58 protein-coding genes and 1 tRNA gene (1 of these 59 cut by a window edge) are annotated in these 57,671 nt (G+C 42.5%); 20 read left to right on the top strand and 39 right to left on the bottom strand.

Annotated features, from left to right (window positions below; translation table 11 throughout):
• The 3 genes from EO132_RS14735 to EO132_RS14725 all read right to left on the bottom strand — a co-directional run.
• Window positions 1–1,223: the 5' end (the start) of a SusC/RagA family TonB-linked outer membrane protein gene (locus EO132_RS14735; RefSeq protein ID WP_127138581.1), read on the bottom strand. It extends 2,032 nt beyond the left edge of the window; the window shows 1,223 of its 3,255 coding nt (coding positions 1–1,223); it begins with the start codon at window positions 1,221–1,223; its stop codon lies beyond the left edge, outside the window.
• A gap of 149 nt (window positions 1,224–1,372) precedes the next feature.
• On the bottom strand, window positions 1,373–2,332 hold the full coding sequence (locus EO132_RS14730; protein WP_127138580.1) for a FecR family protein: 960 nt from the start codon (window positions 2,330–2,332) through the stop codon (window positions 1,373–1,375).
• Window positions 2,333–2,453: 121 nt separating this feature from the next.
• Complete coding sequence (locus EO132_RS14725; RefSeq protein ID WP_127138579.1) at window positions 2,454–3,014, bottom strand: RNA polymerase sigma-70 factor; 561 nt, start codon at window positions 3,012–3,014, stop codon at window positions 2,454–2,456.
• Window positions 3,015–3,179: 165 nt separating this feature from the next.
• On the opposite strand from EO132_RS14725, the gene EO132_RS14720 reads away from it, so the two are divergent.
• The 5 genes from EO132_RS14720 (at window position 3,180) to EO132_RS14700 (ending at window position 7,088) form a co-directional block, all read left to right on the top strand.
• Window positions 3,180–3,263 (top strand) — tRNA-Leu (locus EO132_RS14720).
• 171 nt (window positions 3,264–3,434) lie between these two features.
• A complete protein-coding gene (locus EO132_RS14715) occupies window positions 3,435–4,334 on the top strand; it encodes a MerR family transcriptional regulator (protein ID WP_127138578.1) in 900 nt (299 codons plus the stop codon).
• A gap of 6 nt (window positions 4,335–4,340) precedes the next feature.
• A complete protein-coding gene (locus EO132_RS14710; protein WP_127138577.1) occupies window positions 4,341–5,792 on the top strand; it encodes a phytoene desaturase family protein in 1,452 nt (483 codons plus the stop codon).
• Window positions 5,793–5,796: 4 nt separating this feature from the next.
• Complete coding sequence (locus EO132_RS14705; RefSeq protein WP_127138576.1) at window positions 5,797–6,639, top strand: phytoene/squalene synthase family protein; 843 nt, start codon at window positions 5,797–5,799, stop codon at window positions 6,637–6,639.
• Entirely contained in the window at window positions 6,636–7,088 is a 453-nt protein-coding gene (locus EO132_RS14700) for a sterol desaturase family protein (RefSeq protein ID WP_127138575.1), read from the top strand. The genes EO132_RS14705 and EO132_RS14700 overlap by 4 nt, the downstream gene beginning before the upstream one ends.
• Here the strand turns inward: EO132_RS14700 and EO132_RS14695 are convergent, their stop codons facing one another.
• From EO132_RS14695 to EO132_RS14670, 6 genes are all read right to left on the bottom strand, one after another.
• Window positions 7,089–7,658, bottom strand: a complete 570-nt coding sequence (locus EO132_RS14695) for a TlpA family protein disulfide reductase (protein ID WP_127138574.1) — start codon at window positions 7,656–7,658, stop codon at window positions 7,089–7,091.
• Window positions 7,655–8,215, bottom strand: a complete 561-nt coding sequence (locus EO132_RS14690) for a TlpA family protein disulfide reductase (RefSeq protein WP_127138573.1) — start codon at window positions 8,213–8,215, stop codon at window positions 7,655–7,657. Before EO132_RS14690 ends, EO132_RS14695 begins: the two co-directional genes overlap by 4 nt.
• A gap of 80 nt (window positions 8,216–8,295) precedes the next feature.
• Complete coding sequence (locus EO132_RS14685; RefSeq protein ID WP_127138572.1) at window positions 8,296–10,563, bottom strand: aconitate hydratase; 2,268 nt, start codon at window positions 10,561–10,563, stop codon at window positions 8,296–8,298.
• A 105-nt stretch (window positions 10,564–10,668) separates the two neighbouring features.
• Window positions 10,669–11,622, bottom strand: coding sequence for an AAA family ATPase (locus EO132_RS14680; protein ID WP_127138571.1), 954 nt, complete (start codon window positions 11,620–11,622; stop codon window positions 10,669–10,671).
• A 4-nt stretch (window positions 11,623–11,626) separates the two neighbouring features.
• Window positions 11,627–13,027, bottom strand: a complete 1,401-nt coding sequence (locus tag EO132_RS14675) for a peptidylprolyl isomerase (protein WP_235856476.1) — start codon at window positions 13,025–13,027, stop codon at window positions 11,627–11,629.
• A complete protein-coding gene (locus EO132_RS14670; protein ID WP_127138570.1) occupies window positions 13,011–13,892 on the bottom strand; it encodes a peptidyl-prolyl cis-trans isomerase in 882 nt (293 codons plus the stop codon). Before EO132_RS14670 ends, EO132_RS14675 begins: the two co-directional genes overlap by 17 nt.
• 116 nt (window positions 13,893–14,008) lie before the next feature.
• Between EO132_RS14670 and EO132_RS14665 the strand changes: the two genes are divergently transcribed.
• Together EO132_RS14665 and EO132_RS14660 are read left to right on the top strand one after the other, a co-directional pair.
• The gene (locus EO132_RS14665) at window positions 14,009–14,461 is read left to right on the top strand and encodes an SRPBCC family protein (protein WP_127138569.1); all 453 of its coding nucleotides are present in this window, start codon (window positions 14,009–14,011) and stop codon (window positions 14,459–14,461) included.
• Between the two features lie 5 nt (window positions 14,462–14,466).
• On the top strand, window positions 14,467–14,724 hold the full coding sequence (locus EO132_RS14660) for a hypothetical protein (protein WP_127138568.1): 258 nt from the start codon (window positions 14,467–14,469) through the stop codon (window positions 14,722–14,724).
• Window positions 14,725–14,825: 101 nt separating this feature from the next.
• Here EO132_RS14660 and EO132_RS14655 read toward each other — a convergent pair whose 3' ends face one another.
• Both EO132_RS14655 and EO132_RS14650 read right to left on the bottom strand, forming a co-directional pair.
• Entirely contained in the window at window positions 14,826–16,442 is a 1,617-nt protein-coding gene (locus EO132_RS14655) for a Gfo/Idh/MocA family protein (protein ID WP_127138567.1), read from the bottom strand.
• Window positions 16,439–16,918: a DoxX family membrane protein gene (locus tag EO132_RS14650; RefSeq protein WP_127138566.1), complete on the bottom strand. Its 480-nt coding sequence runs from the start codon at window positions 16,916–16,918 to the stop codon at window positions 16,439–16,441. The genes EO132_RS14655 and EO132_RS14650 overlap by 4 nt, the downstream gene beginning before the upstream one ends.
• 355 nt (window positions 16,919–17,273) lie before the next feature.
• Between EO132_RS14650 and EO132_RS14645 the strand changes: the two genes are divergently transcribed.
• Window positions 17,274–19,856 (top strand): cyclic nucleotide-binding domain-containing protein, encoded by a 2,583-nt coding sequence (locus EO132_RS14645; protein WP_235856475.1) that lies wholly within the window; start codon window positions 17,274–17,276, stop codon window positions 19,854–19,856.
• Here EO132_RS14645 and rimO read toward each other — a convergent pair.
• The gene (rimO, locus tag EO132_RS14640) at window positions 19,853–21,154 is read right to left on the bottom strand and encodes a 30S ribosomal protein S12 methylthiotransferase RimO (RefSeq protein ID WP_127138565.1); all 1,302 of its coding nucleotides are present in this window, start codon (window positions 21,152–21,154) and stop codon (window positions 19,853–19,855) included. The two genes, EO132_RS14645 and rimO, sit on opposite strands and share 4 nt — an antisense overlap.
• 127 nt (window positions 21,155–21,281) lie before the next feature.
• On the opposite strand from rimO, the gene EO132_RS14635 reads away from it, so the two are divergent.
• Complete coding sequence (locus EO132_RS14635; RefSeq protein WP_127138564.1) at window positions 21,282–22,376, top strand: serine hydrolase domain-containing protein; 1,095 nt, start codon at window positions 21,282–21,284, stop codon at window positions 22,374–22,376.
• Here the strand turns inward: EO132_RS14635 and EO132_RS14630 are convergent.
• Window positions 22,373–24,034, bottom strand: coding sequence for an amidase family protein (locus EO132_RS14630; RefSeq protein WP_127138563.1), 1,662 nt, complete (start codon window positions 24,032–24,034; stop codon window positions 22,373–22,375). The genes EO132_RS14635 and EO132_RS14630 overlap by 4 nt on opposite strands.
• A 6-nt stretch (window positions 24,035–24,040) precedes the next feature.
• Window positions 24,041–24,997 (bottom strand): signal recognition particle-docking protein FtsY, encoded by a 957-nt coding sequence (gene ftsY, locus EO132_RS14625; RefSeq protein WP_127138562.1) that lies wholly within the window; start codon window positions 24,995–24,997, stop codon window positions 24,041–24,043.
• A 226-nt stretch (window positions 24,998–25,223) separates the two neighbouring features.
• On the opposite strand from ftsY, the gene EO132_RS14620 reads away from it, so the two are divergent.
• A complete protein-coding gene (locus EO132_RS14620) occupies window positions 25,224–27,107 on the top strand; it encodes a hypothetical protein (RefSeq protein ID WP_127138561.1) in 1,884 nt (627 codons plus the stop codon).
• A 61-nt stretch (window positions 27,108–27,168) separates the two neighbouring features.
• Here the strand turns inward: EO132_RS14620 and EO132_RS14615 are convergent, their stop codons facing one another.
• From EO132_RS14615 to recR, 9 genes are all read right to left on the bottom strand, one after another.
• Window positions 27,169–27,321 carry a DUF4295 domain-containing protein gene (locus tag EO132_RS14615; protein ID WP_108245252.1) on the bottom strand — a complete coding sequence of 51 codons (153 nt, stop codon included), beginning with the start codon at window positions 27,319–27,321 and terminating at the stop codon, window positions 27,169–27,171.
• A gap of 38 nt (window positions 27,322–27,359) precedes the next feature.
• Window positions 27,360–27,542, bottom strand: a complete 183-nt coding sequence (rpmG, locus tag EO132_RS14610; protein WP_100817574.1) for a 50S ribosomal protein L33 — start codon at window positions 27,540–27,542, stop codon at window positions 27,360–27,362.
• A 28-nt stretch (window positions 27,543–27,570) separates the two neighbouring features.
• A complete protein-coding gene (rpmB, locus tag EO132_RS14605; RefSeq protein WP_127138560.1) occupies window positions 27,571–27,798 on the bottom strand; it encodes a 50S ribosomal protein L28 in 228 nt (75 codons plus the stop codon).
• Window positions 27,799–27,872: 74 nt separating this feature from the next.
• Entirely contained in the window at window positions 27,873–29,123 is a 1,251-nt protein-coding gene (locus EO132_RS14600) for a competence/damage-inducible protein A (RefSeq protein ID WP_127138559.1), read from the bottom strand.
• Complete coding sequence (locus EO132_RS14595) at window positions 29,124–29,462, bottom strand: Hpt domain-containing protein (protein ID WP_127138558.1); 339 nt, start codon at window positions 29,460–29,462, stop codon at window positions 29,124–29,126.
• Window positions 29,462–30,073 (bottom strand): fumarylacetoacetate hydrolase family protein, encoded by a 612-nt coding sequence (locus tag EO132_RS14590; protein WP_127138557.1) that lies wholly within the window; start codon window positions 30,071–30,073, stop codon window positions 29,462–29,464. The genes EO132_RS14595 and EO132_RS14590 overlap by 1 nt, the downstream gene beginning before the upstream one ends.
• Window positions 30,074–30,106: 33 nt before the next feature.
• Complete coding sequence (locus EO132_RS14585) at window positions 30,107–30,880, bottom strand: 3'-5' exonuclease (RefSeq protein ID WP_127138556.1); 774 nt, start codon at window positions 30,878–30,880, stop codon at window positions 30,107–30,109.
• A 73-nt stretch (window positions 30,881–30,953) separates the two neighbouring features.
• Window positions 30,954–32,315 carry a dihydrolipoamide acetyltransferase family protein gene (locus EO132_RS14580; protein WP_127138555.1) on the bottom strand — a complete coding sequence of 454 codons (1,362 nt, stop codon included), beginning with the start codon at window positions 32,313–32,315 and terminating at the stop codon, window positions 30,954–30,956.
• Between the two features lie 79 nt (window positions 32,316–32,394).
• Window positions 32,395–33,015 carry a recombination mediator RecR gene (gene recR / locus EO132_RS14575; RefSeq protein ID WP_127138554.1) on the bottom strand — a complete coding sequence of 207 codons (621 nt, stop codon included), beginning with the start codon at window positions 33,013–33,015 and terminating at the stop codon, window positions 32,395–32,397.
• A gap of 76 nt (window positions 33,016–33,091) precedes the next feature.
• Between recR and EO132_RS14570 the strand changes: the two genes are divergently transcribed.
• Complete coding sequence (locus EO132_RS14570; protein ID WP_127138553.1) at window positions 33,092–34,579, top strand: sodium:solute symporter; 1,488 nt, start codon at window positions 33,092–33,094, stop codon at window positions 34,577–34,579.
• Here the strand turns inward: EO132_RS14570 and EO132_RS14565 are convergent.
• The gene (locus EO132_RS14565) at window positions 34,563–34,922 is read right to left on the bottom strand and encodes a CoA-binding protein (protein ID WP_127138552.1); all 360 of its coding nucleotides are present in this window, start codon (window positions 34,920–34,922) and stop codon (window positions 34,563–34,565) included. The two genes, EO132_RS14570 and EO132_RS14565, sit on opposite strands and share 17 nt — an antisense overlap.
• Window positions 34,923–35,320: 398 nt before the next feature.
• Here EO132_RS14565 and EO132_RS14560 point away from each other — a divergent pair, with 398 nt between their 5' ends.
• The gene (locus tag EO132_RS14560; RefSeq protein WP_235856474.1) at window positions 35,321–37,723 is read left to right on the top strand and encodes a TonB-dependent receptor; all 2,403 of its coding nucleotides are present in this window, start codon (window positions 35,321–35,323) and stop codon (window positions 37,721–37,723) included.
• 112 nt (window positions 37,724–37,835) lie between these two features.
• On the opposite strand, the gene EO132_RS14555 is transcribed toward EO132_RS14560, so the two are convergent.
• From EO132_RS14555 to EO132_RS14545, 3 genes are all read right to left on the bottom strand, one after another.
• Entirely contained in the window at window positions 37,836–38,843 is a 1,008-nt protein-coding gene (locus tag EO132_RS14555) for a 3-oxoacyl-ACP synthase III family protein (RefSeq protein ID WP_127138550.1), read from the bottom strand.
• Between the two features lie 97 nt (window positions 38,844–38,940).
• Window positions 38,941–40,251, bottom strand: coding sequence for an ABC1 kinase family protein (locus EO132_RS14550; protein WP_127138549.1), 1,311 nt, complete (start codon window positions 40,249–40,251; stop codon window positions 38,941–38,943).
• A 5-nt stretch (window positions 40,252–40,256) separates the two neighbouring features.
• Complete coding sequence (locus tag EO132_RS14545) at window positions 40,257–40,913, bottom strand: TetR family transcriptional regulator C-terminal domain-containing protein (protein ID WP_127138548.1); 657 nt, start codon at window positions 40,911–40,913, stop codon at window positions 40,257–40,259.
• Window positions 40,914–41,236: 323 nt separating this feature from the next.
• Between EO132_RS14545 and htpG the strand changes: the two genes are divergently transcribed.
• The 3 genes from htpG (at window position 41,237) to EO132_RS14530 (ending at window position 44,919) form a co-directional block, all read left to right on the top strand.
• The gene (htpG, locus tag EO132_RS14540) at window positions 41,237–43,123 is read left to right on the top strand and encodes a molecular chaperone HtpG (protein WP_127138547.1); all 1,887 of its coding nucleotides are present in this window, start codon (window positions 41,237–41,239) and stop codon (window positions 43,121–43,123) included.
• Between the two features lie 92 nt (window positions 43,124–43,215).
• Window positions 43,216–44,556 (top strand): hypothetical protein, encoded by a 1,341-nt coding sequence (locus EO132_RS14535; RefSeq protein ID WP_127138546.1) that lies wholly within the window; start codon window positions 43,216–43,218, stop codon window positions 44,554–44,556.
• Window positions 44,557–44,562: 6 nt separating this feature from the next.
• The gene (locus tag EO132_RS14530) at window positions 44,563–44,919 is read left to right on the top strand and encodes a DoxX family protein (protein WP_127138545.1); all 357 of its coding nucleotides are present in this window, start codon (window positions 44,563–44,565) and stop codon (window positions 44,917–44,919) included.
• On the opposite strand, the gene EO132_RS14525 is transcribed toward EO132_RS14530, so the two are convergent.
• Window positions 44,916–45,326 carry a hypothetical protein gene (locus tag EO132_RS14525; RefSeq protein WP_127138544.1) on the bottom strand — a complete coding sequence of 137 codons (411 nt, stop codon included), beginning with the start codon at window positions 45,324–45,326 and terminating at the stop codon, window positions 44,916–44,918. The two genes, EO132_RS14530 and EO132_RS14525, sit on opposite strands and share 4 nt — an antisense overlap.
• A complete protein-coding gene (locus EO132_RS14520) occupies window positions 45,319–45,897 on the bottom strand; it encodes an RNA polymerase sigma factor (protein ID WP_127138543.1) in 579 nt (192 codons plus the stop codon). Before EO132_RS14520 ends, EO132_RS14525 begins: the two co-directional genes overlap by 8 nt.
• A gap of 134 nt (window positions 45,898–46,031) precedes the next feature.
• Between EO132_RS14520 and EO132_RS14515 the strand changes: the two genes are divergently transcribed.
• The gene (locus EO132_RS14515) at window positions 46,032–46,385 is read left to right on the top strand and encodes a DUF6249 domain-containing protein (protein WP_127138542.1); all 354 of its coding nucleotides are present in this window, start codon (window positions 46,032–46,034) and stop codon (window positions 46,383–46,385) included.
• Between the two features lie 65 nt (window positions 46,386–46,450).
• Window positions 46,451–47,083, top strand: a complete 633-nt coding sequence (locus EO132_RS14510) for an MOSC domain-containing protein (RefSeq protein ID WP_127138541.1) — start codon at window positions 46,451–46,453, stop codon at window positions 47,081–47,083.
• Window positions 47,084–47,133: 50 nt separating this feature from the next.
• Here EO132_RS14510 and EO132_RS14505 read toward each other — a convergent pair whose 3' ends face one another.
• Window positions 47,134–47,511 (bottom strand): hypothetical protein, encoded by a 378-nt coding sequence (locus EO132_RS14505; RefSeq protein WP_127138540.1) that lies wholly within the window; start codon window positions 47,509–47,511, stop codon window positions 47,134–47,136.
• Window positions 47,512–47,723: 212 nt separating this feature from the next.
• Here EO132_RS14505 and EO132_RS14500 point away from each other — a divergent pair, with 212 nt between their 5' ends.
• Window positions 47,724–48,596 carry an AraC family transcriptional regulator gene (locus EO132_RS14500; RefSeq protein ID WP_127138539.1) on the top strand — a complete coding sequence of 291 codons (873 nt, stop codon included), beginning with the start codon at window positions 47,724–47,726 and terminating at the stop codon, window positions 48,594–48,596.
• 5 nt (window positions 48,597–48,601) lie between these two features.
• Here the strand turns inward: EO132_RS14500 and EO132_RS14495 are convergent, their stop codons facing one another.
• Complete coding sequence (locus EO132_RS14495) at window positions 48,602–49,372, bottom strand: S1/P1 nuclease (RefSeq protein WP_127138538.1); 771 nt, start codon at window positions 49,370–49,372, stop codon at window positions 48,602–48,604.
• Window positions 49,373–49,552: 180 nt separating this feature from the next.
• Window positions 49,553–49,720 carry a lmo0937 family membrane protein gene (locus tag EO132_RS14490; RefSeq protein ID WP_127138537.1) on the bottom strand — a complete coding sequence of 56 codons (168 nt, stop codon included), beginning with the start codon at window positions 49,718–49,720 and terminating at the stop codon, window positions 49,553–49,555.
• A gap of 199 nt (window positions 49,721–49,919) precedes the next feature.
• Between EO132_RS14490 and EO132_RS14485 the strand changes: the two genes are divergently transcribed.
• Together EO132_RS14485 and EO132_RS14480 are read left to right on the top strand one after the other, a co-directional pair.
• Complete coding sequence (locus EO132_RS14485; protein WP_127138536.1) at window positions 49,920–51,182, top strand: DUF819 family protein; 1,263 nt, start codon at window positions 49,920–49,922, stop codon at window positions 51,180–51,182.
• Between the two features lie 45 nt (window positions 51,183–51,227).
• Entirely contained in the window at window positions 51,228–51,926 is a 699-nt protein-coding gene (locus tag EO132_RS14480) for a DUF4369 domain-containing protein (RefSeq protein WP_235856473.1), read from the top strand.
• 1 nt (window position 51,927) lies between these two features.
• On the opposite strand, the gene EO132_RS14475 is transcribed toward EO132_RS14480, so the two are convergent.
• The 7 genes from EO132_RS14475 to EO132_RS14445 form a co-directional block, all read right to left on the bottom strand.
• Entirely contained in the window at window positions 51,928–52,200 is a 273-nt protein-coding gene (locus tag EO132_RS14475) for a hypothetical protein (protein WP_127138534.1), read from the bottom strand.
• A gap of 28 nt (window positions 52,201–52,228) precedes the next feature.
• A complete protein-coding gene (locus EO132_RS14470) occupies window positions 52,229–53,197 on the bottom strand; it encodes a type I phosphomannose isomerase catalytic subunit (RefSeq protein ID WP_127138533.1) in 969 nt (322 codons plus the stop codon).
• Window positions 53,198–53,201: 4 nt separating this feature from the next.
• On the bottom strand, window positions 53,202–53,609 hold the full coding sequence (locus EO132_RS14465; protein WP_127138532.1) for a 6-pyruvoyl trahydropterin synthase family protein: 408 nt from the start codon (window positions 53,607–53,609) through the stop codon (window positions 53,202–53,204).
• Window positions 53,606–54,139 carry an isopentenyl-diphosphate Delta-isomerase gene (gene idi, locus EO132_RS14460; RefSeq protein ID WP_127138531.1) on the bottom strand — a complete coding sequence of 178 codons (534 nt, stop codon included), beginning with the start codon at window positions 54,137–54,139 and terminating at the stop codon, window positions 53,606–53,608. The genes EO132_RS14465 and idi overlap by 4 nt, the downstream gene beginning before the upstream one ends.
• Window positions 54,140–54,195: 56 nt before the next feature.
• A complete protein-coding gene (locus EO132_RS14455; RefSeq protein WP_235856472.1) occupies window positions 54,196–55,098 on the bottom strand; it encodes a PorP/SprF family type IX secretion system membrane protein in 903 nt (300 codons plus the stop codon).
• A 49-nt stretch (window positions 55,099–55,147) separates the two neighbouring features.
• The gene (locus tag EO132_RS14450; protein ID WP_127138618.1) at window positions 55,148–57,121 is read right to left on the bottom strand and encodes a T9SS type B sorting domain-containing protein; all 1,974 of its coding nucleotides are present in this window, start codon (window positions 57,119–57,121) and stop codon (window positions 55,148–55,150) included.
• Window positions 57,122–57,197: 76 nt separating this feature from the next.
• The coding region (locus EO132_RS14445) for a hypothetical protein (RefSeq protein ID WP_164732355.1) at window positions 57,198–57,671 on the bottom strand (474 nt) is incomplete at its 5' end.

Here is a 57,671-nt window from a genome sequence, read left to right as displayed (position 1 = left end):
AAGTTCACGTTCTTTGAAAACCCTGTCCTACTCAAGGCATCTTGCCAGTTGGTATTGGCTCCTCCATCTTCCAATGTACCTCCAGTGGCAACCACTTCTTGTCTAAAACGGTCTGCGGAAAAAACATCCACTTGATTGGCCAAGGTTGAAAAACCAGTGGAAACATTAAGGTCCATTTGGGTTCTACCTGCCTTACCTCTTTTGGTGGTAATCACAATTACCCCATTGGCGGCCCTAGCCCCATAAATGGCTGCTGCAGAGGCATCCTTCAACACATCGATACTTTTAATATCCTGTGGGTTAATGAAGTTCAATGGGTTAGTTGGAACCCCGGTGCTGGTATTGTCCAAGGCAAAACCATCGATAACATAAAGTGGCGTGGTCCCTGAACGTAGACTTCCCACACCCCTGATGATTACATCTTGCTCTGCACCAGGCTCACCACTTACATTGGAAATATTCACACCGGCCACTTTACCTTGTAAAAGTTGTCCTGGGTTCATTACAATACCCTTGTTGAATTCTTCACTGTCCACGGAAGCGATGGACCCTGTTACATCGGTTTTCCTTTGGGTTCCATATCCAACGACCACAACATCTTCCAACATAGTGGCGTCTTGCTCCAACTGTACATTGATGGTACTGCGTCCATCTACCGCGACTTCTTGGGGCTTATATCCCAAATAGGAAATCTGAAGGACAGCGTCGCTTTCCACATCGATGGAGAAGTTACCATCAAAATCAGTAATGGTTCCATTGCCTCTACCCTTTTCCATTACCGAGGCACCTGCCAATGGTATTCCGTTTTCATCGGTCACTTGTCCCGTAACGGTTAAATAAACCACTTCGACCACAAGTTTTGGGGCCTTGGGTTTTACATCTATGGAAATGGTATTGTTTATTCTTCTAAAAGTAAGGTCGGCATCTTTGGCCATCAATTCCAAAACAGATTTCAGGGAAACGTTTTGGTAAACGATATCATAGGTATTCCGTAACCTATCTACCTTTCTGTCGTACACAAATTTAAAGTCGGTCTGGCCTTCAATTTGCCTCAGCACATCTACTACGGTGGCGTCGTCCACGGACAAATCCACTCTAAAACTTTCCAGGCTCTGTCCTCTGGCATCGGCGGCAAGCACCGGATTCAGGAGCGACAAAACAATCAGAAAGCAAAATGTATGGAATGTCAATTTGATTAATTGTTTAATAGTTAGTGAATTCATAATTTCACATAATGTTTAAATGGTTATAAGTATTTGTAATTATTGAACAGTCGACAGCCTGTTTCCGCTCGCCAAAGTGTTACGGGCTGTCTCTTTTTTTAGGTGTTTGTTTTATGTCATACTGATGATATTTTGGTTTAAGTCGGTTTTTAGTCTGTGCATCTACCCATTAATTGGATTTTATGATTGTCTAAAAACTGGTACTGAATTCCCTTTTTTGCATAGACTATGCTTTCCAGAATGGCATCCAATCTTTCATTGTCGTACGTTGCGGTAATATGGCAATCGCCAATATTTTCATTGTCCACCAAAAAGCTTACCCCATACCAGCGTTCCAAGGTCTGCAGTACTTGGGACAGTTCCGCATCCTCAAAATGAATGATTCCATCTTTCCAATTCAGAAAACTGGCGATGTCTATTCTTTCCTTGGAAATGGATTTTGACTCTTTGTCAAAAACACCTTGTTCATTGGGCAATAGGAAAATCTCGCTAGCTAGGGATGCCACTTTTACCTTGCCAGTGGCCACGGTAACCGCCACGTGTTGGCTATCCGAATAGGTGTTCACATTAAACGAAGTTCCCAATACTGTGGTCTCCACCTCCCCCGATTTAATGATAAAGGGTTTGTTGGGGTTTTCGGCCACATTAAAAAAGGCTTCTCCCTCCAGTTCGACCTCTCTGCTATTTCCATCAAAACGCTGGGGGAATTTTATGGTGCTCCCCGAGTTCAAATACACCTCGGTCCCATCGGCCAAGACCAAATTCAACTTTTGACCCCATTCCGTGGTTTTGGTAAGTAAAACCGTAGGTTGGACAATATCCTGCTCATGGGAATAGTGATTGAATCCAAAATTCCCGAGACCAATTGCAATGATTATGGAAGCTGCAATACCCGTCCACTTGTACATGGGATTTTTTCTTCGGGAACCTTCAATGCCCTTTGCCAACTTTTGATAAAGTTGTTGCTTATGTTTTGGATTCTTGAATATATCTCGATGGTTCTCGGAAAGCAGTTTATGATCAAATGCTTCCAGAAGGGATTCCTCTTCTTTGGTAATGGTACCATTGAGGTATTTCTTCATCAAAACCTTAATCTCATTTTCAGTCATTGTGTGTCCATTTCAACTAGAAGTACCGGAAACGCACATGGACGCACACTCAAAAAATGGGGTTTAATGATTACTTAAAGTTAAGGGAGTCCTCTTAACCTTTAGCTAAGAAAAACACTTATCAAAGGAACATTGACTTAACAATGGAGAGATCCTTCCTAAGTCGTCTAAGGGCAAAGGATATTTGATTTTCGACCGAACGATGGGAGATGTTCAGTTGCTTTGCGATTTCTTTATTGCTGATATGGTGTATCCGGCTCAACCTGAACACTTCTTGGCACCTTTGAGGCAGATTGGCCAAACTCACATCAATCCGTTTGGTCAGTTCCAGAACATCCTCTTCCAGTTCCATTTCTGGAGCTACGTAGATGGAATTGGCCGCCTCTATTTGTGTTTCATTGAACTTTACATCCCTTAAAGCATTGTAGCATTTATAACGAATGGCCTTAAAGAGGTATGATTTGATGTTTCTTACTTCTACACTCTCCCTTCGCTGCCAATAATCTATCCAGATGTCCTGCACCAAATCTTTTGCAAGGGAATCGTTCATTACCAGAGAAGCAGCGTAAACATACATGGGCTCCCACAACTCGGAAAACAAGGCATTGAAAGCAGCTCTATCGGAATTTTGGACTCGGACAGCTAATAAATCGTGCGCTTGATGTGTATGGGGGTGCTTCATCAGCAACAAATTTCATAAAAATAAGAACGGGTGGATATTATGATTTTGTAAACTTTGTGCAAAGTCCTCCCAACCGTTACCGACAAAAAGTGACCTTTAGAAAAAGGCATTAAAATACAGACCTTTTGTCCAAAAAAATTATATTTGCACACCTAAAATTCCAAAGCCCACGTGGTGGAATTGGTAGACACGCTACCTTGAGGGGGTAGTGTTCGTAAGGACGTGCTGGTTCGACTCCAGTCGTGGGCACAGAAAAAACCGCAATCTCTTGCGGTTTTTTTGGTTTTGGCCCCTTCCCAGAAGATTTCATTTAGCCCGCAAAAGTCAGTGGCTCCCTTAAAAGAGAATCTAAATTTTATGATAAAAAACTAGGATGGCATCCATTTAATTGTAAATTTGTTTAACGTTTAATAAAAAAAAATGAACAACGTAAAAACTTCTTTTAGTATTCGGGATATGGAAAACCTTTCTGGCATCAAGGCCCATACCATCCGAATTTGGGAAAAGAGATATAATTTGTTCAGCCCAGAAAGGACAGATACGAACATCCGCACCTACAATCTCGAAAGTCTGCAAAAGTTATTGAACGTTACCCTGCTCTATAACAATGGGTATAAAATTTCAAAAATCGCCAAATTGGAAGAGGGAAAAATTCCTGCCCTCGTCAATGAAATAATTGCTGAAAAGAGTGAAAAGAGCCATGCACTGAACTCTTTTAAATTAGCAATGCTAAACTTTGACCAATCGCTTTTCTTGAAGACCTACAATGGGCTCATGGAAGAGAAATCGTTCACGCAGATCTTCAACGAGGTGTTCATTCCACTTCTTAACGAACTCGGACTCTTATGGCAGACCAACACCATCAGTCCTGCGCACGAACATTTTATTTCCAACCTCATCAAACAAAAGATTTATATTCATACGGAAAAGCTTCAGTTTGAAGCCCCAACAATCAAAGATGAAGTATACGTACTCTTTTTACCTGAGAACGAGATTCATGAGTTGGGACTTTTGTATATCAACTATCAATTGGCTCTGCAGGGTTACAAAACCATTTATTTAGGTCAGACCATGCCCATTGTGAGCTTGGAAGATCTTTTGAAATATTATAGCAATCCTAGATTTGTATCCTATTTCACTGTATCGCCAACCAAAGATGAAATCGAAGATTATTTTGAACAATTCCGTGAAGTTTTGAGTAAATCAAAAGGGTCCAAATTATACGTATTGGGCCACCAAATACAGGAAATCAGTGAAGAAAAACCGCTAGGTCCAATTACCATCTTCAAATCCATCAATCAATTTATAGAAAACCTGTAAACCACAATGGGAAAAGTAATTGTCATTGGTTCTGGTTTTTCATCCCTTTCCGCCTCATGTTATTTAGCCAATGCTGGATACGAGGTCGAAATGTTCGAAAAAAATGATACCGTTGGCGGCAGGGCGCGCCAATTGGTACAGGACGGGTTCACTTTTGACATTGGCCCCAGCTGGTATTGGATGCCTGATATTTTTGATAAGTTTTTCGCGGATTTCAATAAGAAAACCTCTGATTATTATCAACTGGACAAGTTAAACCCGGCCTATAAAATCTTCTTTGAGGACGATACCATTACCATAGGGGATTGCATGGAGAATATCTGTGCAGAGTTCGAACGCATTGAGGCTGGAAGCAGTGAACATCTGAAGCAATTTATAAGCGAAGCCCAAGAAAATTATGACATCGCCATCAATAAAGTGGTGCTTCGTCCCGGGCTATCACCTTTGGAACTGGTAACCAAGGAAACGGTTTTAAAAGTGGATCAATTTTTCAAGACCATCAGCCAACAGGTCCGCAAGCGGTTCAAAAACCCAAAACTGGTATCCACCTTGGAATTTCCGGTGCTGTTCTTGGGGGCAAAGCCGAACAAGACCCCATCCTTCTACAGTTTTATGAATTTTGCCGATTTCGGTCTGGGCACGTGGCATCCAAAGGGAGGTATGTACGAAATCATTAAAGCAATGAAAAGCCTGGCCGAAGAATTGGGGGTTACCATACACACCCAAAGCCCTGCAAGTCACATTTTGGTATCCGATGGCGAGGTTCTTGGAATTCGCAGTAAAGGGGCCAACCATTTAGCGGATTATGTGGTAAGTGGTGCGGATTATCATCATTCAGAAACCTTGCTCGATAAAAAATACCGACAATATTCCGAAGAGTACTGGGACAAAAAGACCTATGCTCCCTCCTCTTTGTTGTTTTACATTGGTTTTGACAAAAAATTGGAAAACATCGAGCATCACAACCTGTTCTTTGATACCGATTTTGAAAAACATGCACAAGAAATCTATGACAACCCACAATGGCCAAGTAACCCATTGTTCTATGCCAATTTCCCATCCGTGACCGATACATCGATGGCTCCTAGCGGAAAGGAAACGGGCTTTTTCCTGGTTCCGATTGCCCCAGGCTTGGAAGATACCCCTCAACTCAGGGACCAATATTACGATATTGTAATGGACCGATTTGAAAATTTAACAAAACAAACTGTAAAAAAATCAGTAATTTTTAAGGAGAGTTTCTGTGTAAACGATTTTGTGGAACAGTACAACTCTTATAAAGGCAACGCCTATGGTTTGGCCAATACGTTGCGCCAAACTGCTTTTTTACGACCTAACCTCAAAAGTAGCAAGGTAAAAAACTTGTTCTTTACCGGTCAGTTGACCGTTCCCGGACCAGGGGTCCCACCATCCCTGATATCCGGTAAACTGGTGGCTGATTTAATCATTAAAAAGTAAAAAGATGAAAACTATTTTTGACGATGTTTCGTACCACTGCAGCAAGGTCGTTACCCGGTCTTACAGCACCTCTTTCTCTTTGGCCACTAAAATGTTGGCACCATCCATACGTGCCGACATCTACAATATTTATGGATTTGTGCGCTTTGCGGATGAAATTGTGGACACTTTCCATGATTACGATAAGGCAAAATTATTCGATGCCTTTGAAAAGGATATGGAGCAGGCACTAGAGGACAAAATCAGTTTGAACCCCATATTGAATTCCTTTCAGCATACCTTTCATAAATATGATATTCCGTACCATTTGGTAGCGTCTTTTATGAAGAGTATGCGAATGGACCTCACAAAGAAAAATTACGAGACTTTTGATGAATACCGTGAGTATATCTATGGCTCCGCCGATGTGGTAGGGTTGATGTGCTTGTGTGTATTTGTAAAAGGGGACAAAGAGAAGTACGAAGAATTGAAAGAATCTGCCATGGCATTGGGTTCCGCTTTCCAAAAAGTGAACTTTCTACGTGACCTGAAAGCAGATTTTGAAGGTTTGAACCGAACGTATTTCCCGAACACCAACTTGTTGGAGTTGGACGAAGTGTCCAAAAAACGAATCGTAAATGAGATAAAAGCGGATTTTGCCCTTGGTTATTCAGGTATCGTAAAATTGCCAGAGCAAGCTAAATTCGGGGTATATACAGCCTACAGATACTACAAAAAGTTACTTCAAAAATTACAGGGCACCCCTCCTATGGAAATCAAGAATTCCAGGATTCGGGTACCCAACTACCAAAAATTTGGTCTTTTGGCACAATCTTATGTAAATTATAAACTACAATTGGTACAATGAAAGTAGCACTCTGGATATTGATTTTCTTGGCAACCTTCTGTTTCATGGAGTTTATGGCTTGGTTTACGCATAAATATGTGATGCACGGTTTTCTATGGAGCCTGCATAAAGACCACCATAAAAAGGACCATGATTCTTGGTTTGAACGCAATGATGCCTTTTTCATCTTTTATGCAGTTGTCAGCATGACGCTCTTTTACTTGGGCAGCTACACTTCTTTTTGGTACGGTTGGCCTTTGGGCTTTGGTATTTTAGCTTATGGCATTGCCTATTTTACCGTGCATGATATTTTTATACACCAGCGGTTCAAAATGTTCCGAAATGCCAATAATTGGTATGCCCGTGGGGTACGTAGGGCCCATAAAATCCATCACAAACATTTAGGTAAGGAAGATGGGGAATGCTTTGGTATGTTGGTAGTCCCTTTCAAATATTTCAAAAAGAAATAGTTATTCCGCCACCAAATCGTCCAGCAAGCTTCGGGTCTTATCGGAATTCCAATTGGCTGCACCCGTTTTATCCACCACTATGTTACCTTGTTTATCAATAATATAAGTTACGGGAATACTACCGCTTTCCAACTCAGTTGGCGTAGCAGATGCTTGAAAGTACACCGGCAATTCATATCCCTTTTTTTCTAGAAAGGCTACGACTTTATCCTTTTCATCATTGGCAACGAAGGCAAAAGTGACCTTGTCCTTATAATCCGAGTACAAATCAATAAAACCGGGAAGTTCGGCAACACATGGCGGACACCAAGTGGCCCATACATTGACCAAGACAACTTCTCCCTTTTTTGATTGCAAGTTCATAGGTTCCCCATCCAAACCAACAAGACTCCAATTATAGCTTCCCAAGGCTGCTTGTTCGTCCTTATCAACAGTGCTTGGACTGATTACCGTGGCTACCACTTTATTGACCAAAACCCTCACATGGAATCCCACAGGGGTAAAAAGAATGAGCAATATGGCCAATATCCATATCCCATTACTGATTTGTTCTTTGGTCAACTTCTTCATTCTGCAATCAATTCATCCAACAGTTTGTATATTTTTTTGGTACTCCAATCTGAGATTCCTTCTTCGTGTATCACAATATTACCTGATTTATCAATCAAATACGAAGATGGGACTTTGCTGGTATCCACGGCCATTTTATCCCCTATGATCAAATAGGTCACGGGAAAGGTAAATTCATGTTCTTCCATAAAGGCCTCTACCGGTTCTTGCTCCTCATTGGTAATAATATAGAAATCCATCTTGCCCTTGTATTTGTCGTACAATTCCTGAATACTTGCAAGTTCGGCCTCGGAAGGCAAACGCCATGACGCCCAAAGGTTAATTAGAATCACATTTCCCTTGGATTCTTCGAAATTGAAAAAGTTCCACTCCTCATCTTTCAGTCTCCAATCGTAATCAGTGATTTTTTGTTGCTCTGCTTCTTCAATTACCGAAGGAGAAAAGGCAAACAGTCTGTTCAACCAAATTTTTCCGTAATACCCAATGGGAGTGACAAAAAACGATAGGATAAAAAGAATCAATACAATATTGAGAACGGTCTTTTTACTGATTTTCATGAATTGCTATTTCTCAAAAATTAAAAACTCCTGATATCTTTTACAACATCAGGAGTTTTCACAGATTATATTAGATACAATTAAGCATTCTGTTTCTTGATCAAGTTCAAGGCCGAACCTTCGTTGAACCACTTGATCTGCGCATCATTGTAGGAGTGGTTTGCCTTAATGGTGTCCTTGCTTCCATCAGCGTGCACCACTTCGATGGTCAAAGGCTTGTCCGGTGCAAACTCAGCTGCATCAACAATGTTGAAGGTATCGTCTTCTTGAATCAAATCGTAATCGTTCTCATTGGCAAAGGTCAAGGCCAACATACCTTGTTTCTTCAAGTTGGTCTCGTGGATCCTTGCGAAGGATTTCACCAATACAACAGCAACGCCCAAATGTCTTGGCTGCATGGCCGCATGCTCACGTGAAGAACCTTCTCCATAGTTATGGTCACCCACAACAACGGTCATGATTCCTTTTTTCTTGTATTCACGCTGCGTATCCGGAACCCCTCCGTACTCGCCGGTCAGCTGGCTTTTTACCAAATTGGTCTTTTGGTTGAAGGCGTTCACGGCTCCAATCAAGGTGTTGTTGGCAATGTTGTCCAAGTGCCCTCTAAAACGCAACCAAGGTCCCGCCATGGAAATGTGGTCCGTGGTACATTTTCCGAATGCCTTGATCAAAAGCTTCATACCTTGAAGGTCACTTGCTTTGATAGGCTCAAATGGCGTCAACAATTGCAAACGCTCGGAACCTTCGGCAACAATCACCTCTACTCCACTACCGTCTTCACGAGGCTCTTCGTAGCCGTTTTCCTTTACTTCAAAACCTTTCGGTGGCAATTCCCATCCTGTCGGTTCGTCCAACATCACTTCCTCACCATCCTCATTGATCAACTTGTCCGTCAACGGGTTAAAGTCCAAACGACCGGCAATGGCTATGGCAGCCGTCATTTCCGGTGATGCCACAAATGCATGGGTATTTGGATTACCATCGGCACGCTTTGCAAAGTTTCGGTTAAAGGAATGCACGATACTGTTCTTTGGCGCATTCTTGGGGTCTTCATAACGGCCCCACTGGCCGATACATGGTCCACAGGCATTGGTAAAGATCTTGGCGTCCAATTTTTCGAATATGTCCAAGATACCGTCCCGCTCCGTAGTGTATCTTACCTGTTCCGAACCTGGGTTGATACCAAATTCAGCTTTAGTTTTCAATTTTTTGTCCAAGGCTTGTTGTGCAATGGATGATGCTCTCGACAAATCTTCATAGGAAGAGTTGGTACAGGAACCTATCAATCCCCACTCAACGGCCAAAGGCCAATCATTCTTTTCCGCCTTTTCCCTCATGGTACCTACTTCGGTAGCCAAGTCTGGGGTAAAAGGTCCGTTCAATAAAGGCATCAATTCAGACAGGTTGATTTCGATCACTTGATCGAAATACTGCTCTGGATTGGCGTACACTTCTGGATCAGCGGTCAAGTGTTCTTTCACTTTATTGGCTTCGTCTGCTACATCCGATCTATCGGTAGCTCTTAGATAGCGCTCCATGGATTCATCGTAACCAAAGGTTGACGTGGTCGCTCCAATTTCAGCACCCATGTTACAGATGGTTCCTTTACCCGTACAGGACATGGAAGTTGCTCCCGGGCCAAAATATTCAACAATGGCTCCCGTTCCCCCTTTTACGGTAAGAATCTCGGCCACTTTCAAAATAACATCTTTCGGTGCGGTCCAACCGGATAGTTTTCCGGTCAACTTTACACCGATCAACTTAGGGAATTTAAGTTCCCAAGCCATTCCGGCCATAACATCCACAGCATCTGCTCCACCTACACCAATGGCCACCATTCCCAAACCACCAGCGTTCACAGTGTGGGAATCGGTTCCTATCATCATACCTCCTGGAAAGGCATAATTCTCCAAAACCACTTGGTGAATAATACCGGCACCTGGTTTCCAAAACCCGATACCATATTTGTTTGATACAGACCCCAAAAAGTCAAAAACCTCCTTACTGGTCTCGTTGGCATGCTTCAAATCCGCAGCTGCACCTTGTTTTGCCAAAATCAAGTGATCACAGTGAACGGTTGTTGGCACGGCCACTTTGTCTTTACCCGCTTGCATAAACTGCAACAGGGCCATTTGCGCCGTTGCGTCTTGACAAGCAATTCTATCGGGCGCAAAATCAACGTAATCCTTGCCTCTTACGTATGCTTTTTCTGTTTTACCGTCCCAAAGGTGAGAGTATAGTATTTTTTCGGAAAGTGTCAGGGGCTTGCCCACCAACTCACGGGCTTTTTCTACGCGTTCACCCATGGTGGCGTAGACACCCTTAATCATGTCTATATCAAATGCCATTCTATAATTGAGTTTTTTAAGATTTTCGTAATTCGGTAAATTTACTAAATCGTGAAGTATTTTGGAATTAGAATCGCACTAAATAAGTGCTGACTTTCGTATTTTTTACAACAATTCCGTGATAATTTTTTCCTCAGTGATGCCTTCAGCCTCAGCTTTGTAGTTTTTTAGTATCCTGTGACGAAGTATTCCCAAAGAAACCGCTTTGACATCTTCGATGTCGGGAGAGAACTTCCCATTGATGGCCGCGTGCGCCTTGGCTGCCAAAACCAGATTCTGTGATGCTCTGGGCCCTGCACCCCAATCAATGTAATTTTTCACATAGTCGGATGCACCTTCCTGCCCCGGTCTAGTCCTATTGACCAACCTGACAGCATAATCCACAACATTGTCGGGCACGGGTATACGCCTGATCAAATGTTGTACTTCGATGATTTCATCCGCATTGAACAGTGTGTTTATCTGAACCTCATCATCCGTAGTGGTGGATTTCACCACCTGAATCTCTTCTTCCACCGAAGGATATTTCAATTCGATGGCGAACATAAAACGGTCCAGCTGAGCCTCCGGCAACGGATAGGTTCCTTCCTGTTCAATGGGGTTCTGGGTGGCCAGCACAAAATAGGGTCGGTTGAGCTTGTATTGCTTTCCGGCAATGGTCACCGCACGTTCCTGCATGGCCTCCAGCAAAGCTGCCTGCGTTTTAGGCGGGGTTCTGTTGATTTCATCTGCCAAGATGATGTTTCCGAAAACGGGTCCCATTATAAATTTGAAGTTGCGGTTTTGATCCAGCACTTCGCTTCCCAGAATATCACTGGGCATCAAATCCGGAGTGAACTGGATTCTTTTGAAGTCCAAACCCAAAGTCTGTGCAATGGTATTGACCATCAGGGTTTTTGCCAAACCGGGCACCCCGATCAGCAGGGAGTGTCCTCCCGTGTAAATGGATAATAGTATTTGTTCGATTACCGCTTCTTGGCCCACAATGACCTTGGCAATCTCCTTTTTCAGTTCCTGATGCTTTTTTACCAGGTTCTCTACCGCTACTACATCCGACATACGATTACTCCTTTACCCAGTTGTTTGCAAAATCGCAAGCCCTACTTTCTGAATCCACATGGATATAAGTGTCTTCGATATGATCGTCCATCCATTCCTTGATGGCTTTGAACTGCTTTTCCCTTAGCGCCAACTCCTGAATCTTAATGTAGTCTTTGGCAAAATCCGCCTCATGTTCGTCATATCGATTGGAAATCTTCATGATCTTGAACTTGGGAGGACCACCTCTCTGATCATTCTCGCGAAGTGGGCGGGAGATTTCCCCATCTTTTAAATCCCTTACTTGGTTGTAGAGTGTCGGGTCCATTTTGGTCAACTCAAAACGGGAATCAAAGTTGATGGGATTACGGAGCAATCCACCATCGAACTTGGTCTCTTTTTCATCGGAGAAATTCAGTGCGGCCTCGGCAAAGGTGTATTTTCCATCCAAAATCTGCTGGCGAATGGTATCCAATTCACTTACCGCTTTGTCTATGGCGCTTTGGGGAATATCCGGAATCATAAGGATGTGTCGAACATCTCTTTCTTGTCCCCGTACTTTCTCAACATATAAAATGTGATATCCAAACATTGTCTCAAAGGGCTCTGATATCTCCCCTTCCTGAAGACTAAAGGCAACATCCTTGAATTCCTTTACAAATTGGGTCTCCTTGGTAATACTATACAATCCCCCATTGGATTTTTTAGCTGGATCTTGAGAGTATAAAATCGTCTTCACGTTAAAACTGGCATCGTTCTCCAAAACATCTTGACGAATCTCCTTCAATTGATTGATTACTTTTTGTTTTTCCTCCTCAGGGGCTTCTGGCTGCTTCACAATCTGTGCTATTTCCAATTCTGCACCAAAAACAGGTCGTTCATCCTCTGGAATCTTATAGAAAAACTGACGAACCTCCTCTGGGGTCACTTCGATAGACTCCACAATTTCACCTTGCATTTTTTCAGAGAGCATACGCAGCTTGTTGATTTGAAAAAGCTCTTCTCGAAAGCTTTCCATATCGGACTTTTTGTAGTACCTGAGCATTTTTTCGACACTGCCTATTTCCTGGGTCAACTGCTGAATCTGTCTATCACTTTGGGCGTTTACCATATCATCGGACACCAACAAGCTATCCTGGACGGCTTGGTGGGCGTACAACCTATCTTCCATCAGTTTGCCCAAAAGACTGCAACGGGTCACATCCTCGGTGGATGCCCCTTGATTTTGAAGATCGATCAATGTTTTATCGATATCCGATTCCAAAATCACATAGTCCCCGACCACTGCGGCAATACCATCCAATTTCACTTTTTTAGTGTTGCTTGTGGAATTGTCCACACCCAATGCCTGGTCTGCTTCCTGTGCCTGTACCATTCCGAGCATTGCAAAAAATGCCACGGACAGTCCTTTAATTTTCTTTATCATAAACCTCAAATTCATTCTTCTTAATAGCTTCATCTATAATTTCGGTTTCCAGTCTTTTGATGTAGTTCAACCGTCTCCTGTTCAAAATCAATTGCCTAATATCCGGCTCTACATAATCAAAAGGTGCTGTTTCATTGACTTCCAACACATTGGTTACCCAGCCCAAATATACCTCTAACGAGTCTTGTAACTCAAAAAATCGTGCTTTTTTTAAGTGAGTTTCCTCATTTGCCTGTGTCAATGGGGGTATTTCTTCGATTACCCGCGAAGCACTTACCCAAATGGAATCATTAAAATGGATTTTTTTGAACTGTACTGCTATGGAGTCCAAGTACCTTTTATCGGAATCGTCCCAATTTTTGATTTTGGCCTCAACCCCATCACGATCTAAAAACTGCTCTGACATACCCACAAACCTCAGCTGGACGAGTTTTTCGTTCAGTTTGAAGTTTTCCTTCTCCCGCTCATAGAATTCTTCAAGCTGGCTTTTGGTTACGGAAGTATCTTGGGATTGATTGACCAATGCTTCAATATAAGCACGTGTGTATAGGTCAGCACGGTAATCGGACACCAAACGATCGAACTCGGCCAATTTTTCTTCGGGCAGATTGATTTTCGATTTGGACAACAATAATTGTTTGGATGCCCAATTGTTGACATAATTGGTCACAAAAACAGTGCTGTCCTCCTTTGTCATGTCATCCCTGATCAAAGAGGCAATATCCTCTTTATACAGAAAAGTATTGCCCACCCTTGCCAGTGGTTCTTTTTCTTCCGCCTTATTGAACATGCCCTCGCAAGAAACAAATAAGGCCGAAGCCAAAGCGAAAAGGATGATAAGCGTATTTTTTTGGTGCTTAAGCATTTCGCAAAAATAACAATTACAAAATCCCTTACAAGAAGGTTCTAATTTCCTTAACAGATTTTTAGTTGGAAATAGATGCCAAGAAATTGCTACTTTAGTACGAAACCAAACCAAACATGAAGTATACTACCGAAATCGTTGTTGATGTTCCCAGAGCGGAATTCATCAAAAAAATGGATGCCCCAGACAACATGAAGCATTGGCAGAAAGGACTTATTGGTTACGAACAATTATCTACCAACGTTGGGCAAGAAGGCTCCCGGATGAGTCTAAGTTACGAAATGGGAAAACGGAAGATGGACATGGTGGAGACCATCATTAAAAGGAACCTTCCCGAAGAAATGCACATGACATACGACACCAAAGGTGTTCACAACATTCAAAAAAATTACTTTAAGGAAGAAAATGGTGCTACCCGTTGGATATCCGAATCGGAGTTTCAATTCTCGGGATTCGGAATGAAGCTGATGGGACTTTTGATGCCGGGCGCTTTTAAAAAACAATCTTTAAAATACATGGAGGACTTCAAGGCGTTCGCCGAAAATGGCACATCCGTGCTCAATTCATAACAACAATGGAAAAACTTTTGGACAGAAAAATCAAGATTATTTGGGACTTTAGAGGACCAACTGCCGCACAGATTGCCGAACACTACCTGAAACACCTCAAGGAGTTTGTGGAAGTGGAGGAGTTGAAATATGATTTGGGAGGTGTGGAGCATTTCAGTCCCACCCATAGTATCGCCTATTTGGTAGTGGCCGAATTTGAACTGAAAGAGGTCAAGGACATCCTTAAACCCCATAGAGGCGAGGTATACAATATGGAAACCTAAATCCACACCGAAAAAATACGAATGGGACATTGCCTTAGGAGTGAAATCCCCTTTGGCAACATCCCATCCTCCGGACTAGAATCCGTAAAAATCAAGAAACCTCACCCAACCATTTCTGGTTGTATGTTCCATTTTTCATTGGCCAAGAGCACTTGGTCAAAGTCAATTCCTTCAATTGGTCTCAAGGTTTGGCTTGCGGCATCCCATTCTATTTTTCTGCCCAGTTTCCAGGACAGTCCCGCCATGTGCGCAGAAATAGCCTCTTCGAACCCTTCTTTGATACCACAGCTTACTTTTCCACCGTTTTTGATAACGCTCAACCATTCCCGCATGTGCAAGAAGGTGGAATCTACCCGGACCCCATCAATATAGGTCCACATTAAACCTTTATCTGCAAAGTATTGCGATGTGGCCGAAGACACGGCATCCGTTGCATTGGCCGCAGGGTCATATTGGTAAATAGGTACATTGGGATTCATTTTTTCAGCTTCCAACATATCGGCATATCGGGTGGATGCGCCATCGGGCCAAACGGTCAATCTATTGCCCAATTCCATGGTGGCATCGTGCCCCATCAAAATAGTAGGTCTGCTGAACCCGTTACCCAAAGTAGCACTATAGCAAAAGGTCATACCATTTTCCTTGCCCTTGGCTTGACTACTTCCTGTGCTGAAATCTGGAAACTCCATGTTCACTTGAATCACATCGGGCACATTTCGTCCATCGTTATGCGTGTAAATACCTCCCGAAGAACTTACAGATGCAGGAATCCCCATATTTAGCACGCAGTTCAAACGATCATAATCGTGAGACAATAGATCCCCCGAAAGACCGGAACCATAGGACCACCATTTACGCCATCTGAAAAAATGGTTCTTATTGAACGGCACTGTTGGTGCAGAACCCAAGAACTGCTCCCAATCAATGGTTTCAGGACTGGCTTTCTCATGCATATCATAGTTCCAGGCACCGTTGTCGTCGTTCCTGTTGGTATTTGTCTGGATCAATGACACATGGCCCAGCGTTCCTTTGTCCACAATATCTCGGGCGGTACTAAAGCTCAGAGTTTGTCTATGTTGGTGCCCCACAGCGAATACCGCTTCGGATTTTTCGGCAGCATCACGCAACGTATAGGTTTCCGCAACAGTGTGCGTCATCGGTTTTTCCACATACACATGCACATTGTTGTTCAATGCTTCGATGGACATGGGGGCATGCCAGTGGTCCGGTGTCGCAATCACTACCGCATCCACATCACCACTTTGAATCATGTCCTTATAGGTCAAATATCTTTTGATTTGATTGTCATCCGTAGAGAATGAATTAATGAATTTCTCCGCACGTACATCGAATACATCGCATATACCCACCAATTTCACATTGAGCCGTTCCTGTGCTTCAAAATCTTCCAATCTTTTATTGTTGGGGTCCTCTTCGGCGGCCAAACGCATTTCTTCCTTCCATTCATCGGTGGCAAAACCCAAAGCTCTGGTCAACTGTTCTCCGCGAATTCCAAATCCAATGACCCCGATTCTTACCGGGTCTCCCCCTATTCCGGGTACTGCAGGTGGCAAAGAAGGTTTTATATTGAGCTGTTCCAATATTTCGGAACGCTTTTTTTGTGATCCAACTGAGGTCGCCGCTCCAGCCCACCATACAGCTCCAAGCACGGGCAGGCCTCCCAATCCTATTAAAAGGTCTCTTCTAGTCCATTTCATTGTTCCTGAGTTTTAAGGTTGTTCTTTCTGAGATAATCCAAGCCAAAGTAAGCTCCCGTAGGCAACTGATAAATTACAATACAGGCCACAAGCTCGATCAGGTTTTTATTGATGATCCAATAGTTTCCCTCAACGTTCATTTGGGTAAGGCCTGGAAACGGTGGATGGGCCAAAAAATACAGGGCCAAAAGGCCAACGCCCACAATGGCACCGATACGCTCAAAAATTCCCAGGGTAAAAGTTACCCCTACCACCATAAGCGCAATAATATTGAGTGTATCCACCCAACCTATGGCTGCATCGCCTATCAACATGGTAAAAAACCACTCAAAAGGTCCTTGTGCGGTGGCCAAATACCCGAAGGATGTCCACTCGGGATTGTACATCTTCACCACACCTTCAAATAAAAAGTGCCACCCAATAAATATGCGAAGCAGGGTAACACTTGCTTTCAGTTTATTTTGATTTTGGTTCATAGTTGTTATAGTTAATTGTAAATTTTCCTTGTTTCCTGTAGGTGCCAAAAGAAGAATTGGTTCACATCTTCCCTTTGAAGTACTAAAAGTACCCAAGAGTAATTCCAAATACCATGACCAATGTCAGTTTTTAGAAACCTGATTATGAGGTGTCCCAGCACTATTGCCACAACCAAAAACTGACATTTTTCAGGTGCTCCACAATGAGGGATTGACCAATATGCCATCTGAATTTTAGAAATATCACTATCATCATACCTCCATATTTTCAAATTGATTTTTATTTCAAAATACTTTCCCCATCTGCTTTTTTTTGATGAAGTTAACCGTACCAACCCATACTTGAAGAAGGCTTGTGAATCAGATTGAAACGGATATCAATTATCTGAAAAAACAGTTTCCCACCGGAACCCTTTACAAATACGAAAAGGGTCATACCATTTGCAACATACATTCCAAAGTGAACACGTTCCGATGGTTGTTACAAGGAACTTTCGATTATTATACCACTAGCAAAGATCCCGAAGAAGAAGTTCTGGTCTGCCAAATTTCAGAACCCATGAGCACCTTGGGCCTCAATGGTCTCAACGATAGAAAAAGGTATACGTACAAAATTGTGGTGGCTTCCGAGCAGGCTACTTTTTTTGAAGTACCCATCGAAGCCATGATCTATCATTTGGAAAATGATGACAACAACCAAACCATTACCAAAGTAAGTCGTTCGCTATACCACCAACTGCGGCAAGCGCTTTTAAAGCAGACCGATTTATTGCAAGCTGCACGTTATCGCCCCCTGCAAAAAGACCGTGAGTTTTTTATAGGACCGGATACCGAGCAGGCCGAAGTGGTCTCATTGATGCGGCGCTCGCCTTTTTTGGATTATTTTGATGACCAACAACTGTCCCAAATTGCCTCCATAGCCGAGCGACGCGAATATGAACCTGACGAAGTTCTTTATGTACAAGACAGGCTTACCAACGGACTCTTTATTTTGATTCATGGGGAAGTGGCCATCAAACGGTTGGAAGGAAACATCGAGATACGCCAACGATCCATCAACAACCCGGGCTTTATTTTTGGTTGGTCCTGCACTATGGGCGAAAAAGATATTTGCTCCGCCGTTACCACCCAAAAAACATCCATTTATTTTATCCATCAAAAGGATTTGCTTCATCTGCTGGACAAATGCTCCGTTTTTGCGCATAACTTCTTTATGCGGTTATTGTGGTTGATGGGCAATCAGATCAATGCGGCATTTGTGCGCTATTTGGGACTTTTGGGCAAACACAATCTGCAAGCGGTCTATCAATTGATCGAGAATAACAAGTCACGCTTGGCCCTTTCCTCTCCCCTACATCAGGTTGGGCATTTGCTATCGAACACCAACACCAAACAATTGGGGTACGATGCCCTTTCCAAACTCATCAACAATGGTTCGCATTTGGAACGACACATCGCTTCGCTGAGCTTGGAGCTCTTACAAGAAGATATGCAGGAGCTAAAGTTCCTCAAAGGCCTCCAACGGATTTATGAAACGGTTGCGGAAAGGAAAAACGAACCGGGCTTGGATGTCCGAAAATCATGTGCTACAGCAACAAAAAAAGCATTTGAGCACGTGCAACACAAAATTGAAGGATCGGACAATCTTCCGGAGAAAAGCGGATGTATCTTCATCTATAACCACCTTTTCAACCATCCTTTTTATACGCTCAACAACAAATTTCAAATTACGTTGGATTCGCATTTCATCAGTGCCAAAATATTGGATGACAAATACAGCGACCCCGGTATTCGGACCGTACGAATAGGAAGAGGACAAGAATACGGTCATCAGAACTATTACAACAAGTTGGGTTACATCAATGTCTACACCAAAGAATCGGAGACCGTGGACAAACAAAGCAAAAAGGAAACCCGAAGCATATTTTATAGAACGGCCGCTGAATATTTACATAACGGACACAATTTGGTCATTAGTCCCGAAGGAACTTCCTACGCTACCGAGGAATCCCCTGGGCCTTTTAAAATGGGGGTTTTCAAACTCGCTCAATCCATGGAGAATGAACCTTACATTGTTCCCATTGTCTTGGTAAATTTCGACAAGCGCATTTCCGATGGCCTTTTTTACTGTAAGGTCCACCAACCTTTTAAACTGAGCGAGAAATTATCGGAGACGGGAAGTGATCTGTACCATTTTGTGAAGGATTATCAACATACGTATGCGGACTATGTGGAACAGGCAAGAAAACGAGCCGAGGAATTGTACATGAAGCCTGTCCCCACTGTATTGGAAGAGCCTCCAGAAATTTGGCGCAACGAAATAAAGCGCTTGAAAAGACGTGTCCGCAGTCTGGAGGATCAAAGTGATCTGATTATTTTTTATGGAAGTTCCTCAGTACGCCTTTGGGTAGGAATGAAAAAGGATTTATTCCCGTTCAATGTGCTCAATTTAGGGTTTGGTGGGTCCACCTATGCCTGGTGCATTCATTATTTTGATGAAATCTTCAATGGTGCGGAACCCAACAAAATTGTACTGTACGCCGGGGAAAACGACCTTGCACAGGGCAAGTCTCCACAGGAGGTCTTGAACGACTGCAACAAACTGGTTCAAATGATTATCAAAAAATATCCCGAGGTGGAACTGGCCTTTGTAAGCTTGAAACCCAGTTTGGAACGCGAGGAAATGATTCCCCAAATCATTGAGACCAATCTGTTGTTGTCCAAATACGTAATCGGAGAGCTGAATGCGCAGTATATCAATGTTTTTGGACAAATGATCACTGCAGACAACCGCCCGAAACCCGATTTGTACATGTCGGACGGATTGCACCTCAACAAAAAAGGATATGCCATTTGGAGCGATGTGATCAAAACCGCCTTGCTCTCTGCCGAGAATCCTCTGGAAAAAGAATCAATCGATTTGGCTACCGACGTTTAAGCAGGTTCCCCAAATAAATCGTAATCGGAGGCATCGGTAATCTTGATATTGGTAAAGTCCCCGATTTTTACGTAATGTTTGGTGGCATCAATCAGCACTTCGTTGTCCACATCAGGGGAATCGAACTCGGTACGCCCTACAAAATGGTTCCCTTCCTTTCTATCGATGATACAGCGAAAGGTTTTCCCTATCTTTTCTTGGTTCAATTCCCAAGAAATCTGTGATTGGATTTCCATAATGATGTTCGCGCGCTCTTGCTTTACTTCTTCGGGGACATCATCCTCCAAATTATACGCGTGCGTATTCTCTTCGTGGCTATAAGTAAAACAGCCCAAACGCTCAAAACGCATATCCTCGACCCATTGTTTCAAGGTTTCAAAATCTTCCTCGGTTTCTCCTGGGTATCCCACGATCAAGGTAGTCCGGATGGCCATTTCCGGTACAGCTTCCCTAAAGTCCTTCAATAATTTCGTGGTTTTGGCCTGTGTGGTGCCACGTCTCATACTTTTAAGTATGGCATCGGATATGTGCTGTAGGGGGATATCGATATAATTACAAATCTTCGGCTCGTTGCGCATCACCTCCAAAACATCCATCGGAAAGCCCGTAGGGAAAGCGTAGTGCAAACGAATCCACTCTATACCCGCTACCTTGGCCAAGGCTTGGAGCAATTCCGCCAGGTTTCTCTTTTTATACAAGTCAAGACCATAATAAGTAAGGTCCTGTGCGATCAAAATGAGTTCCTTAACACCATTGGCAGCTAATTTTTCAGCCTCAGCGACCAATTCTTCAATTGGTGTGCTTCGGTGCTTTCCACGCATTAGAGGAATGGCACAAAAAGAACAAGGTCGATCACATCCTTCGGCAATTTTAAGGTACGCGTAGTTTTTGGGTGTGGTCGTCAAACGCTCGCCAATCAATTCGTGCTTATAATCGGCACCTAGGGCCTTCAACAAATTGGGAAGATCGCTTGTACCAAAATATTCGTCCACATTGGGAATCTCTTTCTCCAAATCAGGTTTGTAGCGTTCGCTCAAACAACCTGTCACAAAAACCTTGTCCACATCCCCAGCTTCCTTTCGCTGTACATAGTCCAAAATAGTGTTGACACTTTCTTCCTTTGCATTGGCAATAAATCCGCAGGTGTTGATCACCACGACATTGCCTTCCTCTTCATGGGCCACCTCTTTGTTGTTGGCACGCAGCTGTCCCATCAACACTTCCGAGTCGTAGACGTTCTTGCTGCAACCCAAGGTCACCACATTGATTTTGTTCTTCTTTAGCGATTTTGTGCGCATAGTTCCTTTAAATGGAGTGCAAAAATACAATAACACAAGGCATTACATCGAATTGCTTGCATATTTTTAGCACTTCAGCGTTAAACTATTGACCCTCATTGTAGTCAAAGGTCTAAACTCCAATAGCATGAAGCATCTTTTTTTGTTGATCATCGGTTCAATACTGATTACAGCTTGTTCTTCGGATGAGGGAGAGAATACCCCTGAACCGACCCCCACGCCAGAAGAAAGTGAATTGTATTTCCCAACCATAGGAAGTAATGAATGGGAGACCATTTCTCCAGCAGAGTTATCTTGGAATACCGATGCAGAGGAGGATTTACGCGGGTTTTTAGATGAAAAAGGTACCGATGGATTCATAATTCTGAAGAATGGTAAAATTGCGGTGGAATGGTATTTTGATGATTTTACCGCCAGCGACAACCATTCTTGGAACTCGGCCGGTAAAACATTAACTGCTATGGCGGTTGGTATTGCCCAAGCTGAAGGGTTCCTTTCCATTGAGGACTCTTCTCAGGAATATTTGGGCGAAGGCTGGTCCATGCTAACTTCGGAACAGGAGGCCAATATTACCGTTCGTCATCATTTAACAATGACCACTGGCTTGGATTATACCGTGGATGACCCTTTTTGTTTTGATCAAGAATGTTTGCTCTACAAAAATGAACCAGGCACTTTTTGGTATTATCACAATGCCGCATACACCATATTGGACGAAGTAATCACAAATGCGACCGGAACGGATTTCAGGCAATATTCCTATCAAAAAATCAGAGACAAAATAGGAATGCAAGGGGCTTGGGTTAAGGTCGGATACAACAATCTTTTCTTTAGCAATACCCGGAGCATGGCCCGTTTTGGTCTGCTTTGCCTGAACGAAGGCACGTGGGATGGGGTGGAAATCTTGACGGACAAAACCTATTTCACGGAAATGACCAACACTTCCCAAGATTTGAACCCATCGTACGGATATCTATGGTGGTTGAACGGCAAGAGCAGTTACAAAGCTCCCAGTTTTGAGGCTTCCATCAATGGCGAGTTGATGCCAGAAGCTCCAAGTGAACTGATTGCGGGACTAGGTGCTTTTGACCAAAAATTATATTTGATTCCCAGCAAAAACCTCGTGATCGTACGGTTGGGCGATGATGCTGGCGAAAGCCAATTAGGACCTTCGAGTTTTGACAATCAGCTTTGGGAAAAACTCAATGCCTATATCGACTAATCCTGATAACCTTCGGGGATTTCCCTTGCTTCGGTCAATTCCTCAAAAGCTTTACCGATACGCAATAAATGCGCTTCAGAAAAAGGCTTTCCGATGAACGTCAGACTTTCTGGCTCCCCAGTAGTTTTATATCCCATGGGAACGGTCAGGGCAGGATATTCCGCCACCGCTGCGTAACCTGCATGGTAATTGTTGATGCTCAACACAGCATCGAGGTCCTTTTCTTCCATGATATTGAAGAAGGCCCTTCCCGATTCCATTAAGTCCTCTTTTATTTTTTCAAATTGCTCTGTAGTAGTTGTGTCCGCCAAAATTCCATCAAAACGTTCCTGCCCATAAGGTATACGTAGAAGGGAATCTTGCTGGTTAAAGGCAACCACATCTTCTACGGATTCCACCCGTACAGCATCTTTATCCTTGACCTCAGCATTGATATAAGCAGGCAAATCCTCCCTCATATCCAGATTCAACAGCGTGGTAAAACCTTTAAGGGGAATGTTCTCTGCTTCAAATTCCACGATTTGTGCGCCAGCCTCTCTCAACGCTTCGACATTGGCAGCATACATGGAATCGCGTTCCATGAAGTTCTTCATTGCACCTAAACGGATTTCCTTCAGAGGTTCGGGGTTCATCCAAGCGGATAAAATGCCAGGTTCTGCACTTACCGATTTGTAATCGGCATCATCCTTCCCTAACATGGCGTCCAACAAAATCGCATTGTCCGTCACATTTTTGGTCATGGGGCCTGGAGTATCCAAGGTGCTTGAAATGGGAACAATCCCTGTTCTACTCAACAAGCCGATGGTCGGTTTCAATCCGACCACGGAGTTTTGACTTGAGGGTGAAAGTATAGAGCCAGAAGTTTCCGTACCCACAGCACCTACGGCGTAGTTGGCCGCGGTGGAAGTACCACTACCTGCACTGGACCCCCCAGTATCAAAAACCCTTCTACCGTAGGGGTTCAATGTTTGGCCACCCACGGCACTCTGTCCATTAGGACAAACCCCACAGATAAAATTGGCCCACTCGCTCAAATTCGCTTTACCTAAAATAAGTGCCCCCTTTTGTTTTAAGTGCTCTACGATAAAAGCATCATCCGTTTGATTGTCCTTAAGTGCGATGGCTCCTGCTGTCGTCTTCATTTCGGCAGTTCCAATATTGTCTTTCAACAAAATGGGCATACCATAAATAAGGTGGTGAATTTCCTTGTTTTCGTCCAGCTGACGTGCTTCTTCGAGTACATTGGGATTCAATGCAATAATGGTATTGAGGGTGGTATTGTTCGGCAATTCGTACTTGTAAATGCGATGCAGATAAAAAAGTACCAAATCCTCATACGTAAAAGTACCTTGGTCAATATGGGTTTGAATGGTTGGGATATCTTGCTCCAACACCAAAGGCTTCATTTGTTCATATTGTGCTTCGGTAAATTGTGATACTTCATCATACAGCGGCAAAAACACTTCATTTTTGTCCAATACCCTGCTTTGGATGAATTTATACCGCATCCTTCTGTTCTCATTTTCGGCACTTGCAGCCACCTCGGCAGAATCGTTGTAAGGCGTCCACAGAACAACATCTTCCTTGGGTTGCGCTTCCTTCTGTTTGCAGGAAATGAAACCAATCAATAAAAAAGAACAGATAAGGTATTTGTACATCGTGATTTATATTTTGAAGAATGAATCGACAAACTCATATTTATTGAACACTTGAAGGTCTTCTATCCCCTCGCCTACGCCAATATATTTTACCGGGATTTGGAACTGATCGGAAATACCTATGACAACTCCACCTTTTGCGGTACCATCCAATTTGGTCACGGCCAAACTGCTCACTTCGGTAGCCTTGGTAAATTGTTTTGCCTGCTCAAATGCATTTTGTCCCGTAGAACCATCCAACACCAAAAGTACTTCGTGAGGGGCCTCGGGAACCACTTTTTGCATAACACGTTTTACTTTGGACAGTTCGTTCATCAAATTAACTTTGTTGTGCAAACGACCGGCAGTGTCCACCAAAACGACATCAGCATTTTCCGCCACTGCGGAATTTAAGGTGTCAAAGGCAACGGAAGCTGGGTCGCTTCCCATTTTTTGCTTTATGATAGGGACGTCTACACGTTTGGCCCACACTTCCAATTGATCGATAGCCGCAGCACGGAAGGTATCCGCTGCACCCAGGACCACTTTCATACCCTGCGCCTTAAACTTATGGGCTAGTTTTCCAATCGTTGTTGTTTTGCCTACGCCGTTTACACCCACCACCATGATCACATAGGGTTTTTTGTCTTTGGGAACGGTAATTTCGGTATCCTCGCCAGAATTGGTCTCTGAAAGCAAACCGGCAATCTCTTCACGGAGAATGGTATTAAGTTCGTCCGTGCCCATATATTTATCTTGGGACACACGTTCTTCAATACGCTCGATTATTTTTAGGGTGGTATTTACACCTACATCGGAAGTGACCAAAACTTCTTCCAGGTTGTCCAATACTTCATCATCCACTTTGGATTTTCCTGCTACGGCTTTGCCCAGTTTACCAAAAAAACTGGTTTTGGACTTTTCGAGCCCCTTATCCAAGGTCTCTTTTTTATCCTTTGAAAATATATTTTTGAATAAGCTCATCCTGTGTTCTTTGATAATGGTCAAAGATAGCAAAGTAAGGGGAGTTTTTTTGAACCAATTTACATCTAAACTATATTGTCCCCTATAAAAGCACATTGCATCCAAAAATTTATAAACATCATGTTTTCAGTTTTTTACACATCCTATTTCATCTTATACAACATAATTTACAGGCCATAGGATGTAATGGTATATTTTTACATCACATCCTACTATAACGTTTGCGATGAAAATTACCCTTAACAAACTATTTTTTTTATTCCTTGCCATCAATTCGTTGACCGTCGTTGCCCAAGAAACATTTTCGGACAACTTCAGTTCGGTTTCCTACGCCAACAACAATGGTTCCCAAAACTGGTCCAGCAATTGGGTGGAGTACAATGACAACAACGATCCATCCAGCGGTTATATCCGAATAACGGGCAGTGAACTCTACTTCTACTATATCTGGACGGAAAATATCAGAAGATCGGTCGACCTGAGTTCATACTCCAGTGCTTCCCTGTCATTCGATTGGCGTACTTGGAGTCTAGAGTCTGGAGAAACATTGGCGATTGAAATATCCAGCGATGGATTTTCCTTCACGACCTTGAACACCTTTTCAGGGAGTCAAAGCGGAACTTTTGACCAAGATATAACGGCCTACATGTCCAATAACACCACCATTCGCTTTAGCAAAGGAAACAACGACTGGTCCAATAGCAATGATCGTGCATATATCGATAATGTAACCATTACCACCACTTCCATCCCTGCAACGGACACGGATTCCGATGGAATTATTGATGTAGTTGATTTGGATGACGACAATGATGGGATTACCGATGAAGAAGAGTATTGCACGGCGATCAAGGCATCTTTTTTGACCTCCTCCGATGTGGGTGAGCGATCGGTTGTTATCAACCATACAGACACAGGATATTTAAGAATTGATTTTTCGTCCATGGACAATTCGTTTCAGTTGGATATCAATGGAACCACTGTTCATCCATCAGTTTTAGAGTTTGAAAATGGGGCATTGGATGCTGGGGATGAGTATTTTGTGTTCCAGTCGGATGGTAGCTTTTTGAATCAGCCATGGGTGGCCAACTCCAATGGTGTGCCGAGATTGCGCCTAGTTGTCAATGAATTTGGGGAAATAGCCTTATACGGAAGCAGGAATACTTCTTCCACCTCTTTGGAATTGATGCAAGCACAAGGCGGCACTCCATTCAATACCATTACGTGGACTCCCGGCAACAACAACACCTTTACACTGGTCAACCAGCAAGGTCCGGGACCTGAGGGATTTACAGGTGAGTTGTTCGCCAGCTCGATTTGTGACACTGATGGTGATGGCATAAGCAACCATCTTGATCTTGATTCGGACAATGATGGACTGTTCGACCTGATGGAATCTGGAGCCCTTGATCAAACTGGTGTGGCAGATATGAACAATGATGGAATAATCGATGGAGCCACTTCAGGTTCAGGGGCAAATGGGCTGTTTGACCTTATAGAGGACAACGACACGGATTATGCGCTGTTTTCTTATGTGATTTTGGATTCCGATGCCGATGGAAACTATGATTCCTTCGCACTGGATGCCGATGGAGATGGATGTTACGACACTCGTGAGGCTGGCTATACAGATGGAAACAATGATGGTATTCTAGGGCCAACCCCAGTTACCATCGATTCAAATGGGCTGGTAACCAGTGGTTCGGATGGGTATTCCGTTCCTGCGGACAATGACTCCAATGTCACATATGATTACAGGGAAGCTGGTTCGGCCCCGACCATTATATCCCAACCGGTAAATACAACGACCTGTCCTGGTTGTACAACAAACATTTCCACAACAGTTACTGCGGACACTTTTCAATGGCAATATTACAATGGGGCTACGTGGTCGGACCTTTCGGACTCCGCCATTTATTCGGGGACCACTACAAATACCTTGACCATAACCAACCCAACTCCCAGTGAACACAACACCCAATTTCGACTGATCACCAGCAACAATGCTTTCGTTTGTGGAGCAACAACCTCGGACACGGCAACGCTACTCTTACGTGTAAACACAGTGGTCACCAATCGAAGAATCACATTTAGGGTCAACAAAAACTAAATGTTGGGCATAAAAAAAGCCGCTAAAAAGCGGCTCTAATATTGTTCAAGGAGAAATTTCCTTATTTGCTGTTCAACCAGTCATTAACCATTTCTGGTGCCATTACAGACTCTACGAAAGTGTAGGCACCTGTTTTTGGAGACTTTACCATTTTGATGGCCTTTGTCAATCTCTTTGATGATGACTGAAGTGTTGCTACTGTTTTCTTTGCCATGGCTTATAATTTTCTGCCCTTTACTTTATAAAAAGCGATTACTTAATTTCTTTATGAACGGTCATACGCTTAAGGATAGGATTGTACTTTTTGATTTCCATCCTATCTGGCGTGTTCTTTTTGTTCTTGGTGGTAATGTAACGAGAAGTACCTGGCATACCAGATTCTTTGTGTTCTGTACACTCTAAAATTACCTGAACCCTATTTCCTTTCTTTGCCATTGTATTGTACTTATAATGCTTTTACAACTTACTTTTTGGAATTGATTTCCTTCAAGACAGCAGAGATTCCTTTTTTGTTGATGATTTTCAACCCACGGGCAGAAACGTTCAAGGTTACCCAACGATCTTCCTCTGGAATATAAAATCTCTTCTTGGAGACATTCGCATCGAATCTCCTTTTGGTCTTATTGATAGAAAAGGAAACGTTGTTTCCAAACATCACCTTTTTTCCTGTTACTTCACAAACTTTAGACATCTCCCTAACTATTTGAGTGATTTTATTGAGGCTGCAAATTTATACCATTTTAATGGGACGTACAAAATTCTTTTTCAGAAATTTAAAATTTCTTTGTACAACAGCTCAAAAGCCTTGTTTACAGACTTTTTCACGACCCTTTCCCGATTCCTACCCATGACGAATTTTTGGGCAAAACTATGTTTTGGTGTACTAATACCAATATATACGGTTCCCACCTCGGCATCGGAGTCACCTTTGGTGGGACCGGCATTGCCCGTTGTGGCAATCGCGAAATCGGTCCCGAGCTTGTTTTTTACATTGCTAGCCATTGCAATGGCCACTTCTTCGCTCACTACGGAATGTGCATCAATCAATTCTTGCGGCACTCCCAACAAATTTACCTTGGCCTCCGTAGCGTAGCACACCATACTGCCTTTGAAATAGTTGGATGCCCCGGGAACTGAAGTAATTCGCTCCGCTATGGCACCTCCTGTAAAACTCTCCGCAGTGGCCAAAGTCATTTTTTTATCGGTCAAGAATGTACCAACTTGCTTTTCCACACGTCCATCTTCCTCTTCTTCACCATATATAATGTCTCCAATCAAAGGATAGAGCTTTTGCACTTGTTCCTCAATACCGGCCATAAGAGCATCCTTATCATTGCCTTTTGCCGACAACCTAAGCCTTACACTGCCAATATTGGGCAGATAAGCGAATTTGATAAAAGATGGTAAATTGTTCTCCCAGTCCTCCAGCTTTTCGGCGACGGCACTCTCCCCCATTCCATAGGTCATGATGGTTTTATGGACAATATGCGGACGATCGTATTCCTCAATGATTTTTGGGAGAACGGATTTGGCAATCAAATTCCTCATCTCATACGGCACCCCAGGTAGGGAAACGAAAGCCGTCTTACCTTTTTTCATCCAAATGCCCGGGGCAGTACCAAACTCATTGTGCAACACTGTTGCCCGCGATGGTACCATGGCCTGTTCCCTGTTCAAATCCGAAATGGGCGTTGTGATGTATTTTCTGAAAAGTTCTTCGATGTGACTTAAAACAGCATCATCCTGAACCAGTTCATCACCAAAGAATTCACAAAGGGTGTGTTTGGTCACATCATCCTTTGTTGGCCCCAATCCTCCGGTAATGATAACAACCGAAGAACGCTCCCCTGCTTCTTTCAAGGACTGCAATATATGCGCCCTATCATCCTGAATGGATGTAATCTGATAGACAGAGACGCCAATTTTGTTCAGCTCTTTGGAAATAAACGCTGAATTGGTGTCCACAATCTGACCTATGAGAATCTCATCCCCAATGGTGATGATTTCAGCTTGCATTTATAAATCGAAGTCGTTTTTAAGTTCGGTAACCACTTGTAGCACATCTTTTTTAAGTACGGGAAACTTTTCCTCAATCTCTTGCATGCTACCGTTCGTTTTGCCCAAGGTTTCTATTTCAAGTGCCTTGGCCCTTGTTTGCTCCATACCCAAAATATCCACATTGGGCTTGATCTTGTGTGCGAGCTTATATATGTTTTCGTAGTCCTTGACTTCGATGGCCTTTTCCAAGCCTTCCAAATCCTCTGGCACTTCTTCCAAAAACACGGAGATTACAGAGGTAATGAAATCCTCATCACCTTCCGCCATTTCATTTATCTTATCGAGGTTGTATATCATTATTTTACATTAATATCAAACAGTTGCTCTCCTTCCAAGGTACCGACAAGGTAGTCATTTGGGCTTACTTTACCAACACCGGCAGGCGTGCCCGTAAAAATGATATCGCCTTTTTTCAACATGAAATATGTGGATACGTAAGCTATGATTTCATCTATCTTCCATAGCATCAATGAAGTATTTCCATTTTGGACCGTTCCACCGTTTTTTGACAATGCGAAATTCAAGTCGTCCAAATCATCAAATTTATCCTTAGGCAGCCATTTGCCCACTACTGCGGCGCCGTCAAACCCCTTGGCCTTTTCCCATGGCAGGCCTTTGGATTTTAATTTGGATTGAAGGTCCCTTGCGGTAAAATCTATGCCCAAACCCACTTCATCGTAATACTTATGGGCAAATTCCTTGGAAATATGTTTTCCTACCTTTTTGATCTTGACCAAGACCTCCACTTCGTAGTGTACGTCCTCGGAAAACTCGGGGATATAAAAATCCTGTTCTTTGGGCAAGATGGCAGAATCGGGTTTGATGAAAACCACTGGTTCATCTGGACGCTCATTGCTGAGTTCATTGATGTGGTCTACATAATTACGTCCTATACAAATCAGTTTCATAATTTGTTTATGGGGTTATGCTCTTGGTTGAGCTTAAAACTTATTGTTGAGCTTGCTCAACTTAATCTGGGTAAGTACTTTTTTGGTGTACAATGGAAAATCGGCATTCAAGATCCATCCAAAATAGCCAGGTTCCTTTTCCATGACCTCATCCACTGTTTTACCCTTGTGCTTTCCGAAGGAAAAAATCGGGTTATCATCTTCATCCACACCGATAAAACCGGCAAAATCAAGATTCTGTCTTCGAGTAGTGAACTCGGATAATTTTTTGATGTCATTTTCCAACTCAGGATATCGCTCCAATTGCGCCAACAGTACTTCGTAAGTGGCCAAGGTATCGGCCTCGGCACTATGGGCGTCGTCCAAATTCTTATCACAGTAGAATTTATAGGCTGCCTCCAATGTCCGTTTTTCCATTTTATGGAAAATGGTCTGTACGTCCACGGAAACCATGCTCTTCATATCAAAATCCACATCGGCCCGAAGCATTTCCTCCGCCAATAAAGGGATATCGAACCTATCGGAATTGAAACCTGCCAAATCACTATCGCGAATCATCGCATAGATATCCTTGGACAATTGCTTAAAAGTAGGCTCATTAACCACTTTTTCATCGGAAATTCCATGAATGGCCTCGGATTCCGCTGGAATGGGCATTTCCGGGTTTACCAACCATGTCCTGCTTTCTTTGTTACCGTTGGGATAAACCTTGAGAATGGATATTTCGACAATCCTATCCTTGGCCACATTGGTTCCCGTGGTCTCCAAATCGAAAAAGCAGATAGGTTTGGTCAATTGTAATTGCATGTGGGGCGTTTTAAAATAAAATTCACTCAGCTTCTAAATTAAGAATAGTGACAGGAATACCTAGTGTTTTACACTATATTTCCCTGTTGATGTCCCAAGCTTCCAAATAATCGGCCACTGCTTTTACGAACATTCCGCCCAATGCACCATTTACCACGCGGTGGTCGTAACTATGGGACAGGTACATTTTGCTTCGGATACCTATATATTCTCCTTGGTCGGTCTCAATGACCGAAGGTATTTTTCTGATGGCTCCTAAAGCAAGGATTCCCACTTGTGGCTGATTGATAATCGGCGTTCCGAAAACACTTCCGAAAGAGCCCACATTGGTTACCGTGTAGGTGCCATCCTTGATTTCGTCGGGCTTCAACTGATTGTTTCTCGCCCTACCGGCCAAATCGTTCACGGTTTTGGCCATGCCCACCAGATTCAATTGGTCTGCATTTTTGATTACGGGCACGATCAAGTTACCATCGGGCAATGCGGCTGCCATCCCCAAGTTGATGTTTTTCTTTTTGATGACCTTGTCCCCATCCAATGAAATGTTCATCAATGGATATTTTTTGAGGGCCATGGCCACAGCTTCCATAAATATGGGGGTAAAGGTCAATTTCTCCCCTTCCCGCTCTTGGAAGGCATTCTTTACTTTATTTCTCCAGTTGACCACATTGGTCACATCCACTTCCACAAAACTCTGTACGTGTGCGGAGGTCGATACACTCTCGATCATATGATGGGCAATCAATTTGCCCATTCGGGTCAACGGAATCACCTCATCACCGGCACCAACGTGCACCTTGGATTCTTTTGGTTTCTCCGGTGCTTGTTTTGGAGGCTCGGGTGTAGCAACTTTTTCTGTTTTGGCTTCAGGTTGTGGCTTGGACTCCGCTTGATCTTGGCTTCCATTGGAACGGTTTTCCAAATAGGCCATGATATCGTTCTTGGTAACCCTACCTTCTTTTCCGGTGCCCACAATGGCCTCCAATTCGTCCATGGAGACATTTTCTTCCTTGGCTATGTTCTTAACCAATGGGGAATAGAACCGCTCTGAACCTGAGAAATCAGGAGTGGTTGCGGAAACGGATTCCTTGACCCCGGCCATTTGGGCTTCCAATTCCCTTGCCGGTACTTCGGAGTGTTCCTCTGCAACCATTTCTTCATCGGAACTGTCATCCGCGGTGTTGTCAACCTCGCCTTCTATTTGAATCACGGCGACAACTTCGCCCACTTTCACAACATCGTCCACATCGAACCGCTTTTCCAACAATACCCCATCCACTTCACTGGGAACTTCGGAATCCACTTTGTCGGTGGCGATTTCAAAGACGGCTTCGTCCATCTCTATGGTGTCCCCCACTTCCTTCAACCAATTGGTCAAGGTAGCTTCGGCGACACTTTCTCCCATTTGCGGTAATTTCAATTCAAATTTTGACATATTCGTATTTATCAAAGTGATTTTGATTTGTATTTTACAAAAATACTAAAGAAATCGACTTATTTTTGATTTATGTTCATTAATTCGCTTTAATAGAACTTTCAAAAGGCACCCTGTTGATGATACTTCTTCCCAAAGTAACCTCATCCGCATATTCCAATTCATCTCCCACGGAAATTCCTCTGGCAATCGTGGAAGTGGTCACTTCGGTACCTTCCAATTGTTTATAAATATAAAAATTAGTGGTATCCCCTTCCATGGTGGAACTCAAAGCCAAAATCAATTCCTTTACCGTTCCGTCCTTTACCTTTTTTATCAAAGGGGCAATGTTCAGGTCTTGCGGGCCAACTCCCTCCATAGGCGATATTTTTCCTCCCAGCACATGGTACAGTCCATTGTATTGCGAGGTGTTTTCAATGGCCATTACGTCCCTAATGTCCTCCACTACACAAACCGTGGTCTCGTCACGTTTGGGATTGGCGCATATTTCACACAGTTCGGTATCGGAAATATTATGACAGTTTTTACAAAAATTGACCTCACTCTTGAGTTTCAGCAACGCATGGGCCAATAGCTCGGTCCTTTCTTCGGGCTGCTTTAGCAGGTGAAGTACCAAGCGCAATGCCGTGCGCTTACCGATTCCCGGCAATTGCGACATTTCGTAAACTGCATTTTCCAATAGCTTCGATGAAAATTCCATAGCATCAATTCTCCTACAAAATTACGATTTTAGAGTTACCAATTTACTTTCGTACTTTGCAAATCAAATTGCATATATGTCAGCCACACAAATTCTGTTGTTGATAGGGGCCTATTTCTTGGTGCTTATCCTTATTTCTTATTTCACTGGTAAAAACGATTCCAACGCCGATTTCTTTAAAGCTGGCAAACAATCCCCATGGTACATTGTGGCTTTCGGGATGGTCGGGGCCTCATTATCCGGGGTAACCTTTATATCCGTACCGGGATGGGTACAGGACAGCCAGTTTAGCTACATGCAGGTCATCATGGGATACCTTTTTGGCTATTTTGTGGTGGCGTTCGTGCTTTTGCCCCTATACTACAAACTCAACCTGACCTCTATCTACGAGTATTTGCACGACCGCTTTGGAAAAGTGAGCCACCGAACGGGGGCTTTCTTCTTTTTTATATCCAGGGTTCTCGGTGCAGCGTTCAGGCTGTATCTGGTAGCCATTGTGCTACAGCAATTTGTTTTTGATGATTTGGGAGTTCGTTTTGAGTTCACTGTGGTCATTTCCATATTATTGATTTGGCTCTACACCAACAAAGGGGGTATCAAGACCATTGTTTGGACCGATACGTTACAGACCCTTTTCATGATTTCCGCTGTGATTCTTTCCATAGTGATGATCAATCAGGAACTCGGATGGAGTTTTGGGGAATTTATGGCATCGGAAGAGTTGAAGAATTACAATGATATTCTCGTAACGGAAAGCTTTTTGGACCGAAACTATTTCATCAAATCCTTTGTTGGCGGTATGTTCATTACCATTTGCATGACGGGATTGGACCAGGACATGATGCAAAAGAACCTGACCTGTAAATCCTTGAAGGATGCGCAAAAGAATATGATTTCTTTCAGCTTTGTTCTGGTGGGGACCACATTTTTGTTCATGTTGTTGGGCGCCTTGCTCTATATTTTCGCTCAACGGGAAGGCATCGGCATTCCTTTGATGGACGGCTCTCCAAAAACCGATTTGCTCTTTCCTGAAATTGCTCTGAACGGTGGCTTGGGACTAGCTCTATCCATTACTTTTATGCTGGGTTTGATCGCTGCAGCCTACAGTAGCGCCGATAGTGCGCTTACCTCCCTGACCACTTCATTCTGTGTGGATTTCTTGGATGTTCAGAAAAAAGACGACAAAGAGCAAAAACGTATCAGAAAACGCACACACATAGCAATGAGTATTGCGCTGGTAGTTGTGATCATCGCGTTTAAATATATCCTAAGCAGCAATGTCATCGACAGTTTACTGACCGTTGCAGGGTACACCTACGGGCCATTATTGGGACTTTTTGCCTTTGGAATTCTTACCAAACACAAAATCAAGGATGGTTATGTGTGGATAGTGGCCCTGCTATCGGTAGTCACCATCGTTTTGATTGCCAGTGTTCCAGCGGAATATTTAGGAGGTTATCAGGTTGGCTATGAATTGTTACCACTCAACGGATTGTTGACATTTATCGGTTTATGGCTGATCCGAACTAAAAAATCGATTCCATCAACTAGTACTGCCCAGTAGCCAACAGTACCAGCGTACAGGCAACTTCCACTTCAATCCCAGCGTTTTCAAGGATTTCGTAAAATTCAGGGTTCTCGGTGCCGGGGTTAAAAATCACACGTCTGGGCTTCAAGTCCACAATCGATTGATAATATTCCTTTTGATTTTTTGGACTTAAATATAAAGTTACGGTATCAATATTTTGAAAATCAACCAAGTTGTCTTTAATTTGTACCCCTGATACAGTTCCCCCACGTATCCCAAATGCGGTTGTTTCAACATTGTTGTCAACCAACCTACGAATTGCTGTGTTACTGTATCTTCCCGGGTTTGTAGAAGCCCCTACGACAAGTGTCTTTTGCATTTGTTAATTTTTGTGTTAAACTTTTATATAGACTGTAATTTTCAATTGAAAATGTCGTCTATTATTCATAACTTATTGTCATTGGTAAGACTGTATTTTTATAGTTAATGGTTAGTGTTTAGTATAGCTTATCAATGTATAACCCCGGTATTTTTTACCGGGGTTTCTTCTTTTCATAAGCTAACCGAATAGTCTTATCCAACCCTGCCACCTTACAAAGGTGGGGAATCCACAGCGCTTTCCTGTTAAAGAATGTTAAAATAATTTTCTGCTGTAACATTCCACGAGCCAAGGCGTCTTAAAAATGACATCAGTCAATCATCAATCAAATCAATCATCAATCAAAAAACGAACTACTCATGAGACATGTGAGCTTTCTATTTGCACTATTTCTGTGCATGACATCCCCATTTTTTTTATCAGCTAATACCGCGCTCGGTGTGGTCAACGGAAAAGTTGTGGACAACACCACCAATCAGCCTGTTGCCTATGCAGCTATTGTCATCAAATCCGAAGACGGTGCCAAAACCATAACCGGTGGCATCACTACAGAAGAAGGGGACTTTGAAATCAAAAAACTGCCCGATGGCACCTTTATTTTTGAGGTACAATTCATCGGGTACAAAACCTATTCACAAAAGTTGGTCATCGCCAAAGGAAAGCGTAACCTCAATTTAGGAACGGTAACCTTGGAAGAGGAGACCAAAGAGCTCGAAGGCGTGGAAGTGGTTGCCGAGCGCACAACAATTGAACAGCGTGTGGACCGAAAAGTAATCAATGTAGGGAAAGACTTGACCACTGCAGGTGCTTCGGCATCTGACATTATGAACAATATTCCATCGGTAAATGTGGATTCCCAAACGGGCGACATCAGCCTTCGCGGAAATTCCAACGTCCGGGTAATGGTCGACGGGAAACTTTCCAATGTTCCCGTAGCACAATTGCTAAAGCAAATTCCTTCCACAGCGATAAAATCCATTGAATTGATCACAAATCCATCGGCCAAGTACAATCCGGAAGGGATGAGTGGTATCATCAATATTGTACTGCACAAAAATGCGAACATTGGTTTCAACGGAAACGTAAATATGGGCCTTACCAAAGGTATCGAAGCCAAATTCAACAGCTCCATCGATTTGAACTACCGCAATGGGAAATTCAATTTTTACGGAAACTATGGCAACAATATCGGCAAATGGGTAAACGATGGAAGTATTCTTCGCTTGGAGGAAAACTCCCGTCAAAAGTTTGACTTTTTCAACAACAACAAATCACATCTATACAAATTGGGGGTAGATTTTTACCTGAACGACAAAAACACGGTTTCCTTTTTTACCAATCAGAACATCTATGAAGGGGAAGGCACGGGAAACACGGAAGTATCTTATTTCAACAATCCATCCCGAAATGTGACACAATTGTTCTTGGACGATTCCAATAACCAAAGTGAGCAATACAATTTTGACTATAAATTGGATTTCAACAAAGAAGGGCACAACATTGAATTGGAAGTGGACCACAACCAGTTTGAAAGCGAACAAGATGCGGATTTCAGGTCCATTGGAGCCTCTACCTATCCTGATTATATGGATTTTGTGGATACCGAACGTACCCAGACCACGGCCAACTTGGATTATGTAAACCCGCTGGACAGTATCTCCAAATTGGAGTTAGGGCTTCAATCAAGGAGTTTTGAGACCAAGGTTGACTATTCCTCCACAGGGCAATCCTTTAATTCCAACGGCAACTTGGCACCTACACCGTCCACTAAATTTGTGTACGATATGGATATTTATTCGGCCTATGCGACTTTTGGTCAGAGCTACGAAAGATGGTCCTACCAAATGGGCGTGCGTATCGAGGATGTGCAGGTAAAAGCAGACACCAATGCTGTACGTGCCTTTACCGATAAGTATACTGAAATATATCCCTCTGCCTTTGTTACCTACAAACCGAACGAAAAGGATCAACTGCAATTGAGCTATAGTAGACGGGTGGACCGACCTGGGTTGCAGCAGGTAAATCCCATCAGGGAATTTGCCACTCCACTGATCTCATCCTTTGGAAACCCGAACTTGGTTCCCCAGTTTACCAGCTCCTATGAAGTGAACTACACGAAAAGAATCAAAAATGGAAGTGTAACCGGTGGTGTTTTCTACCGAAGAATTTCGGATGAGATCAATAGGGCCATTTATGTGGACCGATTGGATTTGAACAAGACCATCCTTACCTATGACAACTTTGACAAAACATCCGCCTACGGAGTTGAATTGTCCACCAATTACCGCCCTGCCAAATGGTGGAACATCAATGGTAGTTTTGATATGTTCTCACAAACACAAAGAGGTCTTACGGAAACTTTGAGCACCACAGACCCTGAACCAAGCGAAGCAGATATTCTGGAACAACGGGTAAAGGTTGACAATACCGCTTGGAACCTTAGAATGAACAATAGTTTCACGGTAAGCAAAAAACTGACGCTTCAAGCTTTTGGTTTCTACCGAGGACGCAACAAAAGCATACAATTCAATGCAAAGCCCATGTACTTTGTAAACATGGGAGCTCGCTACAGTTTTGCTGAGGGCAAGGGCACATTGAGCTTTAACTATAATGATATTTTCAACACCATGCGCTTTGCCTTTGAAGGGGATTACCCTTACGCACAGGAAGGTTCCTTTAATTGGGAGAGCAACAATGTGTACGTAGGACTATCCTACCGATTTGGAAGCGGAAAAAACCGAGCGAAGCAACGTAAGAGAAGAGACAACAACACCAAGCAAGGTGGTGGCGGAATCCTATAAATATAATTGATGCTCCATACTTGAGTGTTGGTTGGTTATCTTGTGAGAGCATCAATGAAAAACCCCGATCCATATGGATCGGGGTTTTATTTTTAGCTCTTTTTTGATGGAATTACCAGCGAATGATCACACTGCCCCATGTAAAGCCACTACCAAAAGCAGCAAGCACCACCAAGTCACCTTCCTTGATTTTTCCAGCTTCCCATGCTTCGGTCAAAGCGATCGGAATCGACGCGGCCGTAGTGTTTCCGTATTTCATGATGTTGTTGAAGACTTGGTCATCCTTCAAACCAAACTTCTTTTGGATGAATTGGGAAATCCGTAAGTTGGCCTGATGCGGAATCAACATATCAATATCCTGAGGGCCCAAATTGTTTTTCTGCAGACCTTCCATAATGACCTCACTGAATCGTACCACTGCATTTTTAAAAACAAACTGGCCGTTCATATGAGGAAAATAGGATGTATCCTCAGGATCATTATCCTCAATGATGTCGTTTACCCAACGTTTCCCCATACCGGGAGCTATCAATGAAAGCTCTTCGGCATGTTGTCCTTCCGAATGTAAATGGGAGGATAAAATTCCTTTGGAAGTGTCTTCTTCACGGGTCAAAACGGCAGCCCCGGCACCATCACCAAAAATAACGGACACCGCCCTACCCCTTGTGGTCATGTCCAAACCATGCGAGTGCAGTTCGGAACCAATGACAAGTACGTTCTTGTACATACCACTTTTAATGTACTGATCGGCAACGGATATCCCATATACAAAACCAGAACATTGATTTCTTACATCAAGTGCCCCTACGGTCTTTATACCTAGGTCACGCTGCACCAAAACACCGGGGCCGGGAAAATAATAGTCGGGACTGAGGGTGGCAAAAACGATAAAATCAATCTCATCCTTGTCGATGCCAGCACGCTCGATTGCCTTTTTGGCCGCCTTTACGCCCATTGAGGTGGTCGTATCGGTGCCTTTAACAACATGGCGCCTCTCCTTTATCCCGGTACGCTCTTGTATCCATTCGTCATTGGTGTCCATCACTTTGGACAGATCGTCGTTAGTGACCACATTTTCAGGGACGTAAAATCCCAATCCTGATATTCTTGAGTTATACATTACAAAGTGCTTTAACTATTGAATCTTTAAAAAAAGATAGGCTAATTAACGGAAAATTAAAAAATATATCACAAGAACTGGATATATATTAAAGAAATTAGTCCATGTACTTTTCAAAATGATTTACCTCAACCTTGGCTTTCAAATCATGCAAGAGATTATAAAGTCCAAAGAATGTGCGGTTTATGTACAAGAAATGTTTCGAACCTCGGTTCCCGTTCATTTTTCGGATTTGCTCGTCCTTTGAATAGCGTTCACTGAGATTGGCGATTTTCGACCAGAAGCCTTTATCCCCAAAATCAAAAGTCTCTTTATGGAAAGGCGATGTGAAAATGATCAGCATTTCTTTGAACAAGGCTTTGAAAAACTGTAATTCTTCTTCGGAATCTGTTGGTGTTAAAATCTCCAGTTCGTACAATTTCTCCATGAAGATTTTATCGTTATTGATATTCTCTTCTTTAGCCAATTCAAAATAGGGCACATAGAAATCCTCTGGTATTTGCTTGATGCACCCAAAATCGATGGCAATCAATTTACCATTGGAACTGACCAAGAAATTACCGGGATGCGGGTCGGCATGCACGCGTCTTAATTTATGAATCTGAAACATATAGAAATCCCAGAGTGCCTGACCCAACGTAGTGCCAAGCTCTTTATCGAAATCGGTCTGGGTAAACTCCCCCAAATGGGTCCCTTCCATCCAATCCATGGTCAAAATACGCTCGCTTGATAATTCACGGTAATATTTTGGAAACTGCATGTTAGGGATTACAGCACATTCCGTGGTAATTTCGTGGCTTTGCTCCAATTCCAAAATATAATTGGTCTCCTCGACCAGTTTATGCTCTACTTCCTTAAAGTATTTTTCGGAATCCTTACCTTTTAAATTGAACATTTTAATGGCCACGGGCTTTACTAGCGCCAAATCGCTGCTAATACTTTCGGCCACCCCAGGATACTGGATTTTGACCGCCAATTTTTTACCATCTTTTTCGGCACGGTGCACCTGACCAATGCTTGCAGCGTTCACGGAGTCCTTTTCAAATTCGTCAAAAATGTCCTCTGGATACTTACCCAAATATTTTTTGAAGGTCTTGCGCACCAAAGGTGCGGACAAAGGGGGTACTGAAAATTGGGATAAGGAAAACTTTTCCACGTAGGCACGTGGCAAAAGGTTCTTCTCCATACTGAGCATCTGGGCCACTTTAAGGGCACTGCCCTTTAAACTTTTGAGCCCGTCGTAAATATCCTCGGCATTGTCCTGGTCCAAGGTATCTTTTGAGGTCTCCGGGTCCACGAGTTTTTTACCGTAGTATATTACGTAGTTCCCTCCTATTTTAACCCCGGTTTTAACCAGCTTTCCTGCTCGCTCTATTTTTCCAGTGGGGATGGTATCCAAACTCTTCATTGGCCTTATGCGAATTTCTCTTTATAAAGGAATTTTCCGAAATCCACGATTTTTTCCAATGGTGTGCTTTCGAAAATCTGAAAAATAGTAGTCACGGATTTTTCAATGGCGATATCGGTCTTCTCAAAACCTGGAGAACCATCTTCCATCCAAAATTTTAGGATGAAAAGGAACTGCAACCAAGCACCTTCTGAAAACAAGGGGGCGTTATATTTGAAAATCTTCATGTTTTTCTCCTCATTTCGCCCCTCTATCAAAGTAGAGGCAAAATCCTTGAACCTCTTGCGCAATCCCTTCAACTGGGCCAAGCCTTCCAACGAATACTTGTGCTCTTTCATAATGAACAGCACATAGCTCCTGTTCAAGGTGATATTCTCGAAAAACGTAAAGAAAAAGGTTAGCATTTTCTCCTCATTCGTCATGGAGGCATATTGCTTGTTTTTTTGCATTACCCCGTAACTATTGTCGAAGAATTTATTCCAAATGGATTGCTGTAAGGATTCAAACGAACCAAAGAACCCATAGAATTCGTCTTCTTTTATTTTATGATCTTTACAGAATTTAAATACCGAGCTTGGCACCTTTTCATTTTCCAAGACGGATTCCATAAAAAGGCTTACAATTTTATCCTCGGTGATTTTGGATTTAGTAGTATTTGCCATTTTGGTATTTTTTTGAAGAATTAATACGGCTTTGTTGCGCAATCCAGCTTTTAAAGAAAATGCACTTTCTGGCGAAAGTGCATTTTCACAACCTAACCAATAAATAAACAAACTTGTTATAGTAGTACTATCTCATAGCAATTTTTATCCTATAACACCGCTAATATAGTTATTTTGTTTAACCTTTATCAATATTAAATAAACAAAATTATGTTAAAATTGATGTATGTCGCTCATACTGCCTTTCAAATGTCAGTTTGTCAGATTTGACACTATGGTATTTTTTTTGACCATCAGCAGTAAAAAGCATAAAAAACAAAACGATGGCTACAGGTAAAATCAATGTTTCAGTAGAGAACATTTTTCCCTTGATCAAAAAATTTCTTTACAGTGATCACGAAATTTTCTTGAGGGAACTTATTTCCAACGCTACGGATGCAACCTTAAAACTTAAGCACCTTGCTTCTATCGGGGAGGCGAAAGTCGAATACGGAAACCCGATGATCGAGGTAAAAGTGGATAAGGACAATAAGCGCATCCACATTATAGACCAAGGTATCGGTATGACCGAGGAGGAAGTGAAAAAGTACATCAACGAAGTGGCTTTTTCAGGTGCAGAGGAATTTTTGGACAAATACAAGGATGCGGGTAAGGATGCCGGCATCATCGGGCATTTTGGGCTTGGTTTCTACTCTGCCTTCATGGTGGCGGAAAAAGTGGAGATCATTACAAAAAGTCACAAAGAAGAGCAAGCCGTGCACTGGAGCTGTGATGGATCCCCAGAATTTTCCATTGAACCGAGCGACAAAACCGAAAGAGGCACCGAAATTATACTTCACATTGCAGAGGATTCCACAGAATTTTTGGAAGATGCCAGAATCCGTGAACTTTTAGTGAAGTACAACAAGTTCATGCCCATTCCGATCAAATTCGGAACAAAAACGGAAACGCTTCCAAAACCCGAAGGTGCCAAGGAAGATGACCCAGCACCGACCCAAGAGGTGGACGACATTATCAACAATCCAGATCCTGCATGGACCAAACAGCCCACAGATCTTAGTGAAGAGGATTACAAAAGCTTTTACCGAGAGCTCTACCCCATGCAGTTCGAGGAACCGTTGTTCCACATCCATTTGAACGTGGATTATCCTTTCAATTTAACGGGTATTTTATATTTCCCAAAGTTGACGAACGACCTTAGCATACAAAAGGATAAAATTCAATTGTACCAAAACCAAGTGTTCGTAACGGACAACGTAGAAGGTATTGTTCCCGAATTCTTGACGATGTTGAAAGGGGTGATCGATTCCCCGGATATTCCATTGAACGTTTCACGGTCATATCTCCAGGCTGATGGTGCTGTAAAGAAGATTTCTTCTTACATCACAAGAAAGGTAGCAGACAAATTGACCTCCCTCTTCAAGAACAACCGCGAGGATTTTGAACAGAAATGGAACGACATCAAAGTGGTTATTGAATACGGAATGCTGTCCGAGGATAAATTCTTTGACAAAGCGGACAAGTTTGCCCTTTATCCATCCGTTGATGGCGACTTCTACACCTTTGAAGAGCTGGAAGCCAAGATCAAGGACAATCAAACCGACAAGGATGACAAATTGGTGGTATTGTATGCTTCGGACAAAGAGGCACAGCACAGCTACATTGAAGCTGCCAAGAAAAAAGGATATAAAATCCTCTTGTTGGATTCCCCAATTGTGCCCCACTTGATGCAAAAACTGGAAACCTCTAAAGAGAACCTATCCTTTGTACGGGTGGATGCCGACCATGTGGACAACCTCATCAAAAAAGAGGATACGGCCATTTCGAAATTGTCCGAAGAGGAAAAAGAGAAGTTGAAGACCGAGATCGAAGAAGTGACCAAGGACAAAGGATACACCATTCAGATGGAGGCCATGGAGAGCAGTGCTTCACCTTTTATTATTACCGAACCCGAGTTTATGCGAAGAATGAAGGAGATGCAGCAAACCGGTGGAGGTGGCATGTTCGGAATGGGGAATATGCCGGATATGTACAACCTTATTGTTAACACCAATCATGAGTTGGTCAGCGAAATCCTGAACACCAAGACCGCAAAAAAACGGGAACGATTGATCAATCAATCCTTGGATTTGGCACGTCTATCCAAAGGGCTTCTGAAAGGCGAAGAGCTAACGAACTTTATCGCTCGAAGCTACGATATGATCAAATAAGCTTACATTTTCTATAATCAACACGCAAAACCGCTCCAAACGAGCGGTTTTTGTATTTTATGATTATCTTGGAAGGGTAAACCAATCAAACCGTGGGCGCCAACAACGATTACAACAGTCCTTCCTTTAAAAAATTATTGGACTCCTTGCAGCAGCAAAGCTGGGAACTGGAGCTGATTATTTCCGGGTTTGCCATTTTTGGACTCTTTACCGCCTACGAACCGCTTCGTATCGAAACGGTCAATGCGGAGAACGAACAGCAGATCTATCGGTTTGTGGTCTATCTGATCCTTCAGATTTCCTGCTCTATTCTATTATTCAATTTATTGCTGCACGTCATCCTTCGAGGACTTTGGATTGGTTCCTTGGGCCTTAGGTACGTTTCTGGGGATATAGAATTTGAAAAACTCCGGTATTCCGAGCGCTTCACTACATATTTAAAAAAGCGAATCATTTCTTTTGATCGGTATATTGCCAATTTGGAAAATTATTGCAGCGTTCTTTTTGCGATTTCCTTTTTGCTGATTTTCTATGTACTGGCCTTGACAATGATTATCCTGTCCATTGTGCTCGTGGCCCATTTCATCATTGAGAGCGATTATCTGCCGCAGCGTTTTGCCAGCGTTTTCGGGGCAATACTCATCATATTTATCATCACGGGCATGTTCTTGACCTTTTTTGATTTTCTGACACAAGGCTGGCTCAAAAAGAAAAAATGGATATCCAAGATCTATTTTCCCGTCTATTGGGTCTTTAGTTTCCTCACACTTTCCTTTCTCTACAGACCTTTGGTCTATAATTTTTTGGACAACCGTTTTGGGAGAAGACTCATACTGTTTTTAGTACCTATTTATATCGCCATTTTAATGATTACCAGCTTGGAGTATCGTAGCTCCAATTATCTGGAAAAGGATCAAAACTCATCCAGCACCTTTGCCAATAAGGAAAACTATTTGGACATGCTTACGGAAGATGATGATTTTCCAGGAAACATGGTAATCCCATCCAAAGTCATTACTGATCCCTATTTACAGGTTTTTGTTCCATTTTCCGAAAATCTGGAAAATCGTGTTTTTGACTACAATGATTCCTTGAGGCCAAAAAATGATCGTAGGGGACTTTCCTCAAGTATGAGAATTACCACTAATTGGAGCGACCAAATTACCAGTGCACGTCAAAAGGACAGTATCCGCAAAGTCTACCTGAAAACTTTCAACGAAAGTTATTCCTTTAGAATAGATACGCTTGATGTGGACGAAGATTTCATATTGACCACAGGAATAAACGACATTCTTGGTTTTGAGACCTTTCTTGACATATCGCAATTGAAGGAAGGCAAGCATCTTTTAAGGCTTCGTCGCAAAAGAAAGGAAAAAGATGCGGTAGTGACCGTTACAGATGTTACCTTACCGTTTTGGTATTTTAAAAATTAGAGATTTATGGCTCCTTGGCACCTTTATGTAATGGCCGGCATGTACATTTTTGCAGGTTTGATGCATTTTATCAAGCCGAAGATGTATATGCGCATCATGCCCTTATATCTTCCAAACCATAGGCTTTTGGTCTACTTAAGCGGCATCGCTGAAATTTTGTTGGGGATAGGTGTTTGTTTCGATGCCACCCGAAAACTGAGCACATTCGGTATTATTCTAATGTTGGGCATGTTTCTATCGGTACATTTTTACATGCTATCAGGCGAAAAAGCGTCCGCCGGCATTCCCAAATGGATATTGATTCTTCGGATTCCCCTACAATTCTTTTTGATGTATTGGGCATATTACTATGCTTATATCTAGAAAACAGTCTTCTGCATTTGCTTTTTTAACCAAGGGACTTGGGCAAAAAACAGTAATCCAAAGGATAGGAAAGCATATACCGTTACTTTAGAAAAAGTAAAACTTTGTACCCATCCCCTATCTGCATGGAACCACTTTTCCATATTCACGTTTTTAAACCATCCTTGACTGTTATCCACTCCAAGTTGGGAACCCATTATAATAAGTAAAGCGATAAAAGCAATAAATACAGCCGACAACACTTTCCCAGATACGATGGGTTTGTATTGAAAAACCTCCTTCGGAGTATCAACTTCGAATTTGTGCATCACATTTTGGGTAAAATCCACAGAAGGGGACTCCAACGGAGCTTCTTCCATGAGTTTATCCACAAAAGCTTCCAGTTTTTTATCTTCTTGTTCATCCATTGCTTTGCAATATTTCTTTGTTCACGCTCTTTTCCATAATACTGGCCAATCGTTTTCTGGCCCTGTACAACCTTACCTTCAGTGTATTTACTGGAAGACTGGTCGCTTTTTCCATTTCTTGCAGATTCTTTTCCTCAAGATAAAACAAAGTGAGGACTCCTGCATCTTCTGCCGATAGTTTAGACAGACATTGATTAATCAACTCACTCCGTTCGGTCTCCAGCATTTTCTGAAATGCCGTGTCCAAATCCGCGTAGGCGATTTGATCGATGTGTTCCAAATCGGTATGGATTCGTTTCTTTTTTATTTTTCTTATTCTGTCCAAACAAGTGTTATAGGCAATTCTATACACCCATGTGGACAGTTTAGAATCACCTTTAAAATTCTGCAAGGACTTAAATACCTTAATAAATACGTCCTGCGAAACCTCTTCAGCCTCTTCCCTATTGCCCAACATTCTAACGGATAATGTAAAGACCATATCCTTATAGCTATCCACCAAATCGGAGAACGCGCGGGTATTGCCCTTGCGCATTTCCGAAATGAGTTGTTTATCCTTGTTGGTCAGCATTGTTCATTGGACGCCAAAAGTTGGATTCAGGTTACACAAAAAATAATTTTTGTAAAAAATGTAACCTCATCCAAAAAACCGTCGTCATAGCTTATGAACAAATAAATTACGAATAATCATTAAAACGAACAGTTATGGGATCAGAAGTAATCATCATACCAATTATTTTCGGGGTCATTTTCGCCATTGCCTACCTTTATTTTTCAACACGGAACAAGGAACGCTTGGCCTTGATAGAAAAAGGGACGGATGCCAGTATTTTTGTCAGGGGCAAGAGAGACAAGGCCGCTCCGGTCTGGAAAATCATCATCCTAAACCTGGCCTTGTTGCTCATGGGCATTGGGGCAGCCATTTTTGTAGCTTCCATATTGCACTATAGTTTAGGTGTGGATGAGGAAGTTGCTTATCCAGGAAGTATCTTCTTGATGGCCGGTGTAGGACTTTTTGTTGGCTTCACAATGACCAAAAAATTAGATCAAGAAGATTGATTTCTACTTGAATTAAAAATGAAAGACCACCGTCATCAGCGGTGGTTTTTTTATACCTTGCCATTATGAAAGTTATCTCCACAAACCTAGGCAAACGCACCAAAATCATTTGGAACGGCAAGGAAACCATGACGGGCATTTACAAATATCCAGTTGAACAACCATTATATTTGGATACAGATGATGTACAAGGCGATACCGTTGTAGATAGAAAATACCATGGTGGTACGTACAAGGCTTGCTATTTATTCTCGGCAGATAACTATCCGTATTGGAAAGAAAAATATCCCCTTTTGGATTGGGATTGGGGCATGTTCGGAGAAAATCTTACCATTGAAGGTCTGGACGAATCACAAGTAAGCATAGGCAGTACCTATAAACTCGGTAATGCCTTGGTACAGATTACCCAACCTCGGGAACCCTGTTATAAACTGGGCATTCGGTTTGGCAACCAAGATATCTTGAAACAATTCATTGATCACGGATTTCCGGGCACTTATATTCGTGTGCTACAACCTGGAAAAGTTGCCATTGGTGATACTATGGAAATGGTGGAAGATTCAACAGCCACTTTGACCGTTCAACAATACTATAACTTGCTTTTTGCCAAAACCAAAGACCAGGATGTGTTGCAAATGGCCATACAAAATGAAGCACTGCCATTGGAGAAAAGGGAGAAGCTTAAAAAATGGGCATAAAAAAAGGGGGCCTCTCGACCCCCAATGCACATAAAAATTAACTAAACAAACTATCTTACTACCATTTTTTTCTTGTAGGTTCCAAATTTGTCCACTACAACAATGGTATATTCATCTTTAAAAGCTTTTTCAAAGTTGAAAGACTTTTCAACAACGATATCGCCGTCGATAGCTTCGTCAAAAACAAGTCTTTCTTCGCTATCGTATACTTTCAAAAGCACTTTTCCTTTAGAAACATTCAAAAGGTTCATCATGATTTTTTGACCTTTCTTTACGAATGTTGGATCAAGGTTTACTTTTACCAAATTCTTTTCAACCTCATATTTGGCTACTGTTTTTTTACCAAAGTCGGTTGCTTCTGTGTTTGCCATTCCAATCGCACTGATCAAAAGGGCAGCTGCTACTGTTAGGTTCTTTACTACTTTCATAACACTTCGTTTTTTTAAGATTACAGTACAAATGTATGGCGCAATGACGTACAGGAATACCACCATCTTTTCCACTTTATGTGCTATATTAACAGGGTATATGTTTTAACATAGTATTAATGATAAAATAGCATAACTTTATGGTAACATTGTGGATATTTGTGTTTTAAACACATTTGTAACTTTGCCATAAAGAAGAAAAATTGCACTAAATGAATCAAAAACCTGCATTTGAAGCAATAGCTCCCAGTTTTGGTCACTCATTCACGTTCCAAAAGTTCAACGAGAACAATGAGAACAAGAACAATGGATGGCATTACCATCCCGAACTGGAGTTGGTATATGTGAACGGTGGGTCTGGGAAAAGGCAAATAGGCAGCCATGTGTCCTATTATAGGAATGGTGACCTTATATTAATAGGTTCCAATTTACCTCATTGCGGTTTTACCGATAAGCTCACTGGTAACAAAAGTGAAACCTTGGTTCAGATGAAAGCGGATTTCTTGGGAAGTGATTTTTTCAACATTCCGGAAATGAAAAACATCCAGAAATTGTTCGAGGTAGCCAAAGGTGGTATCGCGTTTTCTGGAAAGACCAAAATGAAGGTCGGGGAAAAAATGGAGATCTTGGAATACCAGACCGATTTCCAACGCTTGCTCTCCATCCTTAATATATTGAACATCTTGGCCACCTCAACCGAAATGAACGTGTTGAACGCTGAAGGTTTCTCCATGGAGACCGAAGTAAAGGACAACGACCGTATCAATATTGTCTTCAATTATGTGAAGACAAACTTCAAGGAAGATATTAGCTTAGAGCAAATTGCGGATATGGTAAGCATGACGGTTCCCTCTTTTTGTAGGTACTTCAAGAAAATCACCAACAAAACCTTTACCCAGTTTGTCAACGAGTACAGATTGGTACATGCCTCCAAACTTTTGGCAGAGCAGCCAATGAGCATTACACAGGTATGTTACGACAGTGGTTTCAACAACTTTTCACACTTTAATAAGTCTTTCAAAGCCTTTACGGGACAAAACCCATCGGAATATAGAAATCAATTAAAGACGGTTCTACAATCGTAATAAAATCAACTGAAAATCTCATTGAGAACCTTAGCCAAGCGCAATCCTCCTCTTTGGAGTTGCTGGAACAGTAGATTGTTGTAATCGTAGGAATAACGATACCCAAGTTTTTCGCCCACTTCAACGGAATCATACAGTTCCGCGCATATCTCATGGGATTCATCCACCCAATCGTATATGGTACCCTCTTGTATTTCCTTTCGCTTTTTTCGGTCAACCTCGTGGAGTTCATTTGCCAACTCTGTATAGGTCATCCCGTAGGACTCAATCAAGTTCTTGTCCCATACCCGGTGCAGATTGCTTCCTTCGCCGAACCATTGTACTTGTATATCGTTGCCGCCTTTATCCTCTCCCCTGCTAGCATGCATGGGTTGGTGTAGGTCTCCAATGAAATGGATCAGTAATTTAAGATGGAACACGCGATCTTCACGACTATTCTTTTCATCCTTTACCTTGGCAATACATTCCTGAATGGCCGTGACGATATCCCCGTACTCACTTTTCTCAGAATCCTGGTAATCCATCCCTAGTGGATAATTCACATAATGCCAAGCTGAGTATTTGGAATACGAACGGTCCGCTTTGATGTCATCTGCAAAAGTGGAAACAAAGGCCAGGCTATGGCCATCCAATAACTCATTCAAGGCCCTTTTGGCCTTTCCTGTAAGGTATTCTTGCGCAATCTCACCGGTAACACGGTGTCCTGTCTTTCCCCAAAAGGCATTACCAAAAACAAAAACAGGAAATAATAGGAGCAGCACCAAGGGTTTTCTCATTTTTTGACGTCTCTTGTTTGTAATGGAATTCACATAGCTAATTTTCAGAATGTTTTACCAATTAGCAATCAATATTACAAATTTGGGTTTTTTTTAACTATTGTGGCAAAAATGGGAACCCAACAAAAAACAGTTGTGAAATCATCCACAACTGCTTTTTATTTTACTACTGTAAATTTTCTATAAAGGTCTTCGTCCTGATATAATATTGTACAGGATTGCAATCACTGCGATTACCAATAATATATGAATAAGGCTACTGGTTCCTATACCGGCCACAACTCCAAAGAAGCCCAATACCCAAATTATTATACAAATTACGGCTACAAGCCAAAGTAAACTTCTCATCTGTTCTAGGTTTTAGTGTGTTAATGAAATAAAATTAGACCATTCAAAATCAAAACGTTAACCCAATGAAGGCAATTGTTAACTCAAAAAAAGCTTGTCCTTTTGGTTACTTCATTAAAAGTACATTGGCAAAATAATGGAACTCTCCATCCAGCAGCTGATGATTTTCCTATATTTGGGCTTCTAGCTTAAAAAATATATGGACCAACTACCATTTACCCAAGACACTGTCATCTTTGGGCTCCTTTGTCTCTGTTTAGGTTTTGTTTTTTATACCTCATCCATTAAAACCGGTTTTTGGGGTAAATTTTATCGCGTGGTTCCCACAGTCCTTATGTGTTATCTGTTACCGGCTATTTTGGCCAGTGTGGGCATTATTGATGAATCATCGTCCAACACCTATTATGTCGCCAGCAGATATTTGTTACCTGCTGCGCTGATCTTAATGACGCTCAGTATTGATTTGAAAGCCATCATGAATTTAGGCTCAAAGGCTTTGGTCATGTTTTTGACGGGTACTGTGGGCATCGTAATTGGAGGCCCCATCGCCATTTTGATCGTTTCCATATTTTCACCCGAAACAGTAGGTGGTGTAGGGCCAGATGCCGTTTGGAGAGGACTTGCCACCATTGCGGGCAGTTGGATTGGCGGCGGTGCCAATCAAGCGGCCATGTTGGAAGTGTTTAAATATAACCAAGAAAACTACGGGGGCATGGTGCTGATCGATATCGTGGTCGCCAACCTTTGGTTGGCAGTAATCCTATTGGGTGTGGGCAAGACCGAAAAAATAGACCGTTGGCTCAAGGCCGACACTTCTTCCATCGAGGATCTCAAGGTAAAAGTTTCCACCTATACCGAAAAAATCGCGCGGGTCACCACTCTGAAGGATTTCATTATGTTGTTGTTCTTTGCGTTTGTCGGAGTGGGGATTGCCCATTTAGTAGGGCACCATTTCGCTGCTTTTCTACAAAACAATTTTGAAGTCGTTCGAAATCCCCAGAAAATATTATCCTCACTTGGATCGGAATTTCTTTGGATGGTTGTCTTTGCCACAGCTATCGGGATTGGTCTTTCATTTACCAAGGCCAAGAACTATGAAGGTGCCGGAGCCAGTAAAATCGGGAGTATATTCATTTATATTTTGGTGGCCACCATAGGTATGAAAATGGACTTGGGCAAGGTGCTGGATAATCCGGGGCTTATCGCCATCGGATTGATTTGGATTACCATTCACGCCGGATTGCTCATTTTGATGGCAAAAATCATAAAAGCACCGTTCTTTTTCTTAGCCGTGGGCAGTCAGGCCAATGTGGGAGGAGCAGCCTCTGCCCCTGTTGTGGCGGCTGAATTCCATCCGTCCTTGACCTCTGTTGGTATACTCTTGGCCGTTTTTGGGTATGTTGTGGGTACCGCAGGAGCTTATTTATGCGCTTTGTTGATGGAAGTCGCCTCGAATGTTTAAATATTTTCAGAAGATTATGCATCTTTGCCCAGCTAAAATTATATGATGAAGCGAATATTGTTTGTATTGCTTGTTGGAATTACCGTGGTGTCCTGTGAAAAAAACACGGAGAATACCATGACTGTTAGTGGGAACATCAAAGGCCTTAAAAAAGGGACCCTCTATTTGCAACAATTCAAGGACTCCTCGCTGGTCAATTTGGATTCTTTGGAAATTCAAGGGGACGGAACATTCAGTTTTTCCGAAGAGGTGGCAGAGCCCGAAATATTTTACCTCTACCTCAATAAAAAAGACAACAACGACATCAATGATAGGATTACCTTTTTTGGGGAAGCTGGCAACATTGTGATCAATACAGCTTGGAATACTTTTGATACCAATGCGGAGATCTCTGGTTCCAAATCCCATGAAAAGCTTTTGGAATTTTACGAAATGAACTCCAAGTTCAATATCAAGGAACTTACCTTGGTAAAGCAAGGTACAGCTCCAGAAATGTTGGAAGATTCCGTTGCTTTGGATTCCATACAACGTTTGGTCAACCAAAATACCATCAGTAAATATCGCTATGCCTTAAATTTTGGATTGAACAATGGAGATTCCTATGCCACACCGTACATAATGATGACCGAGGCCAAAGAAGCAAACCCAAAATACTTGGACTCCATTTACAAAGGATTGACTCCTGAGGTTGCGGCTTCCAAATACGGAAAGCAATTCAAGGAATTTCTAGATAAAAACAACTAAGCTAAGCTTCAAGGCTATTGAGCCGTTCAATCAACTTGGTTGCCTTTTCTTCCAATTCTGTCCGAATGGATTTAAAGTGGGATTTGGTGTCCTCCACCTTTTTTTGATTGATTTTGTCCATCAATGTGTCATAAACCTCAATGGCTTCGTCTATAATTACAGTTCCCTCTTCAGATTCTTTGGTTCCAGAGCCGGCTTCCCAGATATAGACAGCCTCTATTATGTCTCCCAAGACGAAATTGACATCCTTTTTTAAATCACGAATACTTGGCATAACGCGGTGGTTTTCATTAAAGATACTATTAAATAGTAACTTCTAAAAGTTTGGTGCCCTGGGTATCAACTTCCACATAAGTACTTGAGGCCGAAACAAGAACTGTCTCTCCTTTTTTTATGGATGCGCTCCCCCAATCGTTGTTGATCGTGGCCGCACCACCCACGCACATATAGATGGTAAATGAATCCCTATCGGACAGATCTTGCTTCATGGATTGGGACAATTCCATAAAGTTGGTTTTAAAGTAAGGACAGTCCACCATCGCATTGACCTTATCCTGTTTTTTGGGGTATTCCACTTTAAAATCGTCCTTCTTTTCATAATCAATGGCATCTACGGCCAAACTGGTGTGCAATTCACGGAGGTTTCCGTCTTTGTCCCTTCGATTAAAATCGAACACCCGATATGTAATATCAGAGGTTTGTTGGATTTCAGCCAGAAGCACTCCCGCTCCAATGGCATGTATTTTTCCAGTATTGATGAAGAAGGTATCCCCTTCCCCTACTTCTTCGTAATTCATCAAGTCGGTCAAAGTCCCTTCATCAAGGCTTTGCACATACTCTTCTTTTTCCACATCTTTATTGAAACCCACGATCAATTTGGCTCCTGGGTCAGCATCCATAATGTACCACATCTCGGTTTTTCCAAAGGAATTGTGACGTTCTTTGGCCAACTCATCATTCGGGTGCAATTGTATGGAAAGATCTTTTTTTGCATCAATGAATTTGATGAGAATCGGAAAATCGTTCCCAAATCTGTCTACAACACTCTTTCCAAGTAATGCTTCTCCCTGCTCATCTATCAAACCTTGAAGCGAAGTCCCTGCCAAATCGCCATTGGACACTTCGGATATGTCTCCGTCCACTCCGGAGAGTTCCCAGCTCTCACCGGTGATATCATTTTCAATGGGTTTGTTTAAAACATCTTTCAACTTGGTTCCTCCCCAAAGTCGTTCTTTAAGGATTGGTTTGAATTTTAATGGGTATAGGTTCATTTTTCTATCCTGTGTAGGTTACAAAATTTCGAGGGGTTTCATAGAGTACCACCTCCAACTCCTTATTGGAATCTATGTGGGGGCGCAGTTTGTTCCATATCACTACCGCTATATTTTCGGCCGTAGGGTTCAGGTTCTCAAATTCCGGCACGTCTAGGTTCAGGTTCTTATGGTCCAATTTATCCTCCACCTGTTCCTTGATCAATTCCTTGAGCACTTTAAGGTCCATTACAAACCCTGTTTCAGGGTCTATTTCCCCTGTAACACTCACGATAAGGTCATAGTTGTGACCGTGATATTTTGGATTGTTGCATTTCCCGAAAACGGTTTTGTTCTTTTCGTCGCTCCAATCTGGACGGTGCAATCTATGGGCTGCGTTAAAACTGGCCTTTCTACTTGCTTTTACCTTCATTTTGCCGGTGTGTTTTCCATAAGATGGTTGTAGAAACGTTCAAAAATAATTTTGAACCATGCTGTATATGCATCAGGATTACTTACCATGTCTTTTTTGATTTCCTCAGGATGCATCCATTTCCAATCGGCAACTTCATCTGGATTGATGTTGGGCTCATCTTCAAAATAGCCTACCATTACGTGATCGAACTCGTGTTCGGTAAGGCCATTGTCGAAAGGGGCTTTATATATAAAGTTGAAGAGTTCCTTAAGCTCCGTGGTAAAGCCCATTTCTTCCATGAGTCTTCGTTTGCCTGCGTCCACATTGCTCTCCCCTTCCCGTTGATGACTGCAACAGGTATTGGTCCATAGCAGTGGGGAGTGGTATTTATCCTTTGCCCTCTGCTGAATCATGGTCTCGCCTTTGGCGTTCATCACAAAAACCGAGAATGCACGGTGCAACAATGCCTTTTCATGAGCTTCCATTTTGGGCATCAACCCTATGGGCTCGTCCTTTTCATTTACAAGTATCACTTTTTCCTCTCTCATAAGGTAAAAATATGACCTTTGTGGCTAAATAACGGGAATAGGTGTCTAAATTCTTCCTAAAAGAAGCGTGGGGATTTCATGTTTCCAATGTTCCTGATGAAATCATACCGAAGAATGATTTCAAAGGAACCATCATTGAAAGTGGCCGCTCCAAGCTCGGTAATCTCTCGATCGTAGGCCATTCCAATCATCAATTGATCGGAGATCATAAAGCCAAAAAGACCACTGAATGCGGCATCCCAACGATAGGCCACGCCTCCAATGAACTTTTCATTGTACATAAAGTTAGCGGAAAGGTCCAACTGCAATGGTGATCCTTGCACTGCTTTGGTCAAAAGTGTGGGCTTAAACTTTAAAACTGGATTCAAGTCCCAAACATACCCGGTAATAAGGTAAAAGTTCATCTGCTCCTTTGCTGTTGAGGCTGAGGATGAATCAAAATGGGTGGTTTCCAATAACCTTGGCGCAGAAATCCCTGCATAGAATTTATCGGTATGGTAGTATACCCCGGCACCAATATTGGGTGAGAACTTCTTTAAATCCCCTTGGTTCAATTGGTCGTCAATTGAATATTCGTCCAATTCGGAAAACCTAACATCCAACATGTGTGCGCTTGCTTTCAGACCAAAACTCAATCTTCCTTCCCAGCTTGTTTGAATGGTATAGGAGAAATCTACATCAAAATACGTTTCAGAAGTTGGCCCAATCTTATCATTCACAACGGACAGTCCCAATCCCACACCGCGATAACCGACAGGCGTATGAACGTTCAACGTCTGTGTTTCGGGCGCACCATCAAGTCCCAACCATTGGTTACGGTACAACGCCGCAATACTCAAGTGTCCACGTGAACCCGCATAGGCAGGATTTACACTTACGGTATTGTACATGTACTGGGTGTACTGCGCATCTTGCTGTGCATGCAAGTTTACCATTGCTAAAAGCAAAAGGGCAAGCATACATTGGGTTTTTCCTTTAAAAAGTTCGTTCAACACAGTAAGCATTTGTTTATCTATTAATGTATATGTAGCCTGTAAGCTGTTTCATAGTCCCTGACTGATTTTCATAATCTATAACATAGAAATATGTTCCGACAGGAAGTTTATTGTTCTGATCTACCGTGACCCTACCTTGGGATGTACCATCAAATTCATTCCCCGTAGTATTGTATGCTCTCGTTTGATACACCATCACTCCCCACCTATTATAAATCTTAACAGTGTTGTTGGGGAAGTTTTCAATCCCTCTGATTTCCAGGGTATCATGTCTACCATCTCCGTTAGGGGTAATCACATTGACCACATCGACCTCTTCTTCATCTGTACTTAATTCCCCTAAATCTGGATCGAGATAGTTTGGTATACCATCTTCGTTGGAATCATCGTTGGCATAGTTTCCATCTCCATTCTCATCTTCATCCATGGTCTCGATACCGTCATCATCGTCATCCGAATCCCTGAAATCGGGTATTCCATCTCCATCATTATCCGGTAAGGCAGTACTTGGGTCATCCATTTCATCATTGACATCCATATCAATCACGGTTTCCCCTTCGTATCCATCATCCAAACCATCGTTGTCTTTATCGGAACCGATGAGAGATACTTCTGGAACACCATCATGGTCAAGATCGTGCCCTTCAATAGCATCAGGAACATTGTCATCATCGCTATCTTCATCCACATAATCAGGGAGTCCATCACTATCGGAATCAATAGGAATCAATCCCACATTTCCTCCCGTTTCATAGGCATCATCCAATCCATTGTTGTTGGCATCCATCAAACTAGGCGGAATGTAACCTAAGGCAAGTTGCGCTTCTACGTTATCCGGAATTCCATCGTTATCACTATCGATATCCAGGTAATCAGGGATTCCATCACCATCGGTATCCGTTGGGTTGGTTGATGGGTCATTATCGTTGTCAGCATTCAAATCCTCAAAGCTGTCCACTATTCCATCATTATCACTATCCAAGTCAATTCCTGAAGGACTTACAATGACCGTGATCGTTGCCGTACTGCAATTCCCATTCGAATCACATACGGTATAATCAAAGGAATCCGTGCCTGTGAATCCTGAATTCGGTATGTAGGTAATATTGTCATCGGAAGGATCATTAGCTGTTCCGTTGTCATTCAATACAGCTGTTCCGTTTGATGGGTCCGTAGCAGTAACTGAGCCCGTGGCCGGTATGTCGTTATCATTAGCTCTCCACGAGACAACCGCTTCCACTCCGATATCCGTTGATACTGAATCATCATTTGTATCCACAATGGGAAGAACATCCACAGTGACCGTAGCGGTGCTGCAATCCCCGAAAGCATTACAGATTGTATAGTCAAAACTATCACTTCCATTATAATCAGGGTTCGGTGTATAGGTCAAGATATCATCGGTCGGGTCATTGGCGGTTCCATTGTCATCAACACTTACATTTCCGTTTGATGGATTAGTGACCGTCAAAACACCTTCTGAAGGTAAATCTGAATCATTGTCAAATATAGGTGTGACTATGGATTCATCTTCGTTGACCACAATCATGTCATCAATTAGGTTTGCTGCCTGACTCATACACACCACTGTAAAACGCGGCAATTCGGTACTGTTTCCAACTTTTGTTATGGTGGCAACATACCGCATCACGGTCTGTGTGCTTGTTACTATTGGTCTTGTTTGATCGCCGCTCAACGCTGGACTCCAGCTCACAGTGGCCCCAGAAGGCACACTGGCCGATATATCCAAAACCACCTCATTGTTTGGGGCTTCGCAATCGGTTAAAATAAAATAGCCTGTTGCATTTGAGCCACAGAGTGTACCATCATAAGTTGCAAAATAAACACCAGGCTGGGTTGCTTCATAAAATGAATTGGTTCCCAAAACAGTTACAGTGTCCGATGCTTCGTACCATTGGTAATTGTGCTCATCGCCAGTATTGGGCGCTTGCAACAAAAACTGAGCATTTGCAAAGTTCATTCCCATAAAGAAAATGAACAGTCCAATGAGTAAAGACTTATATGAGGTGTTGGATTTCAAATCTATGTGTCTTTGATCATTATTATTTTACCACAAACACCACATTGATCAATGCATTGTAATCGGCAGGTTGTGCTTGAACTGTATAACTCAAATTACCATTCGCGTCTATTGTCATGCTTCCTGTATCAAAAACCGTAGGGTCTGCATAGGTAACATAGTAGTACAAATCTGTTCGGCCATACGTTGGAATTGCTGCGGGTGCACCTGCACTCCCCACCGTTGGCGAGCCATATTGATTGATATATTCTTGATAAAGATCGAGGCTAAACGTACCGTTACTTGAAGCATCAATGGCTATGGAAGGTGGGTAAAACACCCTTGCTGCTTTGGATGTAATTGGAGCTATTGCCTGAATCACATCTTCAACGGTTGCTTCAGTTGCCCCATCCCCGTTTACATCTACTGGAGTATCTGAATTTACTTCTGAGGCGTCCTGATTATCCGTATTGTCAAGGTAACCGCTAAGGTCGATCGGCGTAGCTGTAGGATCGCC

This window comes from Flagellimonas oceanensis, from assembly GCF_003992595.1.
Classification (GTDB): Bacteria; Bacteroidota; Bacteroidia; order Flavobacteriales; family Flavobacteriaceae; genus Flagellimonas; species Flagellimonas oceanensis.
Note: the sequence above shows the minus strand (reverse complement) of the source record. Positions and strands in the feature narration are given on the sequence as shown.

Excerpts from the sequence above, each read along its gene's own strand:
- EO132_RS14635 (WP_127138564.1), top strand. The coding sequence starts at position 21,282 with ATGAAGCATCTTTTTTTGTTGATCATCGGTTCAATACTGATTACAGCT.
- EO132_RS14730 (WP_127138580.1), bottom strand. The coding sequence starts at position 2,332 with ATGACTGAAAATGAGATTAAGGTTTTGATGAAGAAATACCTCAATGGT.
- EO132_RS14585 (WP_127138556.1), bottom strand. The coding sequence starts at position 30,880 with ATGCAATTACAATTGACCAAACCTATCTGCTTTTTCGATTTGGAGACC.
- EO132_RS14560 (WP_235856474.1), top strand. The coding sequence starts at position 35,321 with ATGACATCCCCATTTTTTTTATCAGCTAATACCGCGCTCGGTGTGGTC.
- EO132_RS14670 (WP_127138570.1), bottom strand. The coding sequence starts at position 13,892 with ATGCTTAAGCACCAAAAAAATACGCTTATCATCCTTTTCGCTTTGGCT.
- EO132_RS14500 (WP_127138539.1), top strand. The coding sequence starts at position 47,724 with ATGAATCAAAAACCTGCATTTGAAGCAATAGCTCCCAGTTTTGGTCAC.
- EO132_RS14485 (WP_127138536.1), top strand. The coding sequence starts at position 49,920 with ATGGACCAACTACCATTTACCCAAGACACTGTCATCTTTGGGCTCCTT.
- EO132_RS14725 (WP_127138579.1), bottom strand. The coding sequence starts at position 3,014 with ATGAAGCACCCCCATACACATCAAGCGCACGATTTATTAGCTGTCCGA.
- EO132_RS14515 (WP_127138542.1), top strand. The coding sequence starts at position 46,032 with ATGGGATCAGAAGTAATCATCATACCAATTATTTTCGGGGTCATTTTC.
- rimO (WP_127138565.1), bottom strand. The coding sequence starts at position 21,154 with ATGCGCACAAAATCGCTAAAGAAGAACAAAATCAATGTGGTGACCTTG.
- EO132_RS14705 (WP_127138576.1), top strand. The coding sequence starts at position 5,797 with ATGAAAACTATTTTTGACGATGTTTCGTACCACTGCAGCAAGGTCGTT.
- EO132_RS14525 (WP_127138544.1), bottom strand. The coding sequence starts at position 45,326 with ATGGATGAACAAGAAGATAAAAAACTGGAAGCTTTTGTGGATAAACTC.
- EO132_RS14480 (WP_235856473.1), top strand. The coding sequence starts at position 51,228 with ATGAAGCGAATATTGTTTGTATTGCTTGTTGGAATTACCGTGGTGTCC.
- EO132_RS14550 (WP_127138549.1), bottom strand. The coding sequence starts at position 40,251 with ATGAAGAGTTTGGATACCATCCCCACTGGAAAAATAGAGCGAGCAGGA.
- recR (WP_127138554.1), bottom strand. The coding sequence starts at position 33,015 with ATGGAATTTTCATCGAAGCTATTGGAAAATGCAGTTTACGAAATGTCG.
- rpmG (WP_100817574.1), bottom strand. The coding sequence starts at position 27,542 with ATGGCAAAGAAAGGAAATAGGGTTCAGGTAATTTTAGAGTGTACAGAA.
- EO132_RS14615 (WP_108245252.1), bottom strand. The coding sequence starts at position 27,321 with ATGGCAAAGAAAACAGTAGCAACACTTCAGTCATCATCAAAGAGATTG.
- EO132_RS14630 (WP_127138563.1), bottom strand. The coding sequence starts at position 24,034 with ATGTACAAATACCTTATCTGTTCTTTTTTATTGATTGGTTTCATTTCC.
- EO132_RS14505 (WP_127138540.1), bottom strand. The coding sequence starts at position 47,511 with ATGAAAGTAGTAAAGAACCTAACAGTAGCAGCTGCCCTTTTGATCAGT.
- EO132_RS14475 (WP_127138534.1), bottom strand. The coding sequence starts at position 52,200 with ATGCCAAGTATTCGTGATTTAAAAAAGGATGTCAATTTCGTCTTGGGA.
- EO132_RS14465 (WP_127138532.1), bottom strand. The coding sequence starts at position 53,609 with ATGAAGGTAAAAGCAAGTAGAAAGGCCAGTTTTAACGCAGCCCATAGA.
- EO132_RS14555 (WP_127138550.1), bottom strand. The coding sequence starts at position 38,843 with ATGTATAACTCAAGAATATCAGGATTGGGATTTTACGTCCCTGAAAAT.
- idi (WP_127138531.1), bottom strand. The coding sequence starts at position 54,139 with ATGAGAGAGGAAAAAGTGATACTTGTAAATGAAAAGGACGAGCCCATA.
- EO132_RS14580 (WP_127138555.1), bottom strand. The coding sequence starts at position 32,315 with ATGTCAAAATTTGAATTGAAATTACCGCAAATGGGAGAAAGTGTCGCC.
- EO132_RS14520 (WP_127138543.1), bottom strand. The coding sequence starts at position 45,897 with ATGCTGACCAACAAGGATAAACAACTCATTTCGGAAATGCGCAAGGGC.
- EO132_RS14665 (WP_127138569.1), top strand. The coding sequence starts at position 14,009 with ATGAAGTATACTACCGAAATCGTTGTTGATGTTCCCAGAGCGGAATTC.
- EO132_RS14565 (WP_127138552.1), bottom strand. The coding sequence starts at position 34,922 with ATGCAAAAGACACTTGTCGTAGGGGCTTCTACAAACCCGGGAAGATAC.
- EO132_RS14680 (WP_127138571.1), bottom strand. The coding sequence starts at position 11,622 with ATGTCGGATGTAGTAGCGGTAGAGAACCTGGTAAAAAAGCATCAGGAA.
- EO132_RS14490 (WP_127138537.1), bottom strand. The coding sequence starts at position 49,720 with ATGAGAAGTTTACTTTGGCTTGTAGCCGTAATTTGTATAATAATTTGG.
- EO132_RS14530 (WP_127138545.1), top strand. The coding sequence starts at position 44,563 with ATGGCTCCTTGGCACCTTTATGTAATGGCCGGCATGTACATTTTTGCA.
- EO132_RS14570 (WP_127138553.1), top strand. The coding sequence starts at position 33,092 with ATGTCAGCCACACAAATTCTGTTGTTGATAGGGGCCTATTTCTTGGTG.
- EO132_RS14455 (WP_235856472.1), bottom strand. The coding sequence starts at position 55,098 with ATGCTTGCCCTTTTGCTTTTAGCAATGGTAAACTTGCATGCACAGCAA.
- EO132_RS14660 (WP_127138568.1), top strand. The coding sequence starts at position 14,467 with ATGGAAAAACTTTTGGACAGAAAAATCAAGATTATTTGGGACTTTAGA.
- EO132_RS14595 (WP_127138558.1), bottom strand. The coding sequence starts at position 29,462 with ATGATATACAACCTCGATAAGATAAATGAAATGGCGGAAGGTGATGAG.
- EO132_RS14650 (WP_127138566.1), bottom strand. The coding sequence starts at position 16,918 with ATGAACCAAAATCAAAATAAACTGAAAGCAAGTGTTACCCTGCTTCGC.
- EO132_RS14685 (WP_127138572.1), bottom strand. The coding sequence starts at position 10,563 with ATGGCATTTGATATAGACATGATTAAGGGTGTCTACGCCACCATGGGT.
- EO132_RS14600 (WP_127138559.1), bottom strand. The coding sequence starts at position 29,123 with ATGCAAGCTGAAATCATCACCATTGGGGATGAGATTCTCATAGGTCAG.
- EO132_RS14620 (WP_127138561.1), top strand. The coding sequence starts at position 25,224 with ATGAAAATTACCCTTAACAAACTATTTTTTTTATTCCTTGCCATCAAT.
- EO132_RS14450 (WP_127138618.1), bottom strand. The coding sequence starts at position 57,121 with ATGGGAATGAACTTTGCAAATGCTCAGTTTTTGTTGCAAGCGCCCAAT.
- EO132_RS14710 (WP_127138577.1), top strand. The coding sequence starts at position 4,341 with ATGGGAAAAGTAATTGTCATTGGTTCTGGTTTTTCATCCCTTTCCGCC.
- EO132_RS14695 (WP_127138574.1), bottom strand. The coding sequence starts at position 7,658 with ATGAAGAAGTTGACCAAAGAACAAATCAGTAATGGGATATGGATATTG.
- ftsY (WP_127138562.1), bottom strand. The coding sequence starts at position 24,997 with ATGAGCTTATTCAAAAATATATTTTCAAAGGATAAAAAAGAGACCTTG.
- EO132_RS14545 (WP_127138548.1), bottom strand. The coding sequence starts at position 40,913 with ATGGCAAATACTACTAAATCCAAAATCACCGAGGATAAAATTGTAAGC.
- EO132_RS14495 (WP_127138538.1), bottom strand. The coding sequence starts at position 49,372 with ATGAGAAAACCCTTGGTGCTGCTCCTATTATTTCCTGTTTTTGTTTTT.
- EO132_RS14700 (WP_127138575.1), top strand. The coding sequence starts at position 6,636 with ATGAAAGTAGCACTCTGGATATTGATTTTCTTGGCAACCTTCTGTTTC.
- EO132_RS14715 (WP_127138578.1), top strand. The coding sequence starts at position 3,435 with ATGAACAACGTAAAAACTTCTTTTAGTATTCGGGATATGGAAAACCTT.
- EO132_RS14675 (WP_235856476.1), bottom strand. The coding sequence starts at position 13,027 with ATGATAAAGAAAATTAAAGGACTGTCCGTGGCATTTTTTGCAATGCTC.
- EO132_RS14510 (WP_127138541.1), top strand. The coding sequence starts at position 46,451 with ATGAAAGTTATCTCCACAAACCTAGGCAAACGCACCAAAATCATTTGG.
- htpG (WP_127138547.1), top strand. The coding sequence starts at position 41,237 with ATGGCTACAGGTAAAATCAATGTTTCAGTAGAGAACATTTTTCCCTTG.
- rpmB (WP_127138560.1), bottom strand. The coding sequence starts at position 27,798 with ATGTCTAAAGTTTGTGAAGTAACAGGAAAAAAGGTGATGTTTGGAAAC.
- EO132_RS14690 (WP_127138573.1), bottom strand. The coding sequence starts at position 8,215 with ATGAAAATCAGTAAAAAGACCGTTCTCAATATTGTATTGATTCTTTTT.
- EO132_RS14655 (WP_127138567.1), bottom strand. The coding sequence starts at position 16,442 with ATGAAATGGACTAGAAGAGACCTTTTAATAGGATTGGGAGGCCTGCCC.
- EO132_RS14590 (WP_127138557.1), bottom strand. The coding sequence starts at position 30,073 with ATGAAACTGATTTGTATAGGACGTAATTATGTAGACCACATCAATGAA.
- EO132_RS14470 (WP_127138533.1), bottom strand. The coding sequence starts at position 53,197 with ATGAACCTATACCCATTAAAATTCAAACCAATCCTTAAAGAACGACTT.